Annotated in this window: 34 protein-coding genes and 1 tRNA gene; 20 read left to right on the top strand and 15 right to left on the bottom strand. The window is 60.7% G+C overall.

Annotation, left to right across the window (positions count from 1 at the left end):
• Positions 1-212: YicC/YloC family endoribonuclease (locus tag ACKVY0_RS01095; RefSeq protein WP_409212931.1), on the bottom strand; the 212-nt coding region annotated here is incomplete at its 3' end.
• Between the two features lie 111 nt (positions 213-323).
• On the opposite strand from ACKVY0_RS01095, the gene ACKVY0_RS01090 reads away from it, so the two are divergent.
• Genes ACKVY0_RS01090 through ACKVY0_RS01080 form a run of 3 tightly spaced genes read left to right on the top strand, consistent with a single transcriptional unit; the run spans position 324 to position 3,301 of the window.
• Entirely contained in the window at positions 324-1,235 is a 912-nt protein-coding gene (locus ACKVY0_RS01090; protein WP_409212930.1) for a ParB/RepB/Spo0J family partition protein, read from the top strand.
• An 18-nt stretch (positions 1,236-1,253) separates the two neighbouring features.
• Entirely contained in the window at positions 1,254-1,697 is a 444-nt protein-coding gene (locus tag ACKVY0_RS01085; RefSeq protein WP_409212929.1) for a nuclear transport factor 2 family protein, read from the top strand.
• A 29-nt stretch (positions 1,698-1,726) separates the two neighbouring features.
• A complete protein-coding gene (locus ACKVY0_RS01080) occupies positions 1,727-3,301 on the top strand; it encodes a fused MFS/spermidine synthase (protein ID WP_409212928.1) in 1,575 nt (524 codons plus the stop codon).
• Positions 3,302-3,483: 182 nt separating this feature from the next.
• Here the strand turns inward: ACKVY0_RS01080 and ACKVY0_RS01075 are convergent, their stop codons facing one another.
• Both ACKVY0_RS01075 and ACKVY0_RS01070 read right to left on the bottom strand, forming a co-directional pair.
• Entirely contained in the window at positions 3,484-4,887 is a 1,404-nt protein-coding gene (locus tag ACKVY0_RS01075) for a S41 family peptidase (RefSeq protein ID WP_409212927.1), read from the bottom strand.
• 170 nt (positions 4,888-5,057) lie between these two features.
• On the bottom strand, positions 5,058-8,915 hold the full coding sequence (locus ACKVY0_RS01070) for a PVC-type heme-binding CxxCH protein (RefSeq protein WP_409212926.1): 3,858 nt from the start codon (positions 8,913-8,915) through the stop codon (positions 5,058-5,060).
• A gap of 140 nt (positions 8,916-9,055) precedes the next feature.
• Between ACKVY0_RS01070 and ACKVY0_RS01065 the strand changes: the two genes are divergently transcribed.
• From ACKVY0_RS01065 to ACKVY0_RS01035, 7 genes are all read left to right on the top strand, one after another.
• A complete protein-coding gene (locus tag ACKVY0_RS01065) occupies positions 9,056-9,334 on the top strand; it encodes a type II toxin-antitoxin system HicB family antitoxin (RefSeq protein WP_409212925.1) in 279 nt (92 codons plus the stop codon).
• 93 nt (positions 9,335-9,427) lie between these two features.
• On the top strand, positions 9,428-11,161 hold the full coding sequence (gene araD, locus ACKVY0_RS01060) for an L-arabinonate dehydratase (protein WP_409212924.1): 1,734 nt from the start codon (positions 9,428-9,430) through the stop codon (positions 11,159-11,161).
• A 28-nt stretch (positions 11,162-11,189) separates the two neighbouring features.
• On the top strand, positions 11,190-14,354 hold the full coding sequence (locus tag ACKVY0_RS01055) for a UvrD-helicase domain-containing protein (protein WP_409212923.1): 3,165 nt from the start codon (positions 11,190-11,192) through the stop codon (positions 14,352-14,354).
• Between the two features lie 114 nt (positions 14,355-14,468).
• Complete coding sequence (locus ACKVY0_RS01050) at positions 14,469-15,035, top strand: RNA polymerase sigma factor (protein WP_409212922.1); 567 nt, start codon at positions 14,469-14,471, stop codon at positions 15,033-15,035.
• Positions 15,035-15,952 carry an anti-sigma factor domain-containing protein gene (locus tag ACKVY0_RS01045; RefSeq protein ID WP_409212921.1) on the top strand — a complete coding sequence of 306 codons (918 nt, stop codon included), beginning with the start codon at positions 15,035-15,037 and terminating at the stop codon, positions 15,950-15,952. Before ACKVY0_RS01050 ends, ACKVY0_RS01045 begins: the two co-directional genes overlap by 1 nt.
• A 109-nt stretch (positions 15,953-16,061) precedes the next feature.
• The gene (locus ACKVY0_RS01040; RefSeq protein WP_409212920.1) at positions 16,062-16,310 is read left to right on the top strand and encodes a hypothetical protein; all 249 of its coding nucleotides are present in this window, start codon (positions 16,062-16,064) and stop codon (positions 16,308-16,310) included.
• Position 16,311: 1 nt separating this feature from the next.
• Complete coding sequence (locus ACKVY0_RS01035; protein ID WP_409212919.1) at positions 16,312-16,722, top strand: type II toxin-antitoxin system VapC family toxin; 411 nt, start codon at positions 16,312-16,314, stop codon at positions 16,720-16,722.
• Positions 16,723-16,781: 59 nt separating this feature from the next.
• Here ACKVY0_RS01035 and ACKVY0_RS01030 read toward each other — a convergent pair whose 3' ends face one another.
• From ACKVY0_RS01030 to ACKVY0_RS01015, 4 genes are all read right to left on the bottom strand, one after another.
• Complete coding sequence (locus ACKVY0_RS01030; protein WP_409212918.1) at positions 16,782-18,389, bottom strand: right-handed parallel beta-helix repeat-containing protein; 1,608 nt, start codon at positions 18,387-18,389, stop codon at positions 16,782-16,784.
• A gap of 73 nt (positions 18,390-18,462) precedes the next feature.
• Positions 18,463-19,791 (bottom strand): DUF1501 domain-containing protein, encoded by a 1,329-nt coding sequence (locus tag ACKVY0_RS01025; protein WP_409212917.1) that lies wholly within the window; start codon positions 19,789-19,791, stop codon positions 18,463-18,465.
• 8 nt (positions 19,792-19,799) lie between these two features.
• Complete coding sequence (locus tag ACKVY0_RS01020; protein ID WP_409212916.1) at positions 19,800-20,954, bottom strand: YhcG family protein; 1,155 nt, start codon at positions 20,952-20,954, stop codon at positions 19,800-19,802.
• A 91-nt stretch (positions 20,955-21,045) separates the two neighbouring features.
• Positions 21,046-23,136: a DUF1549 and DUF1553 domain-containing protein gene (locus ACKVY0_RS01015; protein WP_409212915.1), complete on the bottom strand. Its 2,091-nt coding sequence runs from the start codon at positions 23,134-23,136 to the stop codon at positions 21,046-21,048.
• A 123-nt stretch (positions 23,137-23,259) separates the two neighbouring features.
• Here ACKVY0_RS01015 and ACKVY0_RS01010 point away from each other — a divergent pair, with 123 nt between their 5' ends.
• The gene (locus ACKVY0_RS01010; protein ID WP_409212914.1) at positions 23,260-23,808 is read left to right on the top strand and encodes a D-lyxose/D-mannose family sugar isomerase; all 549 of its coding nucleotides are present in this window, start codon (positions 23,260-23,262) and stop codon (positions 23,806-23,808) included.
• 37 nt (positions 23,809-23,845) lie between these two features.
• On the opposite strand, the gene ACKVY0_RS01005 is transcribed toward ACKVY0_RS01010, so the two are convergent.
• From ACKVY0_RS01005 to ACKVY0_RS00975, 7 genes are all read right to left on the bottom strand, one after another.
• Entirely contained in the window at positions 23,846-25,834 is a 1,989-nt protein-coding gene (locus tag ACKVY0_RS01005) for a hypothetical protein (RefSeq protein ID WP_409212913.1), read from the bottom strand.
• Positions 25,835-25,877: 43 nt separating this feature from the next.
• A complete protein-coding gene (locus ACKVY0_RS01000; RefSeq protein ID WP_409212912.1) occupies positions 25,878-26,795 on the bottom strand; it encodes a dihydrodipicolinate synthase family protein in 918 nt (305 codons plus the stop codon).
• 47 nt (positions 26,796-26,842) lie between these two features.
• Positions 26,843-27,940: a substrate-binding domain-containing protein gene (locus ACKVY0_RS00995; protein ID WP_409212911.1), complete on the bottom strand. Its 1,098-nt coding sequence runs from the start codon at positions 27,938-27,940 to the stop codon at positions 26,843-26,845.
• A gap of 50 nt (positions 27,941-27,990) precedes the next feature.
• Positions 27,991-30,606 (bottom strand): DUF4838 domain-containing protein, encoded by a 2,616-nt coding sequence (locus ACKVY0_RS00990; protein ID WP_409212910.1) that lies wholly within the window; start codon positions 30,604-30,606, stop codon positions 27,991-27,993.
• Between the two features lie 105 nt (positions 30,607-30,711).
• Positions 30,712-32,118: a hypothetical protein gene (locus ACKVY0_RS00985; protein WP_409212909.1), complete on the bottom strand. Its 1,407-nt coding sequence runs from the start codon at positions 32,116-32,118 to the stop codon at positions 30,712-30,714.
• A gap of 100 nt (positions 32,119-32,218) precedes the next feature.
• Positions 32,219-33,136 (bottom strand): prolyl oligopeptidase family serine peptidase, encoded by a 918-nt coding sequence (locus tag ACKVY0_RS00980; protein ID WP_409212908.1) that lies wholly within the window; start codon positions 33,134-33,136, stop codon positions 32,219-32,221.
• Between the two features lie 63 nt (positions 33,137-33,199).
• Positions 33,200-34,423: a serine hydrolase domain-containing protein gene (locus ACKVY0_RS00975; RefSeq protein WP_409212907.1), complete on the bottom strand. Its 1,224-nt coding sequence runs from the start codon at positions 34,421-34,423 to the stop codon at positions 33,200-33,202.
• 144 nt (positions 34,424-34,567) lie between these two features.
• Here ACKVY0_RS00975 and ACKVY0_RS00970 point away from each other — a divergent pair, with 144 nt between their 5' ends.
• The 5 genes from ACKVY0_RS00970 (at position 34,568) to ACKVY0_RS00950 (ending at position 38,803) form a co-directional block, all read left to right on the top strand.
• The gene (locus ACKVY0_RS00970; protein WP_409212906.1) at positions 34,568-35,512 is read left to right on the top strand and encodes a hypothetical protein; all 945 of its coding nucleotides are present in this window, start codon (positions 34,568-34,570) and stop codon (positions 35,510-35,512) included.
• A 140-nt stretch (positions 35,513-35,652) separates the two neighbouring features.
• Entirely contained in the window at positions 35,653-36,777 is a 1,125-nt protein-coding gene (locus tag ACKVY0_RS00965) for a serine hydrolase domain-containing protein (protein ID WP_409212905.1), read from the top strand.
• Positions 36,778-36,807: 30 nt separating this feature from the next.
• Complete coding sequence (locus ACKVY0_RS00960; RefSeq protein WP_409212932.1) at positions 36,808-37,044, top strand: SDR family NAD(P)-dependent oxidoreductase; 237 nt, start codon at positions 36,808-36,810, stop codon at positions 37,042-37,044.
• Between the two features lie 313 nt (positions 37,045-37,357).
• Positions 37,358-37,434: transfer RNA gene (locus ACKVY0_RS00955), tRNA-Pro, on the top strand.
• 34 nt (positions 37,435-37,468) lie between these two features.
• Positions 37,469-38,803, top strand: a complete 1,335-nt coding sequence (locus ACKVY0_RS00950; RefSeq protein WP_409212904.1) for a response regulator — start codon at positions 37,469-37,471, stop codon at positions 38,801-38,803.
• Between the two features lie 6 nt (positions 38,804-38,809).
• On the opposite strand, the gene ACKVY0_RS00945 is transcribed toward ACKVY0_RS00950, so the two are convergent.
• Positions 38,810-41,281, bottom strand: a complete 2,472-nt coding sequence (locus ACKVY0_RS00945; RefSeq protein WP_409212903.1) for a PAS domain-containing protein — start codon at positions 41,279-41,281, stop codon at positions 38,810-38,812.
• A gap of 189 nt (positions 41,282-41,470) precedes the next feature.
• Here ACKVY0_RS00945 and ACKVY0_RS00940 point away from each other — a divergent pair, with 189 nt between their 5' ends.
• The 4 genes from ACKVY0_RS00940 to ACKVY0_RS00925 all read left to right on the top strand — a co-directional run bounded on the left by ACKVY0_RS00940 (position 41,471) and on the right by ACKVY0_RS00925 (position 45,181).
• Positions 41,471-42,619 carry a Gfo/Idh/MocA family protein gene (locus tag ACKVY0_RS00940; RefSeq protein ID WP_409212902.1) on the top strand — a complete coding sequence of 383 codons (1,149 nt, stop codon included), beginning with the start codon at positions 41,471-41,473 and terminating at the stop codon, positions 42,617-42,619.
• On the top strand, positions 42,616-43,824 hold the full coding sequence (locus tag ACKVY0_RS00935) for an amidohydrolase family protein (RefSeq protein WP_409212901.1): 1,209 nt from the start codon (positions 42,616-42,618) through the stop codon (positions 43,822-43,824). The genes ACKVY0_RS00940 and ACKVY0_RS00935 overlap by 4 nt, the downstream gene beginning before the upstream one ends.
• A 1-nt stretch (position 43,825) precedes the next feature.
• Positions 43,826-44,410 carry a DUF1287 domain-containing protein gene (locus tag ACKVY0_RS00930; RefSeq protein ID WP_409212900.1) on the top strand — a complete coding sequence of 195 codons (585 nt, stop codon included), beginning with the start codon at positions 43,826-43,828 and terminating at the stop codon, positions 44,408-44,410.
• A gap of 249 nt (positions 44,411-44,659) precedes the next feature.
• Positions 44,660-45,181: a hypothetical protein gene (locus ACKVY0_RS00925; protein ID WP_409212899.1), complete on the top strand. Its 522-nt coding sequence runs from the start codon at positions 44,660-44,662 to the stop codon at positions 45,179-45,181.
• Positions 45,182-45,282: the final 101 nt, after the last annotated feature.

Raw genomic sequence — 45,282 nt, 5'->3', positions numbered from 1 at the left:
GCGGCAGCCTCCTTGCGCACCGCCACGTTTACGCGACCGCGTGAAACAGCCGCAGACACTTCCGTGCGCACGGCATTTTCCAGTTCCGCCAGCTCACGCGGCAGATTCACCGCCACTTCGAGCTGTTTGCGGTTCACCGCGCTGCATTCCACGCTCCACGTCACGCCAGCGCGCTGCGCTTCGCCTCTGCCAAATCCGGTCATGCTTTTCATACTCATCAGATGGAGCGAAATCGGCCTCGGGTAAAGCCTTGGATGCAACGGGCAGATTCACCGCGATTCCGGTTTGCAACGCCACGCCTGCTCCCTAGTCTCGCCCTCCCTATGGCAAAATCGGCTCTTGGAAAAGGACTCGGCGCACTCATTTCGTCACCCTCGGCGGTGTCGGGAGTGTCGCGCCTGCCAGCCCTGGCGCAGCCTGCTCCTGGAGATGTGGTTAATCGCGTCACGCTCGATCAAATCGTCCCCAGCCCGCTCCAACCGCGCAAAGAGTTCCCGACTGAGCAGCTCGCCGAACTCATGGAGTCCATCCGCGAGCACGGCATCATCCAGCCGCTGATCGTACGCCGGGTGAACGGCAAGCTGGAACTGATCGCTGGCGAGCGTCGTTTCCGCGCCTCGCGTGAGCTTGGGCTCAAGGAAGTCCCCGTCATCGTCCGCGAAGCCTCCGACAAGGACGTGCTGGAGATGGCACTCATCGAAAACCTCCAACGCGAGGATTTGAACGCCATCGAGGAGGCGCAGGCCTACTCGCGTCTCGCCAAGGACTTCCACATGCGGCAGGAGGACATCGCGCAGCGCGTCGGCAAGAACCGCGCCACCGTCGCGAACACCATGCGCCTGCTGGAGCTGCCCGTCAGCATTCGCGACATGCTCGCCACCAGCAAAATTTCCACCGGTCACGCCAAGGTGCTGCTCATGCTCAAAAAGCATGACGAACAGGAGCGCCTGGCTCAACAGATCGTTGACAAGGGTCTTACGGTTCGCGCCACCGAGAAGGCGATCGACGCCATTCTGCATCCGCCGCCACCGCCGAAACCCAAGCCGACGGCAACGGATTTTGCCCGTGCCATCGAAGCCGTGGAGCAGAAGCTCATCCAGCACCTGACCACCAACGTCAGCATCCATCACGCTGAGAAAAAAGGCCGCATCGAGATCGACTACTACGGCGTCGAAGACTTGAACCGCATTCTGGCCGTGCTCGGCGTCGAGGAAGAAGCCTTCGCTGAAGAGTAAACCGCTGCGATGACGATCATGAACAAGCTTCGTGATGTTTCCCTCGTCATTCTGTCCTGTTTCCTGGTCGCCTGCCAGCCCCCTGGACCGAAGTCGGACAACGCAGACGTTCGAGACTTCCTCACGCATTACTTCGCCACCTGGTCGGCGAAGGACATGGACGGCTACGGTGCCTGCTTCCATGAACAGGCCCGCATCACCTTCGTGCATCAAGGCCAGCCGCAAACCCAGGGCCTCACCGATTTCCTCCACGGCCAGAAACTCAGCCACGCCACCACATCCGTGCCGATGACCGAAGTGCCCACGGACATGAAAATCCTCCGCGACGACCGCACTGCCCAGGCCAGTGTGCGCTGGAAACTCACCAAAGGCACCGACATCACCCTCGGCACCGATTGCTTCACGCTCATCAAGACCCCCACCGGTTGGAAAATCATGAGCCTCGTCTTCTACAACGACTGACTGAGAACTGAGCACTGAGAACTATCCCCATGTCCCGCTCCCCATCCACCCCCCCCGCACCTTCACCGGACACCGCCGCCTCCACCCGCGGCACCCGCATCTTTCTTGGCATCTCCTGCTTCCTCGCCGGAGCGGCCATGATGGTCATCGAAATCTGCGCGTATCGCCTGCTGGCGCCCTTCTTCGGCAACAGCGTTTACACCTGGACCGCCTTGATCGGCGTCATCCTCATCGCCTTCAGCGCGGGTGGTTATCTCGGCGGCTATCTTTCGGATCGCAAAATGGCGCTCGACCTCCTCGGTTGGCTGCTCGCCGGCTCCGCCGTGCTCACGTTCTTCATTCCGGCCTTCCACACTGTCTTCGCGGCCAATTTAAGCGCCCACGGCCTCATCGCCGGGCCGGTGATGATCTCGCTGCTGCTCTTTGCCATTCCCGGCATCCTGTTGGGAGCCGTTTCACCAGCGGCGGTACGGTTTTACAGCCTCACGCTCAAGGATACACACGTCGGCGCCGCGGCGGGCACGATCAGCATGCTCGGCTCGCTCGGCAGCTTTGTTGGCACCTTTCTCTCCGGCTTCTTCCTGCTCTCCACCTTCGGCGTGCGCAGCATCTTCTTCGGCACCGCCACGATTTTGCTGCTGCTGGCCATTGCTGCGTTCCTCCTCGCCAAAAACTCGCTCAAGCAGCAGGCTCCCGTGATCCTGAGCGGCATCTTCGCCTTCTCGATGAGCTGGATGACCACGCCGAAGCCCAAACCCGGTGTCATCTTCGAGCACGAGTCGTTTTATCATCACATCGAGGTCAGCGAGCAAACGCAGGGCAAAGTCACGCGCCGCGTGCTTCAGCTCGACTCGACTGCGGAAGGTGGCATGGACGCGAACACGGGCGATCTCATCATGGCCTACCAGCATTACTGGAAGCTCGCCCTGCTGCGTGAACCTGCCAAAGTCAGCAGTGCGTTGTTTATCGGTGCCGGTGCCTTTGGCATGCCCGAGAACGTCTCGCGTGAATTTTCCGATGCTGTGGTCGATGTGGTCGAAATCGACCCCCAGGTCATCGAAGTGGGCCGCAAGTTCTTCAAGCTCGACGAGTTTCCTCGCGTCAATGCTCACGCTGGCGATGCGCGCCGCTTCCTGCTGCAACACGGCGGCAAGAAATGGGATCTCATTTTTGGCGACGCCTACAACGGCATCCGCCAGATCCCGCCACACCTTGCCACGCGTGAGTTTTATCAGCAGATCGCCGATCATCTCGAACCGCAGGGCGTTTTCATCATGAACCTGATCGCTGCCGTCACTGGACCGAAATCCGAGTTGACCTCTGGCATGCTCGCCACCCTGCGCAAAGTTTTTCCTTCCGTTGAAATTTTCGATGTGGAGGCACTCTCTCATTATCCCCGCGAACAGGCGCGCAACGTCATTCTCATGTGCTCACGCGAAAATTTGAAGCCGCTCATCGTGGATCGTTACGTCACACCCGGCTCCTGGCAGGAGCGCCTCATCCGCACCCATGTCCCCGCCGGAACCGTGCCGCGCTCTGAGTACGTCTTCACCGACGATCACAACCCCGTCGATGCCATCATCGCTCGCGGTTTGTTGGAATGAGGAGCATAGCAGGCCGGATGTGTTTGGCGGATGCGGCTCCGCCGCTTGCAGGTTTCCTTCGCCAAACTATCCGGCTCTGCGCGCGATTTCGTTCAAAAGCATGCTTTCCGTCCAGCAGCCGGATAGTTCGGCGAAGCAAGTCATGCTGTGAATGAGTGTCTCAAGCGCCGAACACATCCGCCCTACTTCTGCAACAACTTCGCCGCGGGGGCCAGTGCGGGTGCCACGAATGCATCGAACACCAGCACGCCCTTGAGCGAATCCACCGCACGCTCGAGCTGCTGATCACCCAGCCCCGCCAATTCAAGCGCCGCTGCTTCACCGGTGCCATGTGACGCACGCCACTTGGAGATGCGCAGTTCCTGCTCGGTCGTGAGTGCAGAGACGATGTTCGGCTCGACGCCGTTCTCGTGAATCGTGCGATGGCCTGGTGTGTAGTATTTGGCCGTCGTCAGCCGCAACGCCGCGCCGTTTTTCATCGGCAGGATCGTCTGCACCGATCCTTTGCCGAAACTCGTCGTGCCCACGACAATCGCTCGCTTCAAATCCTGCAATGCGCCCGCCGTGAGTTCGGACGCACTCGCACTGCCGTGATTGATCAGCACGGCGATGGGATACTTGCGCGGCTCCTTGCCGTTGCGTGATGGCGTTCGAAATGGCGGCGGATTCTGCGAGGCTACCCGGCCCTCGGTGGTCACCACCACCGTGCCTTCCGGCAAAAACTCGCCGCACACCGCCACCGAGCTGTCCACCAGGCCGCCGGGGTTGTTGCGCAGGTCGAGCACGAAGGCCTGCATGCCCTCTTTTTCCAGTTCATCCAGCGCCTTGCTCAGTTCGCGTGCCGTCGGCTGGTTGAACTGCGAAATGCGCGCGTAGCCGATCTTGAACTCGCCCGCCATCTTGTCAGCCAGCAGCATCGGATCATGCACGGAGGTCTCCGCCAGCGTCTCGTGCTTCACCTTGAACTCTAAAAACTGCTTCGTGCCCGGCCGGCGCACCGTGAGCCGCACTTCATCGCCCGCCTTGCCCTTGAGCAGTTGCATCGCCTCCGCCACGCCCACCGAATCCGTCAGCACGTCATTGATGCGCACGAGCTGGTCGCCTGACAGCACACCCGCCGCTGTCGCCGGGCCATCTTCGCGCACCGTGATGATCGTCAGCACGTTCTGCCGCAGCGCGATCGTAATTCCAATGCCCTCCGACGTGTCGCTCTGCTCACGCTGCATGTCTTCAAACAGCGATTTGCCCATGTACTCACAGTGCGGGTCCAGACGGTTCAGCATGCCCTCCAGGGCACCTTCCACCAGCTCCTCATACGTGATCTTTGACTCATCCACGTAATTCTGCCGCACCATCTCCATCGCCCGCGTCAGCATCTCCATCTGCACATAAGCATCCTCCGGCGGCGGCTTCACGGGTGGCGGTGCGGGCGCAGGCTTGGTTGTTGTCTTCGGCGCTTCAGCAGGCTTCGGCGCAGTCGCAGGTTTCGTCGCCGGAGCTGCGGGAGCCGGAGCAGGAGTCGTCGGTGCCGCGTGAAGGCTCGCGGCGGAGATCAAGGCAAGCAAAAGGACCAATGGACTGCGCATGGCCGCACAGTGCATGATTCAGCGCCTTGGAACAGGGAAAAGTCATATCGAGCGACTGCAACGCGCCGCCAGTTGGAGCGCGAGTGTGTCGCAGACCACTCGCCACTTTGCCCCAGAGCGGACGCGGCAGGAAAGAGTGGCGAGTAGGCTAAAGCCATACTCGCGCTCCATCACTCCAGCATGATCCCGTGCCAGTAGCCGAACTCCATGTTCCAGCCGCTCGCGTGGGCTTCGAGGCGCACGGTGATTTCCCGGCCTGCGAACTTCGAGAGATCTATCTCGATGTCTTTCCAGCGTGGCTTCTCGTGATCCACCGCCATCTCCTTGACGACTTGACCGTTGACCACCGCCTTGACGATCCAATCACCCCGATCATCCGCCGCGACGCTGAACTTCAATTTTGTCTTTTCGACCTTCAGCTTCCGCTCAAAGCTCGCCGGCGTCTTTTTGTCTGGGAACGGATGCATCAGCAGCACGTTCGTTTTGCTGTAGTACTCACCGAGTTTCACCGGCGAACGCTCAAAGTCGGGCCCGTTCACCTTCCACTCGGGATTCCACAGGCTGACGCTTTCCCAATCGATGGCGCGCGAGTTGTAGCCTTTGGGTTTGGCGGGCGCATCGGCGACTTCGACGCCTTTGATGAGCAGATCCTTCTTGGCAGGTGTCAGCGGGCCTTCTTCGGGCGGGGCGAGGATGTACCAGATGAGATCGCGGAACATGGCATCTGGCAAAGCGCCGAAGCCCATGGGCATGAGGCTTTGCTTGGAATTGGTGAGCGAGGCGATTTGATCGCGCGGCACGACCTGCGCCACGCCACCCGCGCCAAGCAGCTTCACATGGCCCGGCGTGTCCTCGACGACGCGTCCGGCGAGCGTGCGGCCATCCTTGGTGGCGACGGTGAAGTTCTCGTAGCCGTTGCCGATGATCTGATTCGGATCGATAACGTTGGCGAGGATCGCGTCGAGGTTGCTGCGTCCGCTGCCGATCAAATCCGGCCCCACCTTCTGCCCGCCACCGTGGAATTCGTGGCAGACCATGCAGGTGGAGGTGAAGATGAGCTTGCCGTTCGCCAGATCGGGATCGCCGGTCAAACAGGCCTGCTTCTTCGCGGCGATGAGCGCTTTCACGTCGTCCGACGAATCCTGCCACGCGCCGAGCACTTTGAAGGCGAGACCGCGGAGATCCTTATCCTTGTTCGTCGCCAGCGCCCGCCGCACAGGCGCAGGAAAGCCTGTGGAGGGAACGGACCCATCCGCGATGCCTTTGAGGAGGACTCTCGTCCAGTAAGGACGGCTCGAAAGCGCCTCCATAGCCGCGTTCCGCACATTAAAGTCTTTCGAGGCTGCCTGAGAGATCAAAGGCAGGACGAAATCATCGCCCCCGAGATCCGCCGCCGCACGAATCGCTGCCACACCGAGCGTGGTGGAGGTGCCCGGAGCCAGCAGCGGCTTCAGCCCTTCCTTCACGGCGTCCGTCTTCACCTTCCGCAGCGATTGCAGCACCGCGATGCGGTCCTTCTCAGGCTTCGAGGCATCGTGCAGCGCAACGATCATCTCCTTCACCGCCACTTCATCGCCCCACAGCACCGCGAGTGTCTGCGCATGGTTCCGCACGTCCGCATTCGCCGACGAACGCCACTTCGCGAGGCTGACCGAAACATCCTTCACCGGCTTGATCACACCGCCTTCCTGGCCTTTCACGAGTCCATCGAGCGCATGTGCGAGAAGGATGTCGTGCGCAGCGATCTTATCGCAAAACTCGACGGCGAGATCGAGGTTCTCCGCCTTCCGCGTGTCGCACAAGCGGCGCATGGCTTTATGGGAGAGGACGCGGGAGAGAGGCTGGGTGGTGGGCGCCGCAGAACCGAGGATCTCCAACGTTTCGGGTGCGTTGGCAAAATCGCTGATTCCGGGCTCGATGGCTCGCCAGATCATGTAGCTCAGCATGCCGTCAGCATCCTTTGCCGAGCTTTGGATAAGATCATTGAGTTGAATGTGGGTGCGGACTTTCGCGCGGAAGATTTTATCTTCGAGGTGCAGAGGACGAGTGAGCGTGAGGGCTGAGGAAGCGGTCATCTGTCTGCTGATCGCACATGCAAGACGGACCGTGATGTCAGGATCGCTGGAGAGCTTGTCGAGCCGTTCGGTGTGCTGCCATAACAAGGCTAAAGAGTCGTTTTCTTTGGCGGAATTGTCCTTGGTGTTCTCGTCCGCAATCGAAGCAATGTGGCGATCAGCCAAGCGAAACCGTTCGCCGCTGAGGCGGGCGGCCCAAACACGCATGGTTGGCTCACGATCACCCCCAACTTCACCCAGGATATTTGCATCCAATGGCTCGGGGCCGGATTCGACCTGATGCAGGCTCCAGAGTGCTTCCAGACGTGTTGAGAGACTCGTTGAGTTCAGGATCAGACTTTGGAGTTCGGTTTGAAGAGCCTCGGAGTGTTCCTTCTCCACCAGCATCCGCCTCGCCATCCGGCGCATCCAGTTGTTGGGATGCTCCAGGGTCTTCACGAGGTCGGCGGTTGAGAGTTTTTTGAGGTCGAGGTCCTTCGTGGGCCGTGAGGCATATTCTGTAGTTCCGCCTTTAGGCGGTGCTGTTTCTGAACCGGCTGAAGCCGGAACTACAGAACCGCTTTGGGTCGTGACGACGCGCCAGATTCGTCCGCGTTCGCGATCCACACCTTCGGGGTTGGCTTTGGCGTTTTGGTAGCAGGGGTATTTGTCGCACCAGTCCATGATCCAGAGGAAGCCGTCGGGGCCGGTCTGGGTGCTGACGGGGCGGAACCAACCGTCGTTGGCGCGGAGGAAGTCGCGACGCGGCTCGCATTTGAAGGTGGCGCCGACGGGCGTGAGCACTTCCTCGTGGATGGCGTTGTCGTGGATGTTGCCGATGAAGGCGTGGCCGTGCGTGTCGGCGGGATAGCGTCCGCCTTGATAAATCTGCACGCCGGCATACGCGGCGCGGAAGTGTTTATGTTTCACGATGCTGGGCAGCAGCTCGTAGGCATACGGATTCTCCGGCGCACCGCCCTGGCGCACGTAGATGCCACCGGGAGCCATGTGGAAGAAGTGGTCGATGACGCAAGCGCTGACGAAGAAGTTCCCCGCCGCGTCGTAGTCGCAGCCCCAGGGATTGCTGGTGCCGTCGGCGAAGACTTCGAATTCCCAGGGTAGGGCAGGCATTCTGCCTGCCTCGGGTGTGCCGGGCATTTTGCCCGGTTGAGCTGTCTCGGGCAGGATGCCCGAGGCACTCGATGACAGGCTGGAAGCCTGTCCTACCGGCCGTGCGCGCCCGATGCCCGCATCAAACTTAAAGCCCTCACTCTCCTTCTGTCCTGGACGCCGGACTTTGCTGTTCGTGAAAACACCGTGGGTCATGTACAGCCAGCCGTCGGGGCCCCAGCAGAAGGAATTGAGCAGCTCATGCGTGTCTTCACGGCCAAAGCCGGTGAGCACGACTCGCCACTCGTCCGCGTGATCGTCGCCATCGGTGTCTTTGAAGTGCAGCAGATGCGGCTGCTGGCCGACATAGATACCGCCGTCACCACAGAGGATGGCGCTGCCCATGTCGAGACCTTCGACGAAGACGGTGCGCTTGTCGGCCTCGCCATTGTTGTCGGTGTCTTCGAGGATGATGACGCGATCGCGTGGGATTTGCGATTTCAAATTTGAAATTTCAGATTGGCCGCGGCACTGCGGCGGCACGGTATGGTATTTGTCATCCTTCGCTTCGATGCCGAAGGCGTTGCCCTTGAACGCGGAGCCGTTCGGATATTCGTAGCCTTCCACGACCCACAAACGCCCGCGATGATCCCAGGTCATCGCGACCGGATTCACGATCATCGGCTCATGCGCGAAACAACGGACCTCGTAGCCGTCGGGCACGCTCATCTTGGCGCGGGCATCTTCAGGCGAAGGGCAGACGGTGGCTGCAGGGGCGCGTTCGCCTTCGATTTCTTTGCCGGCGGCAAAAGCCAGCGAGGAACAGCCGAGGAGGAACAGGGAGGAAAACAGGAGGGGCTTCATGCGTGGTTGGGTTCTACTCGGAACAATGGCACCACTGCAAGCTTGATGTCGGACAGCTTGATGTCGGACATGGTTTGGACGGAATCGGCCAGCCTCAGCGCGGGACTTGCGAGATGATGGCCGCGCCCTAGACTGTCCACATGAAAAAGAAGCCCCGCGATTTCCATGTGGTCATCGAACGTGACGAAGACGGTTGGCTGGTCGCCAGCGTGCCGCAGCTTCCTGGCTGCCACACGCAGGCCAAGACTTACGACACGCTCATGAAGCGTGTGCGAGAAGCGATTGAGGCGTGTTTGGGGGGTGCCGGTGCATGCTGGGGAAACGATCTGCCCAGGGTTGCTTCGGAAAATCTTGAATCAGACAGAGCTGGAGCCGGAAGATTTGGTGTGGGCCGGTTTGCGAGCTGCGGAGCGATTTGACCGAGGACGAGTTCGAGTAGGAGGACGAGGACGAAGTTTTTCCTGCACAGGGAATGATTTGGTTCATGGTGGCGGCTCACTCCGACCTTACTGATGAGCACCCCGACCCCCAAAACTCCCGAACAACTCCGATCCTGGCGCTGGTATGGCCGTGATGAACTGCGCTCGTTTGGCCATCGCTCTCGTGCCAAACAGAACGGCTGGGGCGCGGAGGACATCGTGGGCAAGCCGGTGATCGGCATCCTGAACACCTGGAGCGATCTGAACTCCTGCCACATGCATCTGCGCCTCACGGCGGATGCGGTGAAGCGCGGCATTTTACAAGCGGGCGGGCATCCGATGGAGATCCCGGTCATGTCGGCGGGCGAAATGCTGACGAAACCGACGGCGATGTTTCATCGCAATTTCCTCGCGATGGAGACCGAGGAAATGCTGCGCGCGAATCCCATCGACGGCGCGGTGTTGCTCGGTGGCTGCGACAAATCCACGCCGGGACTGCTCATGGGGGCCTTCAGCATGGACATCCCGGTCATCTACATGCCCTGCGGCCCGATGATGAAGGGCAACTGGCGCGGCGAGACACTCGGCAGCGGCAGCGATGTGTGGAAATACTGGGACGAAAAACGTGCGGGCAATCTGAGCTGGGAGCAATGGTGCGAGATCGAGGACGGCATCGCCCGCAGCCCCGGTCATTGCATGACGATGGGCACCGCGAGCACGCTCACCGCGCTGGCAGAGACGCTCGGCCTCTGCATGCCGGGAGCGTCGTCGATTCCGGCCGTGGACAGTGCGCACACACGCATCGCCGCCGCCGCTGGCCGTCAGATCATCGAGAACGTGTGGCTGGACCGCAAACCGTCCGGCATCGTCAGTGAGCGCTCATTTGAAAACGCCATCGCGGTCGATATGGCGCTCGGCGGCAGCACGAATGCCATCGTGCATCTCGTCGCCATGGCTGGCAGGCTCGGCATCAAGCTCCCGCTGGAAAAATTCGACGAGATCAGCCGCAAAGTGCCGCTGCTGGCGAACATGCGGCCTGCGGGCAAATATTTGATGGAGGAGTTTTATCTCGCTGGCGGCCTGCAAGCACTGCTGAACGGCATGCGTGAGCTGTTGCACACCGACGTGCCCACGATCACCGGAAAGACGCTCGGCGAAGACATCGCCGAAGCGATCATCCACAACGACGACGTCATCCGCACACCGGAAAACCCGCTCCAGCCCGACGGCGGCACCGCCATCCTGCGCGGCAACCTTTGCCCGAATGGTGCCGTCATCAAACACGCCGCCGCGACGAAGGAACTCTGCACGCACACCGGCCCCGCGCTCGTCTTTGACAGCTACGCCGAACTCAAAGCCAATATCGATCGCGATGACCTCGATGTGACGAAGGACAGCGTGCTCATCCTGCGCGGAGCGGGGCCTGTGGGTGCTCCAGGCATGCCAGAGTGGGGCCAATTGCCAATCCCGAAGAAACTCATCATGCAAGGCATCCGCGACATGGTGCGCCTGACCGACTGCCGCATGAGCGGCACCAGCTACGGTGCCTGCGTGCTGCACATCGCCCCCGAAAGCGCCGTCGGCGGCCCGCTGGCCCTCGTGAAAACCGGTGATCTCATCGAACTCGATGTGCCAAACCGCAAACTGCATCTGCATGTCAGCGATGAGGAACTGGCGAAGCGCCGTGCGGCCTGGAAGCCAGCGCCACCGCGCTACCACCGCGGCTACGCGAAGCTGTTCGTCGAACACGTCACGCAGGCCGATCAAGGAGCTGACTTCGACTTCCTCCAGCATGGCCCGGCGGTGCCGGAGCCGGACATCTTTTGAGCGGTTGAGTTTTTGCATCGCATCACGCGTGAACCGTCTCCGCCACATCCTCGTCTCCGCTTCTGCCGGTTCTGGCAAGACCTACCAGCTCGTGCGGCGGCATCTACATCTGCTCGCGCTCGGGCAGCCGCCGGAGGGCATTGCGGCGATGACCTTCACGCGCAAGGCCGCGGGGGAGTTCTTCCAGCGCATCCTGCAACGCCTCTCCGCACTTTCACAGCACGACGAGCAGCCGGAAAAGTACTTTGCGGACATGACCCCGCTGCCGGCGGCGTGGCCGGAGTTCGCCACGCTGCTGCGGCAGGTCACGCGGCGGCTGCACCGGCTGCGGCTGGGCACGATGGACAGCTTCTTTGCCAACATCGCCGCCTGCTTCCCGCTCGAACTCGGTCTGCCGCTCGGAGCGAAGGTCATGGCCGAGGACGAGGCCGCGCAGGCACGCAACGAGGCGCTCGATGCACTGCTGGAACGCATTCATTCGTCACGCGATGACAAGGCGGCCCGGGCGCTGCTTGAAGGCTTCAAGCAGGCGACTTTTGGCGTCGAAGAACGCAGCGCGGTGCAAAGCCTCGAAGGCTGGATCAAAGAACATCACACCACCTGGCTCGACAGCGGCGGTGTTTCGCGCTGGGGCAGCCTGCCGGGGCTGGATTTGGATGGCGATGACGATCTTGCCGTCGCGCTTGATGATTGGAACAACTATTTCGTTCCCGCCAATGACAAAGGCACGGAGTTCAGGGATCAATTGCTCGATCAAGCCGCTAAGCTGGAGCCTGGAACCACACCAAAGGATCGCATCAAGGATTTCCTGGAGAAGTCCGCCGCATCATGGAGCGATCTGCTTGCTGGCAACGCCAGCATCACCTGGGGCGGCAAAAAAACTCCCGTTTCAAGCAACGCCGCCCGTGCCTGGGTCCGCGTCGTCGAAACAATCCTGCGCCGCGAATTGAAATGCCGCGCGCAGCGCACGCGCGGCATGGCGGCGCTCATGGAGTTGTATGAAACCGAGTATGCGCGTCGCGTACGCTCGCGGGGCCGACTCTCCTTTGCCGATGTGCAGCGATTGTTGGCTGAAGCGACGACGGGCGGTGCGGAATGGATGGACCATGAACGCGGTGATCTGTGGTTCCGACTCGATGGGCGCTACGATCACTGGCTGTTCGACGAATTTCAGGACACCAGCCGCGTGCAGTGGAACGTGGTGCGTGGTCTGGTCGATGAAGTGATGCAGGATGACTCTGGCAGGCGCAGCTTCTTTGCCGTCGGCGATCCCAAGCAGTCGATTTATCTCTGGCGGCAGGCGGAGCCGGGTTTGTTCGACGACGTGCTGCACGAATGGCCGCATCATGGTGAAGACGGCTTGGAGCCGCAGACCTTGAGCCAGTCGTTCCGCAGCGCTCCGGCGGTGTTGGATGCAATCAATGCCGTGTTTGCAAATCACGACGGCATTGAAGCGCTGCTCACAGGCTGCACGCAAGGCTTCGAGTTCCAGCCGCACGCTGCGGCAGAAAAAAATCAACGCCTCGCCGGTTACGCGGCGCTACTCGGTGTGAAGCCCGACAGCGAGGAAAAATCGACCACGCCAGTCGTGGCGGCGCTGCTGAACGAAATTCGACCGCTGGAGCGCGGTTTGTCCTGCGCGGTGCTGGTGCGGGGTAACAAGGATGCGATTGAGATCACCGAGGAACTGCGTGCGGCCACGGGCATGGAAATCGTGTGCGAATCCCAGCAGCATCCGGCCACGGACAATGCGATGACACTGGCGCTGCTGGCGCTGCTGCAGCTCGCCGCCCATCCCGGCGACACGCTGGCGCTGGAACATCTGAAAATGACGCCGCTGTGGCCGCAGATTGAGTGCGGCGAACAAAAATGGCCGCTGACGTGCCATCAGGTGCGCAATGAGGTGTTTGAACGCGGCTTCATCGGCTTCACCGAGGTGTGGACGCGGCAGTTGCGCACGCTGCTGCCGGAGCTGGACGCGTTTCATGAGCTGCGGCTGCGCCAATTCGGTGAAATCGCCGCCGAGTTCGATACGCGTGGCTCACGCGACATCGACGCCTTCCTCCAACATGCACGCGACATGCCGATGAAGGTGCGTGGCGCTGCGAATGCAGTGCAGGTGATGACCGTTCACAAGGCGAAGGGCCTGGAGTTCGATGTCGTCATCCTGCCCGGCCTCAACGGTGATGCGATGGACAAGGTGCGTCCGCGCTCGCTGATCGTGAATCGTGATGACCAGGGCATCTCCTGGGTCTTGCAGGAGCCGCCACGCGTGTTTGCGCCGTTGCACGACGGTTTGAACCAGGAAATGGCAACGGCGAAGCAGCGGGCCGGATTTGAGTCGCTGTGCCGGCTGTATGTGGCGATGACGCGGGCGAAACGTGGGCTGTATCTGATCACAGAACGACCACCGAAGACGAAAGACGGGGCGATGACCGAAGCGCAGTTTTTGCGGCGAATGCTGGGTGTTGCGGACGACGGACAGGAGTGCCCGTCTTACTTAACGGAGTGGCAAACGGGCGCTGCGGCGTGGTTTGCGAGTTCAAATCGCGTAGAACCTAAGCAGCCGGGTATCGCAGTTGCGCCGCCGCCGCTGGGTGAACTGCTGCGCGAATTCCAACCGCTGGCGAAGCGGGTGACGCCTTCGGGCGAGGAGGATTTTCAGGTGAAGGGCAGCGTGCTGTTCAGCGAGGGCCGTGAGCCTGGCCGCAGGCTGGGCAGCCTCGTGCATGAGCTGCTGGCACTGGTGGAGTGGTGGGATGCGAAATCGAGCATGGCCGAACTCGAAGCGCGCTGGCAGACGGCAGGCCTGCTGCGTGGCGAAGCGATTGAAGCGACCGCCCTGTCGATGGTGCGGGGCGTTTTGACCTCGGCAGCCGCAGCGTATGCCTTTGCGAAGCCTGCGGCGGACGCCGAGGCGTGGCGGGAGCGGCCGTTCGACTTGATTCACGAAGGGAGCTGGATCAGCGGCATTTTTGACCGTGTGATAGTGCGGCGGGAGTCGGTGCGCCTGATTGATTTCAAGACGGACGACGTGGCGGATGAAGCGGCCCTGCAGGAGAAGGTGGCGGGTTATCGACCGCAGATCGTGCTCTATCGTCAGGCGCTGGCACGGCTGACCGGCCTGAAACCGGAGCAGATCGAGTGCGCGCTGCTGTTCACCCGGAGTGGCCGGGTGGAGCCGGTTTTGTAAAATTTTTGAATCCAGACGGCCTGCGGCAACGCAAAAACTTGTGTCACCGCAGAAGCTCTGGCATGGAATCCGTACCGCCCCGCCCGTATGGTGCGCTGCGCGCCGAAATACGTCATGCCCCAGCCCGAACTCAGCGATGAAGACCTGCTCCAGCGTACTGGACGCGGGGATGCGCGTGCGTTTGAGCAGCTCTATGACCGCATGGCTCCGCGCCTCTTTGGTCTGCTGCGGCAGATGCTGGCGGACGAACGCGAGGCGGAGGACATGCTGCAGGACGGTTTTGTGCAGCTTTGGTCTCGTGCGTCGGACTTTGATCCGGCGCGCAGCAAGGCCTTCACCTGGGCGGTGATGATTTTCCGGCACAAGGCCATCGACCGCATGCGCGCGCTGGGCCGCCGCAATCGCCTGGTGGAAAGTGCGGCGCTGGAGCAGGTGACGCTGGCCGCACACACGCCGGTGGGCGCGGATGACGAGGTTGGGGCGGGCGAGCGCGGCACGGTGGTGCGCGATGCGCTGAACGACCTGCCCAAGGAGCAGCGGCAGTTGATTGAGTATGCCTTTTTAAAAGGCCTCACGCATCACGTGCTCGCCGATTCACTGGGCATTCCGCTTGGCACGGTGAAGACGAACATCCACCGCGGACTGCTGCGCCTGCGCGATCTGCTGAAAGGAGGCATCTAATGGACGAGCGACACGAAGAACTGGCCGCCCTGAATGCCTTCGGCATGCTGGAGAGCGATGAGAAGCGCGTGCTGAACGGTGCTGGCGTCGCTGACAAGGAGCTGCGTGATTTTAGCGTGGAACTGGAGCAGACTGCGGCGGAGCTGGCACGCCTCATCACGCCGGTGGAGCCACCGGCGGACATGAAACGGCGCATTCGTGCGAAGCTGCGCTCCAGCGGAGCGAAAGGGGCCGGTTTCTCACGCGGCGTCGTGCTGGGCGGCACCGGCTGGGCTTTGGCGGCAGCGCTGGCCGTGGCCGCGGTGTGGCTGTGGCAGGATCGTGAGAAACTGGTGCAGCAGGTCGCCGCAGTGAGCCGGGCCATGGCACCTGCGGCTCCGTCAGTTCCTGTCGCTGAGACGGCGAAGAAAGAGACCCGCAACATTGAAGATGAGCTGAAGAGTCTGCGGAGTGATTTTGAAGCGAAGAAGGCAGCGTTGAGCACGGAGATCGCAGAGATCAGCAAGCGCGAGACCGAGGCCAATGCGCATATCGCAAAGCTCGTCGCCGACGCCGAGGCGCAGAAGCAGCAGGCAGCGCAGTCACAATTGCAGATCGCCACGCTGCAAAGCAAAATTTGGGAGTACCGCAACTGCAAGATGGTCGTCGTCTGGGACGGCGGCAAGCGCCAGGGCGTGCTGCTGCTCGACAAAATGCCGCGCGTGGAGTCTGGCCAGGATTACCAGCTCTGGGTCGTCGATCCAAACCAGCCCGACCTGGTGAGCGCCGGCGTGGTGACGGTGGATGCCAAAGGCGCGGCAAAGACCGCCTTCAAACCCGTCGCTGCCGTGGGCGAGACCGTGACGTTTGCCCTTAGCGTGGAGAAAACAGGCGGCGTGCCGAAGAACGAAGGCCCGATCGTGCTGACGGGGCCGTGACGTAAAACGAGTTTTCCAACTCGTTTGCCGAACGAGCTGATAACGCCAGACAATTCACTCCGTGATCGCCGTGGTTGACACGCCTTCTGTGGCTGAGGATAATGACCCCATGAGCACCCTCACGGCTACCATCGACATTCGAGATGACGCCCCCAGCGTGATCGCCGCCTTGCTCCGCCAGTTCCCCAAAGGTAGCCGGGTGAAGCTGGCGATGTCTCAGGATGATAGCGCCGCGCCTTTGCACGGGCTGGATGAGTATCGACTCAAGGTGCAAACCGCCCGCCAAGCTGCCCCCGCGTGCTCGTGGAAAACGACCGATGCGGCGATGAAGGCTCTGCGGGAGGGTGAAGAAGACTGAGATGGCCTGGGTCGTCGATACCTGCGTCGTGCTGGACCTTGTGACGGGCGATCCACAGTTCGAGGCTGCATCGACGAGTTGCCTCCATGCCCACCTGCCTGATGGCTTGGTTGTCAGTCCAGTGACGTTTATCGAGATCGGTCCCGCCTTCGAAGGGGATGCGACTGCCGCCGAGAGCTTCCTCAAACAGATCCATCTCAGCTCGACGGAATTTTGGTCGTCAGAAGACACCAAGCTAGCTCACCGCTACTGGCATGAGCATCAGCTCCGCCGCCGCCAGTCGAGTGTCGCCAAGCGTCCCGTGGCAGACGTGATGATCGCGGCTTTTGCAGATCGCTTTCAGGGCATCATCACCCGCAATGCGTCCGATTTTCGGAACATCGCGCCGTCGATAGTCGTGATTGTGCCGTGAGTGGCGAAGCAAAGCAGCCATCTCCGCTCCGCGAGATGATACTTTGCTGGCGCGACTGCTCAGCGTCGCCCGTGATTGAAATCGACCGGCTTTGAAATCGTGGTCGCACCTTGGTTGTCCTTGATCAGCGCATCCGTGCAACTTGGATCGACGACGATGATTGCGGGTTTGGTTGGGAAGGTGTTGCCGGTGAATTGCAGATCGTGGCCGTTCGGGGCGAAGGTCACGGCTTCATTCGGTGCGGCGTCGCCTAGGATGAAAATGTTGTCGCGGACAATGACGGGGCCGTAGGTAGCGCCGGGCTCGTAAATGGTGAAGTAGAGTTCGGGGAAGGTGCCGGACTTCGCGGTCTGGAAGGCGATGCGACCACGGCGCATGTCCGGCTCGTTTTTCGTGGTGTTGTTGACGAAAACGTTGCCGGTCATGATGAAATTGACCGGCTGGTTGATCCACGCACCGCGTCCGCCGTTGCGGAAGGTGTTGCCGGTCATGGTCACATCCGTGCAGCTCTTCTCCACGCTGATGACGCGGCTGCCATTCGTGCCATCAACGAGATTGCCGGTGATGGTGGCGTTTTGGCAGAACTCGGCCAAAAAGAACGCGCCCATGCGGCTGCCGAGGATGTGGTTGTTCGCGAAGACGATGTTCCGGCACTTCTGGATGTGCATCGTGTCGCCGATGGCGCTGAGCTGGCAGCCGGTGACGCGCACATCGCGTGCGCCGGTGATGTCGAAGGCTCCTTTGCCCGGTCCGCTGCCGGTGGGGGCATAGGCGGCGAGGTAGTTGTCTTGAATGTTGAAGGCTAAAAAGCCGCTGCCGTCGTTCTCGAAGCCAATCGGCGCTCCGCCGGACTTTTTGGCGAGTTTGATGAACTCGGGCGTGGACTCGACGACGAAGTATTGCAGGCCGCGTGTGATATTTTTCGGCAAAGCCGTGCCCATGAAGGTGAGAGCCTCTTTTGGCTCGTCGGTGAGGCTGACGGCGATGGGTTTGACCTTGTTGTCGAACTTCACGAGTTCGCCGCTGAACATCACCTCGCGCATCAGATCGGTGCGGAAGTATTTCTTTGCCCGCTCGACCACCCACGGCTCATACGCCTCCGGGAAAGTCATGATCTGCCACAGGTAGCCATAGTCCCACATGAACTTCCCGCTGCGCAGCAGCGTGCAGCTTTCCACTGCCACACGCTCGGCGTACGCGATGACTTCGCTCTCGCCTTTGGACAAACCATGCACGCCGATCACCGCTGCGGCCATGCCGTTGGACTTCACGTCGCGAAAAAGCAGGTCGTGAGTGCCTCCCGCCTTCGTCGTCGTGATCTCGATGCCTTTGGTGTTCGCGTTCGGCTCCCAGGTGTTTTCCTGCTGCGCAGGGTCAAAGACGTGGCCGATAAACTCCCCGCCATGCCAGGCGAATTGCGTGATGTTTTCACCGGCAAAAAGCACCACACGAGCCTGATCCGGCAGCATCTCCGGCAGGATGAAGCGCGCACCGTGGGCCATGACGGTCGTGTTGGAGACCAGCGGGATCGGCTTCGTGCCATCGAGGTGGTAATCTCCGGCTGGAATCGTCACGACGCCGCTTTTCGCGAGCAGGGCGGCGAGTTTGGCTGAGTCATCGGCTAAAGTGGCGGTGGCGAGAAGAAGGAGAACGAGCAGAGGCTTCATGCGAAGATCATAACGGCCCCCACCAGCCAAACTCCACGACAAAGAGTGTGAGGAATGCGTCAGGCGCGATTCGTCACGCGAGAATCTCCTTCACCACTTTCCCATGCACATCCGTGAGCCGGTAGTCGCGACCGCCATAGCGGAAGGTGAGTTGTTCGTGGTCGAGGCCGAGGAGGTGGAGCATGGTGGCGTGGAGGTCGTGGATGTGGACTTTGCCATCGACGGCGGCGACTCCGAGATCGTCCGTTGCGCCGTGGATGTGGCCGGGTTTCACGCCGCCACCGGCCATCCACATGCTGTAGCCTTTGTTGTTGTGCCCGCGGCCGTCCTGCGTGGGATCATCAGGCGTGCGGCCAAACTCGCCACCCCAGAGGACGAGCGTGTCTTCGAGCAGGCCGCGCTGATCGAGATCGTGGAGCAGGCCGGCGATGGGTTTGTCGATCTGGCCACAGTTGCGCGTCATGCCCCCTTGCAAGCCGCCGTGCAGATCCCACTCTTGATGGCTGATCTCGATGAAGCGCACGCCTGCTTCGGCGAAGCGCCGCGCCAGCAGGCACTGGCGGCCAAAGGTCTCCGTAGGGGCTTTGTCCGCGCCGTAGAGTTGAAGTGTTTCTTTGCTCTCGCCGCTGAGGTCCATCACGCGTGGCAGCTCGCCCTGCATGCGGAAGGCCAGCTCGTAGGATGAGATGATGCCTTCCACACGCGGATCACCGGTTTGGGCCAGCAGATCGCGATTCATCGCCTGCAAAAGATCGAGCTGCGCACGTTGCGCGGCATTGTCGAGACGTGGATTGGCGATGTTGCCGAGCTGGAGCTTGGCGCTGGGCTGGTTGGCGTTGCCGAGCAAGGTGGCGGAGTTTGATGCAGGCAAAAACGCGCTGGAGTAGTAGCGCAGGCCACCGAGCGCGGTGAGCGGATTGATGCTGATGAAGCCCGGTAAGTTCTCGTTTTCCGAGCCGAGGCCATACACGGTCCACGCACCCATGGAGGGCCGCACAAACTGAAAACTGCCCGTGTGCAGCTGCTCCAGCGCCTGCGGATGGTTTTCGTTGTCCGTGTGCATGCCACGCAGCACGCAGAGCTTGTCCGCATGCTTCGCCAGCTCGGGAAACAGCTCTACCATGTCGATGCCGCTCTGTCCGTGCTTCGCAAACTTCCACCGCGAGCCGAGCAGCTTTGTTCCCTTGTTGCGCCCCGCTTCGCCATGCCTGCGTGTCAGTTCCGGCTTCGGATCAAAGGTCTCCATGTGCGACGGACCACCGCGCATGCAGAGAAAAATGACGCGCTTGGCCTTGGCGGGGAAATGTGATGCGAGCTTGCTCTCAGCCGATGCCATGTCGGCAAAGGCGAGGTAACCAAAGCCTGCGGAGGCTTGCTGGAGGAGTTGGCGGCGGGTGGTCATGGGTGAGTTCATTTCTTGGAACGGGTCTTGGCAGTCGATTTGACGTGGCTGGCGAGTTCGGCTTCGATCTGCGCCACGGTGGGGAGGCTGGACTCAAACTCAGCGGGAAGGTTCTCGACGAGCTGTGTGGCCCATTGTGCCACGCCGATGGGCTTTTCGATGCCACGCAGCGCATACTCGACGACGAGCTTGTTACGGCCTTTGCACAATAGCAGGCCGATGGTGGGCTGGTCATCGGCATGACGGAGCAAGTCGTCCGCTGCGGAGAGGTAAAGATTCATCTGCCCGGCGTCGCCTGGCTGAAACTCGCGGTTCTTTAGCTCGACGACGACATAGCGCCTGAGCCGCAGATGATAGAACAACAGGTCGAGATAAAAATCCTGGCCGCCAACCTCCAAATGCACCTGCTTGCCAACGAAAGCGAACCCAGCACCGAGTTCGAGCAGGAAGCGCTGGATGTGATCGACGAGCGCCTGCTCGACCTCGCGCTCCCTTCGTGGATCACCCGTGCCGATGAAGTCGAAGAGATACGGGTCTTTGAAAATCTGCGCGGCGAGATCAGAGTCCGCAGGTGGCAGGGTGAGCGAAAAATTGTTCTGCGCCTTTCCGCTGCGTTGGTGCGCTTGGGACTCGATTTGCAGCGTCAGGATGGCGTGCGACCAGCCGTGTTGCGCTGCATTTTGCGCATACCAAAGCCGCTCCTGGGGCGTTTTGAGCTTGTCCAGCAGAGCGATGTTTTGATACCAGCCAATTTGTGCAAGGGCCTCTTGCACAATTGCTCCATCCGGCCACGCGGCGGCAAAGGCACGCATGTATTTGAGGTTACGCGGTGAGAGTCCGCTCATGTCAGGAAAGGCGCGGCGCAGGTCGGCGGACAAGCGGTCGATGACCTTTGCGCCCCAGCCCTCGGCCTGCTGGCGGGCCAGGATTGAACAGCCCACATCCCAATAGGCCACCACCATCGCTGCATTGGCCGCCAGCACGGTGCGCAGGCGTGCCTGGGTGAGGCGGCTCTTGATCTCGCTGAGAAGACTGCCGTAACCCTCCGGCATGTCACCCGCAGGAGCCACGGCAGTGAACTGCGCATCCTCGCGGGCACGACCACGAGTGAGACGCGCAGGAGGCGCGGTAATGGCTCGTGATTTGGGTTTGCGGGTGGGCATGGGGTGGAAATGAAGAGGCTTTGGCGGCAAAAAGATGGGCGGTAAAAGATGAAGAAGAGCCATTTTTTTACCGCACATCTTTTTGCCGGAATCATCTGACAACGCGGAACTCCGCGCTGGCGATCACGGTTTGGCAAAGGCTGGTCCATGCGGTCTCAGGGCCGCTCGTTTTCAGGTAGGCGAGAGCGCGGCTTTGCTCCGCAGGTGTCGGAGCGCGGAAGAAGGCGCGTTCGTAAAGGCGGTCGAGGCGCTTCGAGTCATCAGCGATTGTGGTGTCGCTGAGTAGTCGCGTGGCGGTGTGGCGGGCTTGTTCGAGCACCCAGGCATTGTTCATCAAAAAGAGCGATTGCGCGGGCACGATGCTCTCCTCACGCTGCGCCATGGGCCGCTCGGGCGGGGCAAAATTGAAGAGAGGGAACATCTCCGGCAGCGTGCCGCGCACGATGGGCAGATACACACTGCGGTGATGATCCACAATGGCATCGGCGGTGAGGAAGGGCGTGAAGGTGAAAAGCTCCGCATCCTTCTGCGGATGAAAGCGCTCCAGGAACTGCTTCTGCGGCGGATACGGATCAAGCTGGCCGCTGAGCGCGAGGATGGAGTCGCGCAGGACCTCGACCTCCACGGGTCGTGGCGACATGCGCCAGAGCCAGATGTTGTCAGGATCACTCTGCGTTGCCTTCACGGACTGATCCGTGCTGCGCTGATACGCCTTCGACAGCACGATCTCGCGGATGAGTTTCTTCACGCTCCAGCCCTGCTCCATGAAACGCACCGCGAGGTAATCGAGCAGCTCAGGATGGCTCGGCTTCGCACTATTCACACCGAAGTCATCCGGCGTGGTCACCAAAGCCCGACCAAAGAGCTTCTGCCACACGCGGTTCACCATCACACGAGCGGTAAGCGGGTTGCCACGATGCGTGAGCCACTGCGCCAGCTCCAGACGACCGCTTTGCGTTTTCGCGGGCGGCTTGACTCCAGGCAGAGAGATGACTTGTAAAAATCCACGCGGCACCGTGTCGCCGAGAGTCGTCGTCTCGCCACGAATGTGGATGCGGCAGTCCATGATCTCGCTGCGATCCCGCGCACCCATCGTCCAGGCTGGTTGCGGCGGTGGGGTGATCTTGAGCGCTTCGACATCGGCCTCGAGCTTTTTGATTTTCACGTCCCAATCCGCGATTTGAGCCTCGATCGCTTTCAAATCAGCCTCGGCCTTTGTCTTGGCCTCACCGCTGGAGCTTTCCACGAGGCGCTTCGCGTCATTCACTCGCCTCCAAACGCCATAGCGCGAGCTGCGGGCCGTTTGCATCGTGAGAATGTCGGCATCCAGCTTGGTGAAGTAAGCGAGAGCCGCAGGCGCGAGTTTTTGCGCCCCTTCATCGCCGAGCGGATGAAAGTCCGTGTGATGAAACATCGTCGCCTTGATGCCCCGCGGCCCATGTCCATAAAGTGGCTGCGTGCTGCGCAAAATGCCCGCGATGGCGTAGTAGTCCGCCGTCGGGATCGGATCAAACTTGTGGTCGTGACACCGCGCACAAGCCACCGAAAGTCCCAGCACGCCGCGCCCGATCATCTCGATCTGTTCATCCACCACATCCATGTGAAACAGATCCTGCTTGGATTCCTCAAAGGCCTTGGCCCCGAGCGCCAGGAACGCCGTGGCCGTCAGCCGCTCGTTCCGCTGCAATGTGTCCTGCGTCGGCATCAAATCTCCCGCGATCTGCTCCTGGATGAACACATCGTATGGCTTGTCCGCATTCAACGACGCGATCACATAGTCGCGATAGCGCCACGCATGATAGTTCATGACATTGCGGTCGCGCCCGTTGCTGTCCGCGTAACGCGCGATGTCCAGCCAGTGCCGCCCCCAGCGCTCGCCGAAGTGCGGACTCTTCAAAAGAGCATCCACCACATCAGCCAAGTCGGACTTATCGGCCATGTCCGTCGGCGGCAACCCCGTGAGATCCAGATACAGCCTCCGCACCAGCGCCGACCGGCTCGCCGCCGCATTCGGCACGAGCTTCTTCTCCGCAAGCTGCTTGTCGATCAAGCCGTCGATGCTCGCGCCAGGAACGATCTGCGGCGGGATCATCGCCCAAAGCTTCCTGCCCTCATCAAGGCTCAATCCTGCTCCAAAAACGGAGCTGCTCGCGAGAAGAAATAGTGTTAACCGGTGAAACATGAGTGGGAGATTACGCTCGGGGAACAAGCTGGCTTTCGACAAGGGTGAAGTGATGCGGACAATACAATGAAGCCGATTCCAGAGGCGAAAGGGTCTGGTGCCAGCCATCGTTTCGCATCAACCATGATCACCCGCACCGAACTCCGCCAGGCTCAGGCACGCTCTGCTGCAATGCTCGCCACGGCGGGCATTGTCATCACTCCGCAGGAACGCGAGAATATCGAGATAGCGGAAGTGGGGCTGGGGGAACTGGAGCGCACCGGCTTGCAACTCGTGGTGTATGAGAACAACCCGAGCTACTGCGCCAAGGAGCTGATTCTTTTCCCCCGGCAGTCCTTCCCTGAGCATCTGCATCCGCCGGTGGGTGACGAAGCGGGGAAGATGGAAACGTTCCGCTGCCGCTGGGGCAAGGTCTATCTCTATGTGGAAGGGCCGCCCACGCCGCAGCCACACTGCCAGCCACCTCCCGGCAGCGAGGCATTCTATCATGTGCGGCATGAGATCGAGCTTACTCCCGGCGAGCAACACACCATCCCGCCCAACACCTGGCATTGGTTCCAAGCAGGCGATGAAGGCTGTATCGTCTCCGAGTTCAGCAGCACCAGTCGCGATGAGTTGGATGTCTTCACCGATCCTCGAGTGAAGCGCCTGACCGAGGTCGTGGAGGATTGAGCGCAGCGATGGATGCAGCAGCAACGGACCCGTAGCTTCACTCATTCGAGCCCGTGACGGTGATTTCATCCAGATCAAAGCTCTCCTGAGCACCGCCTGCGGTGGCTATGACGAACTTGCCGACATTCTTCATCGTGTCTGACCACGAAAAGGCATGGCTGGGGCGCTTCCACCCGGCGGCTTTGGCTTCCTCATCACTCCAGTCGTAGCGCAGCGTGGCGAGGGCCTGCGTCCAGTTGTTGGTGAAGGGGGCTTTGGTCTCGATCGACCATTGCGCGATGTCCCGGGCAAAGATCTCGATCACGACACGCCCAGCCGCTCTGGCGGAACGCACCTGGCAGGTGATCTTCGCGCCTTTTCCACCCACGAGCGTCGTCCAATCGCCAGCGAGGGGAGACTCCTTTGCCGTGGCAGGTGAAAAGGCAAATGGCAGCGCCCCACCGCTGCGGGAGACGCGCACGAAACCACCCTTGGCTCCACCATCGCGATGATGCTCGATCTTATCCACGCCCTTCCATCCCTGCACGTCCTCATTGAATGAAAGGCTCTTGGTCTGGATCGGGTGCGGCGTGCGGCCCGGTGCATCCGATGACTTGGACGGCTTCTTCATCTCCGCATGGACTAACTCGACGCCACTGATCGCATAGAGCCGCGCATGATTGAGCCGCACTTCAAAGCGCACCGGCTTGCCCGCCACCGCGCCGCGCTTCCAGCGGAGTGGGGCATCCATCACCTCCGTGGTGATCGGTTCCGCTTCGTCCACGAGAGTATTTTGATCATCCAGAGCTTTGATGTGAATGCTGCCACCGGCCGATACATCGGCGCTGACACAAACTTTTTCGGCACGCAAAGAACTCGTGATCACCGTGGCTGTTTTGCCCGCATCCATCGCCTCGTAGCCCGCAAAGCCATCCACCCGCAGTGTGGCCAGGCACGGCAGGCAATGGCGCTTCCAGCCAGTGTGCGGAAAGTCATCGCCACCGTAGAAAATCATGAGCTTGTTGTCTCTGATGATCGGCTCTCCGGCCATGGCATAGATGCATTCGCTGTCATAGCTGCCCTTAGCGCCGCGTGGGATGAAGGGCGTGCCTGGGGCCACCCGCTGCCATTGCAGGCCATCATGGCTCCAACTCAACTCACAATCGACGCTGCGACCGCGCCCCACGTTATACATCATCACATAGCCCAGATAGATGCTGCCGTAGCGGAAGACCGGCATGCAGTAAGTCTGGCTGTCGCGGCCTTCCTCAATGTTGGAGCGCAACACGAGTCCGTTGTTCTTCCAGGACATGAAGTCATCACTCTCAAAGCGCGCCACCAGCCGCTCGCCGAGGTAGAGCTTGGTGAACCAGAGATACTTGCCGCTGTGCTCATCCCAAAAGGCGTTGTTGTGCGTATCGCCGTTCTGCGCGCTGAAGCCCTTCACATCCATCGCATCGCCCCAGTGAATGCCATCAGCCGAGAAACGCACCTGCGGCTTCCCGAGGCCCACATCGCTCACCATTTTGTAGCGGCGACTCGCATCCGCATCATGCAGGTCTTTGAAAACGCCCACGTTCGGGCAATCACGCGCCACGATGTTGTTCGCCGCACTGCCGGCGAACTTGTGAAGCCCAAGCTCGGGCTTGCTCCAGCGAATGCCATCCTTTGACGTGGCATAGAGCAGATACCAACCCACGTCATGCACTGTGCTGGGCCGATCCATCTGCGCGATCACTTCCTTGTCAGCCAACACGCACTTATACCAAAGCTTGAATATCTTCTCCTGTGCATCCCAGATCACATTGGGATAGAGATTGTTCATCGAGTTCTCCCAAGGCTTGTCAGCTTGGATCACAGGATTGCCCTCATGCTTCACCGGCGCGCCGAGCACGAGCTTCGCATTCTCCACCCGCTCAACAACGCGCGAGTCGAGCATCAGATACTTCTGCGGCTGTGCCTGGAGAGTCGAAACCAGAGCAAGCCCTGCGATCGCTTGGATGAGGACTATGAGCCGTGTTGAGCAAGGTGTAGGATGGGATTTCATAACGTGGAGAGATGTTGGGAGCGAGGCAGGATGATGTTAGAGGCTAGAGTTTGATCCATTCGAAGAAGCCCATTTGATCCAGCTCTGCCTGCAACGTCTTGGATTGTTCGGCATCAAGACTTCCACAAGGCAGACGCGCAGGGCCGACATCCACGCCGAGCATCTTCATCACCGCTTTTGCCGCGCCCATGTAACCTCGGGCGACGAGCTTTTGGATGGTGCGGACGGAGCGCATCTGCTCCTCGCGTGCAGCGATGAGGTCGCCGCGTTGGAAGGCGGCGATGAGGCGATTGTAGATCGGCGCGGCGAAGTTGAATGAGCTGCCAACTGCACCCGTGGCTCCGAGAGCTAGAGCCCCGAGCATCATTTCATCAAATCCAAACGGGATGTCGAAGGCTCCATCGTGCGAGGCGCGGCAGAGCTGATACTCCATGAGATTGCTGCTGGTGAACTTGATGCCGGCGAGATTCGGAATGCGATCCGCCGCTTGGCCAAGAAACTCGGATGGCGACAGCGTCAGGCCCGTCATCGTCGGAATCTCATAGTAATAGAACGGCAACTCCGGCGCGGCGGAAGCGATCTGCGCCATGCTATCGACCAGCGTGGCGACATTACCCGGCTTGAAATACGAAGGCGCCAGCGCACTCACCGCCACGGCACCGAGTTCCTGCGCCTGCGCAGCTAGGACGCGCGCATCAGCCAGGCAGTTCGATCCCACATGCACGATGACCGTCAGCGCCGAGCCGCGTGTGACTTCAAACCAGCGCACGGCCAATGCGCGACGCTCTTCCAGCGTCAGCGAGCTGCTCTCACCCGTGGTGCCACCGATGAAAGCGTGGCTCACACCGGTGGCTTGCAAATGCGCCGCCTGCTTTTCGACGACGGCGAGATTCAGTGATCCGTCTGCGTGAAACGGCGTGTGGGTGGCGGCGACGAGGCCGGTGATGCGTTGTGTGGTCATGCGGTGCACGACATTAACGCCGAACCTGACCAAACCATGCCAACGAACTACCTGTTCTTTGTGGGAACAGGTGCCCCTCCCAGCGTCTCGCCCCTCACAAAAGTCGGCATCAGCAAATGTTGCGCTTTCTTTGGCGGCACACCATCGCCAAGCGCGGTGACGAGATGCGCCAGCTTCTTGGCGAAGACTTCCGGTTGGCGCTCGTAGCGGGCGGGTTCGGGAACGAGGTGCGCGAGGAACGGCTCGTGGTCACGCGATAGCAGCGACATCTGCGCAGGCACCGACACGCCTTGCTGCGAGAGATACGTCAGCGCGGTGGCCGCATGAGCACCTTGGAAGGCAAAGATCGCCGTGGGGCTCTGGGCATCGGTCAGAATGACTCGCAGCGCCTTGATCACACTTGCCTTTGAATCATTGCACTGATGAACCTGCACGAAGGCATCACCCGCTCCTTCTCGAAAACCGGCGAGACTTTCGTCATCGCCCGCGAATGAAACTGCCGGAGCTAAAACGGCCAAGCGGCGATGACCCAGCCCTGCGAGCCGAGCAGCTGCATGACGTGAGGTCGCACGGAAATCCATGTCCACCTGGGGCAGACTCACCCCAGGGTGACACGAGCCCGCTACCACCGTGCAGACCTGCCGTTTTTCGAACCAATGCTGCATCGCTGCCGTCGAGCGAAACAAAATCCACACCGCCGATGGATGCCGCGACACCAGCGACTCCAGCGTTGCCGCCGGAGCCCGACGAAACGCTGCCGCATCGACCACCAACTGCAACTGCCAGCCAGCGCCCTGCAAACGCGCCCGCAGCGCATCCATCCAAAGCAGCGTGGACGGTGCCAGCGTGTGCCAGGGCACCGGCAGTAGCATCACCGCCACCTTCTCCATCGACCGCCGCAGTTTCTTCACCTTCCCCACCACCTCGCGCCGCTTGCCTGAGGCCGTGCGGATCAGCCCGTCCTTCTCCAACACCGCCAGTGCCGCGCGAATCGTATTCCGCCCGACCTGAAGTTCCCGGGCAAGCTCAGTCTCCCCCGGCAAGACCCGCGCCCAATCCCCACGCAACAAACGCTCCCGCAAAAACGCCGCCACATCGAGCGGCAATGATGCCCGGCGTGGAAGCTGGGGTTTGGGTGGGAACATGAGTGCGTCAGGATTTCCAGTTCGCTCGTCGCGGGCTGGAGGCGATCTGTTTATTCAAAAACGATGGTGCCGAGCGAGGTCGGGTGCCAGTTGAGCAATTCGTCGGCACCGTAGCTGTTGCGGGTGTAAATCATGCGAACGATGTTGAAATTGAGTTCCCGCAGGCCGGTGTAGTCGTAGCCGGGGGCCTTGAGGGGCAGCGAGGCTTCGATGACGAAACGGTGGGCGGCTTCGTCGAGCCTGACGGCGCACTGGACGCCCTCGCGGTTGTCCTTGGCGATGGCAAAGCCGCGGAATGCGCCGAGGGCATTGATGTCATACTGGCCGGTGCCGACGGGCGTAGCTTTCGGATCGAGGGAGCCGAACATGATTTCCACGCCGCTCTCGCGCCAGATGTGCGTGCCGGTGAGTGTGTCACGCGGCGTCTCCGCCCAGATGGGGCCGACTTGATCGCAGGTGATGCCGATGACGAGCTGGTCGCCCACGCGGAACAATCTCGCACGCGTGGCATGCTTCGAGGGCAGGATGGAGCTGCGGATGGTGAAGCCTTCGATGCGCGCGGCCTTTTCCCACTCGGCATCGTCGAGCACGCCGTCGAGTTTCGGCATGGTGGCGGTGCGCGGGACAGGAACCGCTTTGTCGAGCAGTTGCTCGAAGAACTGCACGCGGTCGGGGCGCGATTTCGCGGGGAGATTGGCACGCAGGATTTCGAGAGACTTGGTTCGCAACGCTGCGGCTCTCTCCGCTGCGGGCAAGGTGTCGCTCACGGCGGTGCGGGCTTGCTTACCCATCTCGGTGAGCAGCGAACCGATGCCTTTGCTGTAGTTCGCGATGACCGTCGGCAGGTAGCCGAGCCGCATCTCCACGTCGCCCGTGGCAGGCGGAATGTTGCGCTCCTTTTCGAAGTAGCGAACGGCTTCAGCCATGGCGCTGCCGTCGTCATTGAGATAATACGCGAGCAGCGGCGCATTGATGCCGGTGCCAGTCCCAGCGCGGTCGAGCTGATAGGCTTTATGCGTGGCGAGGGCGAACAGTTCGTGCGCGCGGAAGTGTCGCATCACCTGAGCGAGCCGCTCCTGCAGCTGAGCATCGTCTTTCGTCATGGCGATGGCTTGTTCGAGCGTCTTGCGTTCCCACGCGACATCCTCGGCGCTGTAGAGCGCGGGCTCCTGGCGCGGCATGTCGCCGAGGAGCGCGAGATGTTGCAGCGCCGTCGCGTGCTTGGTTTCGAAGTGCTGGTAGAAGGCGAGCATCTGCTCCGCTCCCGCACCGAACATGTCGTTGCAATATTGCGTCCAGAGCTTCTTCACGTCGAGGAATGGATCGGACATCAGCCGCATCAGTATCCAGTAATAGGCACCGTCGAGGTAGTAGTTCTGTTCCGGCGAGTATTCAATATACGCACCGAGGCAGCGGTGCTCGGCGGCCCACCGGAGAAAGTCCGCCACGACCGGCATGTCATTGCGCGGCGTGACACCGGCGAACCGCCAGTCGTGGAAGAACCAGCCAGCGCCCGCATTGGAAAACTCCATGATGGCCTCCCGCTGCGCCTTTGCCGCCTCGGGTTCTAGGAACGTGTAGCTCTTGGTGACGAGCTTCACGGCCACGTTGGGTTCGAACTTGATGCCCGTGGGCGGACGCCTGGCGTTCACATAGGAGAAGCAGGTGATGGCGAGATTGGGAAACTCCTTGCGGCTGCGGCGCGCCACTTCGTTCACAAAGTGGAAGTAGAGCTGGCTATACGAGCCGTGCTTTTTCACCGAGGCCTGACACGACTCGCACTGGCACTCGAAGGCGATGTCCATCATACCCATGCTCACGTAGGTCAGCGAAGGCCGTGCGCGCATCTGCTCGCGGATGTAATCCATCGCCAAATCGGGCAGCGCCGGGGCCGAGAGGCAGGGATTCCAAATCTTCGTCCCGATGCTCACCGGCACGCGCCGCTCACCGCCGCGCAGTTCGTAAATCTCGGGATGCGTGGCGCCATATTTCTCCGGCGGGAAGACGTTCGCGAGATTGTGAAAGCACTGCAAGGTCATGCGCGAGCCGTTCTGATTCATGCGCAGCCACTCGGCGTGGTCCTTCCAAAACGGCGCAAAGAAACTCGTCTTGAAATGTTCCTTCCGGAACAAATCGAGCGCACCGATTTCGATGACGCCGCCCTTGGGTCGGCTGTGCCAAAGCTCCGACGGCGCATAGAACCGAATCCCCGCCGCCACATCGAGGAACTCCGAAATTGCCGTCGTCGTGCCGTTCTGTCCGGTGAAAGGATTGCCCGCGATGACGACGACATTGCCGCGCCGGCTCAGCAAGATGGCACCAGGATTGGCCTCCAGTTTTGCCTTGTCTTCTGCGGTCAAAAAGCGGCTGTTGCCGACAGCGAGCACCAGCTTGCCCTCCGGGAGCACCAATCCTGCTTTGTCGGCAAGCACGGGAAAATGCGGTGCCACCGCGCGATCGATCTTCGCATCTGGCAAATAAGGACGCGCCGCCTCAGCCCCGACGCAGCCACGGATCAAATAGTATTGCAGCACCTGCCCTGGGTAGTAGCTGCCGTCGAGAATCACCGTGTTCTCAGGCGTGATGCGGAGCGGCGGTTCAGCAGCGACAAGTGGCTGGCAGACAAGCGCGAACAGGATGGCGAGGAGTGCGAGGGTGGTTTTCATGATTGGCTGGGTCATTTCGAAGGCGGCAGACGTTTCATTCACACGCGATGGGACGCTGCACCGCAAGAAATACGAGCGACGCGAGAGGAACTTTTGATGGCAGACTCACGGCTTGGAGTCAGATTGAAACCGCATCGAAAACAAATCTGCATCACTCATTTCAAAGCGCAGCCGCACGGGTTTGCCAGCATGGGCGCTCACTTCGTCACCGGTCTTCCATTTCACGATGCGTGAGACGTGATCGCCCCAGATTGGTTCGCAGTCTTCGAGCGTGAGGCCGGGGATCGGTTTGCCTGCGGCGTCTTGCAACTCGACGCGCACCTGACCGGCGGCGCTGGTGGCGTAGTTGATCTCCAGTTGTTTGCCGGTGAAAGTGAATGGCTTGGTGATGAACTCGCCGGCTGCGAGGGGTGCATTCACCGAGACAAACCCATCGAGCCGCAACGTGTAGCGCCGTCCGCCAGTGAGGAACATGGACAGCTCGGTGTCGCTGGTCTGATGGATGCCGATGGCGGCGTAGTTCGCGCGATTCAGCCAGCCGTCCTTGCTCAAGCCGGGGCGGATGAAGCTCTGCGTGAACTCGCGGTCATAATGGTCGCCGCCGCGCGTGCTCATGAAGAGAATGTCCGTGGCCGCGCCACGCTTGTCCATGAAGCGTGTGGGCATCGCGACGTAGATGTGCGGCGCGCGGAAGTAGGGCTGCGTGCAGGGCGTGTAGAGATGCTCATTCGGCAGATTCGCCCGCATCTCGACCAAGGGTGTCCAGTTGATGAAGTCGGTCGAGGTGGTGCGCGCGATGCCGCGGTAGCCTTTGATGAAACGGCGGAAGTAGCAGACGTAGCACTGCTCGCTCTCGCTCCAGAAGGCGTAGTTCTGGGAGTCGAAGTATTTGCCCCAGTCCTCGGGAATGACGGGTTCCTCACGCAGCTTTTTCCAATGAATGCCATCGGGCGAAACATACGCCTTCAGTCCGCCGACACCGCGCTTTTCACGCACCGCCGACTGATGCGGCTGAAACGCGATGCCTCCCAGCGCCTTGTATTTCTGCTCCACTGGCACGCCCGGCTTCGTGTCGATGAACGGCGTGAAGTTGTGATTCACCGTGAACTCATTCATCAAGACGATGTTGCCCTCCGGGAACGACGGATGCTCGAACAAGCCGAACTTCGGCCTCGTCCACGCGATGCCGTCCTTGCTCTCCGCATAGAGCGTCACCTCGCCATCATGATAGGCCTCGATGCCGTGCGTCTTCCACGTCACCTTCGGGTCCTTGTCGCCCCGGTAGTAAAACTGAAACTTGTCCGCCGCCTTCAAGACGGTCGCGTAATGGCCATTCGGGCGAGGTTCCCTCAGCGGCTCGGCGAGAATGGGTTCGTGCAGCTTCAGCGTGGTGTTCTTCATCTCGCCGACGAGCAGGCGATCCACAAACAGCTCACGGCGAGAACCGATGGCGATGGGTTCTTCGGCGCGCAGGCAGGTGACGAGCAACAGGGTGATGAGAATGGCTTTCATGAGCGTGAGATTGGAGGGATTGAGGCAGTGAATCGAGCACGGTCAGCAGAAGCCAAGAGCGGAGAAAAAACATCCGCAGACATACGCCGCTTACTCAGGCCTATTTCTTCTTCACCGGCGTGCTCGGCAGAGACGAAACATTCAGCGTGAAGGGCTTCGCGGGTTGTTTGCCGAGGAGTTGGAGATCGAACCACTCCACCATGCGCTCGGTGTCCTGCGGCATCTCCTGCCAGCCGCCGTGGCCGGCACCTTCACGGATGACCAGTTCGCACACTGTTCCGACTTCATGACAGCGTTTCAAAAAGCGCTGTGACTGCGTGAGCGACACCTGCGGGTCGGCATCGCCATGCACGATGAAAATCGGCGGCTGTTCCTTGTGAACCCAGTAGATCGACGACAGTTCGCGTCCGAGTGCCTCGCGGCCTTCTTCAGTCGCGGCTTTGGGGCCGAAGGCTCCGGCGTAGGCGGCGAGTTTGCCGATGCCGACGGCGTTGTCGCCGGGCTCGAACCAGTTCAGGTAATCGGTGGGCGGGTAGAAGCACGCGACCGCGTTCACCGCGCTACTTTCACGATCAATCGGGTCGGCTGCCTTCGCATCACCCGGTCCGCCACGTGTCGCGAGCATCAGGCTAAGGTGCCCGCCCGCACTGCTGCCGGTGACGCCGAGTTTCTGCGGGTCCACGCCATACTTGGCGGCGTTGGCGCGGACAAAACGTACCGCACGATTTAGATCGGCCACGATCTCCTCGACCTGAAACCTTGGCTGCGTGCCATGCACGACGACGAAGGTCGTGTAGCCCGCCTTCGGCCAGCCGCCGTCGCTGATGCCGTTGTGATTCGATTTCCACCCGCCGCTCACGATCTTGATGATGCCCGCGCCGTTTGCCTGCGCCGGTTTGAAGACATCCATCGTCAGCGCAACGCCATCATGCTTGGTGTAAATGATGTCGCGAATGCGCTCCGGCTCCTGGGCGAGCAGCGACGTGGTGATGAGAGCAAGGGAGAGAAGGTGTTTCATGGTTAGGGCATCGTTGCGACTTGGCGTCGAATGACGCTATCGTTATCAGCATCGCCGGTCTTGCTACTTCGTCTCCTTTGGTTTCAAGACGGATGCTGGGGCGCTGTTGATGCCGATGTTGAGCGTTGGGGCGCTTGCTTTGCCTTTGAGGCCAAAAGCAGCCGTCGCGGCTTTTTGGAAGGTGGGCAGGATGTTTTTGCCACCGCCGGACCAACCGGCGTGTTGCACGAGGAAGACGGTGACGAGCTTGTTCTCGCGGTCGTAGCGCGAGTTCGTGCCGTAAGCGCCGCCGTGCGTGAAGGATTTGCCGTCGGTGCCGAAGCCGAAGCCATAGTTTGATTTGGCTTCGCCGGATTGATCGCTGGTCGCAGTCTGCACGGCTTTTTCGGAGAGGATGCGCACGCCATTGAAGGTGCCGCCGTTCGCCATCATGCGATAGAAGAGCGACAGGTCATTCGCAGTCGAGAACAGGCCGCCTGCGGGCATCGGGAAGCGCTCGGTGCTGTCGAGAGGGTAGAGGAGCTGGCCGACAGTGACTTCTTCGAGGCCGTCCTTCGTCGCGTTGGGTTTGTAGGCTTTCGCAAGGCGGGCTTGCTGCTCTTGGTTCGGCCAAAAGGTGGTGTCCTTCATGCCGAGGGGCTTGAAGAGCCGCTCGGCGAGGAAGGTTTCATACTTCATCCCGCTGACCACTTCGATGATGCGGCCTGCGGTGTTGATGCCCGCGTTGGAGTATTTGGATTTACTGCCGGGCTGGAACAAAAGCGCCATCTTCGCGTAACTGCGCACACGCTCAGCTAGCGACTTCAAATCGAGCGTTGGCGTCTCCATGGGCGACTTGAAGTCCAGTCCACTCGTGTGACTGAGGACTTCACGCACCAGGATCGGATGCCGTGGTGCCTTGAGTTCGGGCTTGGCTGGATCGGCGCTGACATTCACCTGCTGGCCTTTGAATTCAGGCAAATACTTCTCCACCGGGTCATCGACGTTCACTTTGCCTTCATCGACGAGGATCATGAACGCGGCGCCTGTGATCGGCTTCGACTGCGAGGCGATCCAGAACATGGAATTCGTCTGCATCGGCTTCTTTGCCGCGATGTCTTCATAACCGACAGCTTCGACATCGAGCACCTTGTCAGGATCAGCCACGAGCACCACCGCGCCTGCCAGCGTGTGGCTCTCGACAAAAGGTTGCAGCGTTGGCGCGAGTTTGTTCGCTGGCGCTTCACCGAGCAAGGAGGCGGCGGACAACAGAAGGAGGGAAGCGAGGTGGCGGAGGTGGGTGTCCATGAGTTGGTTTTAATGCGGGCTGCAAGGGTGGGAAGCAACCCTATTCCGCCTTCAAGATCAGCAGAAAGTCGTGCGTCGGCGTGATCACATCCTATCCACGCACGACGCACTTGCGGGCAGCCATCTGCATGACTACTTCACGCCATGGGCAAGCATCGCAAGCAACACCGAGAACCACATCCTTCCTGGCCCTTGTTGAAAGACAAGGGCCTCCTCACCGAGCGCCATGTCCTCATGGCAACCGCGTTGGGGTTGAAAGCCGAGGACATTCAGTTTGTGCATCGCACTGATGAGGACGGTAAGGGTCTTCTACTGCTCGAGTGGGTGGAAGATCGCCATCTCGCAGCTTTTGGAACCGTCGTTCCCATCGACGACAAAGCTACGCCTGAGAGCCAGCAGGAGCATCCCGCCGAGTATTCTTTATTGCCCGACCCGAGCAAAATCATGAACGATTACATTTATGAAAACGCCATCATTCCCGGCAGCGATGACGAACCCGACTGGTACGAGGAGGTCGGGCAGCGCATCGAAGAGTCCGAGAAAAATACACCGGTCAGCTACGGCGAGATATACGACGAGGACCGCCGCATGTTGCGGCATCAGGAGGACTTCCGCCGCGCCGCTCGGCTCCTCAGTAAGAACCTCGAAGCAATGCCGGAGGTTACCAAGGTCGTGCTCTTCGGCTCCACCGCGCTACCCTTATGGAAGGAGGTGCCGCGCTTCAGTCGCCTCCGCAGCCGGCGCATCAAAATTTACCACGAGTGCAGCAACATCGACCTTGCTATTTGGGTCACCACCACCGCCCGCGCCAACGACATCCGCAAGCTCGCGCCAGCCGTGGTTAATGAGCAGGTGGACAATGATGATCACCTCTCCGTCGCGCACCATCATTACTCCATGCATCTGATTGACCATCGCAGCGCCAATTATCTCGGCATGGTCTGCCACTACAATCAGTGCCCTAAGCGGAAGGAACCCTGCCGGGTCCCTGGCTGCGGTGCGCAGAAGTTCGTGCGAATTCTGCCCGGGTTTAAACTCAAGCCCGAGCGCCTGCATTCGCACAACTCACAGACCCTGTTTGTGCGGTGACTGAGGATGAACGGCTCGACAAGCGGCGGCAAGCAGCCATGAAGGTGTTTTTCAAACGAAGGCACCGCTATCGAAAGAGGCTGAGCGCTCTCGGAGTTCACCAACAGCGCGACCCAACTCGACCACACACTCACCACGCCATGAAACGCACCGCTTCACTTTATCTCATTCTCTCCGCATCACTATTACTCGCTTCCGCAGGGACGGGAGCGGCGGCGGACAAGTCTTTGCCACGCAGCACTCCCGAATCCCAGGGCATCTCATCGTCGGCGGTTCGTGAGTACATCGAAGCAGCGGACAAGGAGATCAATACACTGCACAGCTTCATGCTCGTTCGTCACGGACAAGTGATCGCCGAGGCTTGGTGGACGCCGGAGGCGGCGGACAAAAAGCATGTCATGTGGTCGTTGAGCAAGAGCTTCACTTCGACCGCCGTCGGACTCGCGGTGGCGGAGGGGAAGCTGGGCTTGGATGATCCGGTGTTGAAGTTTTTCACGGCTGAAGCGCCTGCGAATGCCAGTGACAACCTCAAGGCCATGCGGGTGCGTGATTTGCTCTCCATGAGCGGCGGGCATGAGGTGGAGCCGAAGTTCCCGCTCGATCAGGGGCCATCCGTGAAGGCCTTCCTCGCACAGCCGGTGACGCACCAGCCCGGCACCTTCTTCCGCTACAACACGCCCGGCACTTATATGCTCTCGGCCATCGTGTCGAAAGCGACCGGCCAGACGGTGCTCGATTACCTCACGCCGCGCTTGTTTGAGCCACTCGGCATCGAGAACCCGGTGTGGGACGCGACCGCCGAAGGCTACAGCATCGGCGGCTACGGCCTCTTCATCCGCACCGAGGACATCGCCAAGTTCGGCCAGCTCTATTTGCAAAAAGGTGCCTGGAACGGCAAGCAGCTACTGACGCAGAAGTGGGTGGAAACGGCCACCGCCAAGCACGTCGATAACAGCAAAGCCCCCAGCGGCAGAACCTCCGACTGGCAGCAAGGCTACGGCTTCCAGTTCTGGCGCTGCCAAAACAACTGCTTCCGTGGCGATGGTCGTGATGGACAGATTTGTCTCGTCATGCCCGAACATGATGCCGTCATCGCCATCACCGCGCAGACCGGCCAAATGCAGACCGAACTCGATCTGGTGTGGAAGCATTTGTTGCCTGCCTTCACCGCGAGTGCGCTGCCTGCGAACGATGTCGAAATGGAAAAGTTGAAGCAGGCTGCGGCCAAGCTGACAGCGCATCCAGCGATCAAGAAGACAAAGTGATGCCCCCCCTACCCTGATCTTCGTGATGAAATCGTTCTCGTCACCGGCGGTGCCAATGGCATCGGCAGCACCATCGCGCGCAGCTTTCCTACCAAGCAAGCCCACGTCTGCTTTTGCGATACGGATGCGAGTGCTGGACAAGCGCTTGCCAAGGAACCGCGCCCGCTGGGACGTCGAGGTGTTGTTGCTTCGCACCGCCTCACGGCGCTCACCCCTTCGGGGCAGCCTGCGGCTGGCTGTCGCGCTCCGCTCGGCTCAAACAAGTGAAGCAGACGCTCAAGCTCAGTGAGTTCCTGGGCCACAGCGCCAACGCCATCCGCTGGCAGGTGTGGTCGGCGCTGTTGGTCTATGTGCTGCTGCGCTACACCGCGCACCTCGGCCAGTGGGGGCACAGCTTTACGCGCCGCTTTGCCGTGGTGCGTGGAGCAGGTCGAGCTCATGGGGTTGTAGCGAAGTTATGGGATGCCTGGTCTTTATCTTCTAACTTGCGTCGTTCGATGAAGAGGCTACCAATCCGTCTCGCCCGCCAGACAGCAGTGATGCCGAAAGCGGAATCCGCACGAGTCATTGATGACAACGGCGGGCTGTGGCTCAGCCTGGTAGAGCGCTTCGTTCGGGACGAAGAGGTCGTGGGTTCGAATCCCGCCAGCCCGACCATGCGTTTTGTGCGTATATTGTACCGAGGCAAGACATGGCGATACCAACCCAACCAAAAAGAATCCTCCTGGCCGAAGATGTTCGCGCGATCTCGCTGCGGATGTCCCATGCGCTGGAGCAGCACGGCTATGTGGTGCGGGTGGCGGAGGACGGAGAGGAGTGCCTGGAGCAGATCGAGGCATTCAGGCCGGACCTGCTGGTGCTGGACCTGATCATGCCAAAAATGAACGGCCTGGAGGTGCTGCGGCATCTGCGAGCGCAGCAGTTGACCCAAAACTTGCCGGTGATCGTCTGCACGGCGAAGGATTACTCCACGGAGCTGAAGCACATCCAGCAGACCGGACCGGTGGACGTGCTGATCAAGCCATTCGATCCTGAACTGCTGCTGGAAAAGCTGCGGCAGCATTTCCATGAAGCACCTTCCGCGAAAGGGGTGACGCATCGTGACCACATCCCGGCTGCTACTGAGCAGTATGCGCCGGTGTTAGACACGAAACGATCACATGTGAGGCTGTGGGGCACGCGCGGCTCGATTCCGGTCTGCGGGGCACGCTATGCGCAGCATGGCGGCAACACGACGTGCTTTGAGTACAACACCGGTAAGGAGCGCATCCTGTTTGATGCAGGTTCCGGCCTGCGGGATGCGGGACAGTCGTTTCTAGCCGGCAGTCCATGCCACATTCATCTGTTCATCACACACACGCACTGGGATCACATTCAGGGTTTTCCGTTTTTCACGCCGATCTATGTGCCTGGCTTTGAGATCACGGTTTATGGTGAGCGTGGCTTCGGCAAAAATATCGAATCCCTGCTCTGTGGTCAGATGGACCGCGATTACTTCCCGATTCAGCGCGAAGACCTGCGCGCAAAGATCAATTTCGTGTTTCTGGACGATGCACCCGTGAAGATCGGCGATGTGACGGTGACGCGCGAGTTCACGCAGCATCCAGGTGCGACGGTAGGCTTCAAGGTGACGCATGACGGCTGGAGCGTGGCGCTCATTCCCGACAACGAGTTTCTGCAGGGTTACACCGGCTCGCCAGCATTGCTGACGCGTGATTCGAACTCGGTGGTGCCCTATGAGCCGATGGTGAGATTCCTCGATGGTGTGGATCTGTTGATCCACGAAGCACAGTATTTGCCCGCAGATTATCCCAAGCGCATTGGCTGGGGCCATTCGAACCTTGCCACGGCCTGTGCATTGACGAAGCTGGTGAACGCCAAGAAATGGATCGTGGTGCATCATGATCCTGATCACGATGACTCGGCGCTGCATGCGAAGCTGAACCTGACGCGGCAGATTTTGCGTGAGATCGGCCACCCGATCCAGGTGGTGCATGCCTATGATGGCATGGCGGAGTATCACTGACTCAACTCAGATGCCGGGGTCGTCGGCCCCCGTCAGAGCGTCGCCAAGCAGGGCGCACTCTTTGTTCAATTGGTCGTACATGAGCTGCGCGCCCTTCAAATCGTCGGCGTGTGCGTATTCACAGAGTTCGGCGGACAGGCGGAGCGCTTTGTGGGCGGCATAAACGCCGAGCATGCCTTTGAGCGAGTGCGCGGCTTCATAGAGTGGCTTGGCTTTGCCTGCGGCGAGGGCTTTCTCGGCCTTCTTCAGGTATTTCTGCGAGTCCTCGGAGAAGATGGCGATGAGCTTGCGCATGAGCTTCGCATCGCCCACGGAGTCACGGAATTCGGCGAGATCATACGCAGCAGATTCGACCGGAGACCGGGATGCCGCAGGTTCAGCCCGGGTGAAAGGTTGATCAGGCTCTGGAGCTGATGGCCGACGTGAGATTTTCTCCACGATCTGAAACAGCTCCGCTGAGCGCAGCGGTTTGGCAATGTAGTCGTCCATGCCCGCGGCCAGGCACTCATCGCGATCACCTTTCATAGCATTGGCCGTCATGGCGATGATGCGGACATGTTCGCCGCTGTGATGTTCGATGGCGCGGATGGCGGCGGTGGCCTCGAAGCCGTTCATGCCCGGCATCTGCACGTCCATGAGGATGATGTCAAATGGCTCGCTGTTGAAGAAGTCGATGGCCTCCTGGCCGTTGGAAGCCAGCGTGACAAGATGGCCGCGCTTCTCCAGCATGCGGGCGCTGACGAGCTGGTTGACGTGGCCGTCCTCGACGACCAGCACCTTCAGGGAGGCAGGTGCGGTGACGACGGGTTCGGACCGTGGTGAGAGCGGTTTGATCGAAATGCCGCTGGTGCGGCCGAAGGCGGCGGTGAAGTGGAACGTGCTGCCGACACCGAGCTGGCTCTCGACCCAGAGACGGCCCTGCATGAGCGTGACAAGGTCGCGGCAGATGGCGAGACCGAGGCCGGTGCCGCCATAGCGCCGCGTGGTGGATGCTTCCGCCTGGGTGAAGGCCTCGAAGATGCTCTCATGCATGTCGGCCGCGATGCCGATGCCGGTGTCGTTAATCTTGAAGTGCAGCATGAGGGAGTCGGCGGTGCCGGACTCCACATTGGCCTCGACGGTGACGCCGCCTTTGTGGGTGAACTTGATCGCGTTGCCGATGAGGTTGATGAGAATCTGCCGCAACCTGCCATCATCTCCAAGCAGACGGGCGGGAATTTCAGGGCTGATGTGGTGGAGCAGGACGAGCCGCTTTTGAAACGCACGGATGCCCATGGCCTGAACCGTTTCGGTAACGATCTCGTTGAGGTCGAACTCGTGGCAGTCCAGCTCCATTTTGCCGGCTTCAATCTTGGAGAAGTCGAGGATGTCGTTGAGCAGTTCGAGCAGCGAGTCGGCGGAATGCTTGAGCATTTCCAGGTATTCATGCTGCGTGGAGTTCAGTTTCGTGTCGAGCAGCAGCTCGCTCATGCCGATGATGCCGTTCATCGGCGTGCGGATTTCGTGGCTCATGTTCGCCAGGAAGACGCTCTTGGCGCTGTTAGCGGCCTCGGCGGCCTGCCGGGCCTTGTGCAGTTCCTCCTCGTCATGCTTGCGCTCGGTCACGTCCGTGTGCGAGCCGGCCATGCGGTAGGGTTTGCCATCTTCATCACGCAAGGAGCGGCCACGGGCGAGTATCCACCGCCAGGAGCCGTCCTTATGCCGAAAGCGGAATTCGACGGCATAGCGCTGCGTGCGGCTTTCCAGATAGTCATTCAGCGTCGCCATCACGCGGTCGTGATCTTCGGGATGCAGCAGCTTTTCAAAGGTGGCGAAGACATTGTCGAGTTCGTCGTCCTCGTAGCCGATCATGTTTTTCCACGGCGGAGAAAAAAAGACTTCACCGGTGCGGACGTCCCAGTCCCAAATGCCGTCATTCGTGCCACGCACCGCCAGGGCGAACCGCTCCTCGCTTTGCGCCAGGGCCTGGATGGACTCCTTCTGCTCCGTGATGTCCGTGATCGACCCGGCCATGCGATATGAGTGGCCGGAGGCATCGCGCATGGCGCTGCCGCGTGCGCGGAACCAGCGGTAAACGCCGTCTTTGTGGCGCAGACGGTATTCCACATCATACGGCACCTGCCGCTCCAGATGCGCTTTGAGGGCTGCCAGAATGCGTTCACGATCCTCCTCATGTAGTCGCGTCTCGAACTCTGAGAACAGATTCTTCATCTCGTCGTCGGTGTAACCGAGGAGCTGTTTGAAACGCGGCGCGTAGTACACCACATCGGTGCGGATGTCCCAGTCCCAGATGCCGTCATTGGTGCCGCGCACCGCTAGGGCGAACCGTTCCTCGCTCTCTGCCAGTTCTCGCACCGCCGCCGTCGGGGCGTTCGGCAGGCGTAGGCGGCAGGCATGCAGCATGCCCTCCAGTTCCTGAATGCGCTGCTTTAACTCCGGCACGGAGTCGCCTGCGGCATGCTCGTGAGTGGCTGACATGGATGAGTGTGCTTCGTCCTGGTGGTGGCTGGGTGCGGACGGCGGGAGGATGAATAGACACAATTTGGCGTAAACAAACTCAAAAGGTTGAGCCAGAGCGCCAAACTGCGGAGTTCTTCGGACCGGTGAAATGCTCCAAACACGATCTGACTGCTTGTTTGGGGGTGGTGGCAGCGTTCTTGTCTGTGCATGAACCGCCGACGCATCCTCGCCTCACTGCCTGCCGCCCTTGCCGCCTCCAGTTTCGCTGCCGCAGCGGATCAAAAACTCCGCGTCGCCGTCATCGGCCACACCGGGCGTGGGAACTACGGCCATGGCCTCGACACGATGTGGAAGCTCATCCCGACCACCGAAATCGTCGCTGTGGCCGATGCGGATGCCAAAGGTCTCGCCGACGAGCTTAAAAAGCTCGGCACCGGCAAAGGCTTCGCCGATTACCAGGCCATGCTTGCTGAGGTGAAGCCCGACATCGTCGCCATCGGTCCGCGTCATGTGGATCAGCATCGCGACATGCTCCAGGCCGCGATCAAAGCCGGCGCCAAGGGCATCTACATCGAAAAACCCTTCGTCCGCAGCCTTGCCGAGGCCGATGAAGTCATCGCCGCCGCCGAAAAGACCGGCACTAAGATCGCCATTGCCCATCGCAATCGCTTCCATCCCGTCCTGCCCATGGTCGCGAAGCTCATCGCCGATGGTGCCATCGGTCGCGTCTTGGAAATGCGTGGCCGTGGCAAAGAAGACCCGCGTGGCGGCAGCCTCGACATGTGGGTGCTCGGCTCACACGTCATGGGCACCGCCATGGCGCTTGCGGGAGCGCCACAGGCTTGCACGGCCGGCGTTTACCAAGGCGGAAAGCCCGTCACCAAGGCCGATGTCAAAGAGGGGGATGAGGGCATCGGTCCGCTCGCGGGCGATGAAATTCATGCCCGCTTCGAGATGGCAAACGGTGTGCCGTTCTTCTTCGACAGCATCAAGGATGGTCGCCTGAAAAAGCCTGCTTATGACGATCCTGCCTCCTTCGGCCTGCAAATCTTCGGCAACGCCGGCGTGATCGACCTACGCATGGATCAGGAGCCATTTGCGTGGATTCAAACCGGCACGGAGCCGCGTAAACCCGTGCTGGCGGACAAAGACCTCGCCAAAAAAGTCTCCAGCCACGAAATCTCCGGCCTCGACCTCATCGCCGCCATTCGCGACAACCGCGCGCCGCTGTGCGATGCTGCCCAAGGTCGCCAGATCATCGAAATGATCAGCGCTGTCTTCGAATCGCACCGCCTCGGCGGCCAGCGTGTCACGTTTCCGCTCCAGACCCGCGTCAATCCGCTCACGCTCTTATGAAACCGACCGCCGCACCGCCACTCCTCATTCAAAACGGCACGCTCATCCTGCCGGACCAACTGATTGAGGCAGGCGCGGTGCTGTGTGAGCGCGGAAAAATCACCGCCATCGGCACACAGGTCGCCGCACCGAAGAACGCGGTCATTATCGATGCCAAAGGCGGTTACATCAGCCCCGGCTTCATCGACATCCACGTCCACGGCGGTGCCGGAGCCGATTTCATGGACGCCACGGTTCCTGCGGTGCGTACCGCCATCAAAGCGCACGCTCTCCACGGCACGACCACGATTTTCCCCACGACCACGACTGGCGCACCCGTGCAGATCATGGCGATGCTCAGTGCCTGCCGTGAAGCCAAACGCACCTGGGAGGCTGCGCATGGTTCTCGCATCGCCGGTGTGCATCTCTACGGCCCTTACTTCGCCGCTGACAAAGTCGGTTGTCATTCACGCACGGGGCGTCGCGCACCGAATGCCGTCGAGTACGAGAGGTGGTTTCGTGATGATCTCGTTCGCATCGCCACCTGCGCCGCCGAACTGCCAGGGGCCGAGGAATTTTATCAACTCGCCCGCAAACACCGCTGCCTCATCACCTGCGGCCACTCAAACGCGAACTGGGCGGAGATGGAGCGCGCCTTCAAAGCCGGCATGCGCCACGTCGATCACTTCTGGTGTGCCATGAGTTCCGTCGCTTCGCTGCGCACCCGCTTCGGCACGCCCATGCAGGCCAGCATGGAGCAGTTCGTGCTCGCCACCGCTGAAATGAGCACCGAAGTCATCGCCGACGGCATGCATCTCTCACCCGAGCTGCTCGACTTCGCCTTCCGCATGAAAGGCGTGGAGCGTCTGTGCCTCGTCACCGACTGCAATCGCGCCCTCGACATGCCGCCCGGCCGCTACCGCTTCGGTTCCGACGACGACGGCCCCTTTTTCGAGAGCGATGGCAACGTCGGCTTCGTTCCCGGCCAGGGTCTGGCCAGTGCCGTCGTCGGTCTCGATCACATGGTGCATCACATGAAAAAAAGCACCTCTGCCACTCTTCCCGATGCCGTGCGCATGGCCAGCCTCACCCCAGCCGAGCGCACCGGCATCGCCAAAACCTGCGGCAGCCTCGACAAAGGCAAGCAGGCCGATGTTCTCATCCTCAATCGCCGCCTCGACGTTCAACACACCTTCATCGGCGGTGTCGAAGTGCCGCGTGACTGACATGCTCCGCTTTTTCTGCCTTTGTCTCCTCGCCAGCATGGCACTGGCGGACACGCAGCCGTTTGCCGAACGCCTCGTGCAGGCCGCGATCGAGCGCACCCGCCACACCGTGCGCTATGAGCCTGCGTATGTGAAGATCGACTACCCCAACGGCGATGTTCCCGCCGACACCGGCGTCTGCACCGATGAAGTCATCCGCGCCTACCGAGCGCTCTGCTTCGATCTGCAAAAACTCGTCCACGAGGACATGCAGCGTGCGTTCGCCGCCTACCCGAAGCACTGGGGTCTCACTTCCACCGACAAAAACATCGACCACCGCCGCGCGCCGAATTTGCAGACCTTCTTCAAGCGCTGCGGCACCTCACTGCCCGTCACGCCAAACGCCGCCGACTACCAGCCCGGCGATCTCATCACCTGCACCGTCGCCGGCAAACTCCCGCACATCGCCATCGTCGTCCCTGCTCCTGATGGCGGCATCACGCCCTGGATCGTCCACAACATCGGCCAAGGACCGAAATGCGAAAATCGCCTCTTTGAATTCCCGCTCACCGGTCATTACCGGTTTCATCCCGGTGCCGCCAAGTAATGCGGTGGCTGGAGCGCTTCCAAGAGGATTGGGACTATGCACCTGGAGGTCTGTCGCTGAAGATCAGCGTCGAGTTTGGCTGGATGAGCGTGACGACGATATACTCACACCAGCTTGGCTCCCAGCGATTGATCATCAGCCCGGCGGTGAACTATGCCAGCCGGATCGGTCAGGCGGGCGTAGGCAACCGCTGCCTCCTGGGTCCGCCTACAGTCCGAATCTCAACCTGATCGAACCGAGGAGGAGCGGATGTTTGCGAAGTTCGTGGCGAAGGGCACAAAGCCGAACCAGCTCTTTCTGCACGAGGCGATGGACCGCAATGTAACGGTGCTGGCTCCGGTGTTCCGCTGGTTCCGCGACCAACTGGTGTTGCTGGGGCCGAATGATGATTACCTCTCTCTGCGGGTGCAGGAAGCGGAGCGGCAGGACTTGCGGGATTTCACCGTGAACATCCTGAACCACGCGGACACGGGCATCGTGATCATCGAGGCCGTGGATGTGCCGGTGGCCGGGATCGGCATGCCAAAGCAGGTGCAGGACGAGCTGCGCGCGACGCTGAAGGAGGACGACGCGGGGATCATCCTGCGCTCGGACGGCGGGGCGCGGTTCCGCGTGTTTCCGAAGGATGGCGAGCTGATGGCGCGGCGCATCGTAACCTATCGCGACTCGAAGGAGGGCAAAAAAATACCCTTTGAGACGAGTGACGAGAGCGATGGAACGCTGCGGCTCTTTGACCTGTCGCCAGGGGTGCATCGCCGGAATGATGTATAGGCCTGATTAAAAACAGTGAAAAATACCGCTGTACTCCATAGTGGTTATATGCCTTATAGTGAGGATGGAGTTAAACATCAAGCCTCTCAGCGACACGGACG

The organism is Prosthecobacter sp., assembly GCF_046154365.1.
Taxonomy (GTDB): Bacteria; Verrucomicrobiota; Verrucomicrobiia; order Verrucomicrobiales; family Verrucomicrobiaceae; genus Prosthecobacter.
This window is presented reverse-complemented; position numbering and strand designations above follow the sequence as displayed.

What these genes read in the sequence shown, in the direction of transcription:
- ACKVY0_RS01090 (WP_409212930.1), top strand. Translation starts at nt 324, where the DNA reads ATGGCAAAATCGGCTCTTGGAAAAGGACTCGGCGCACTCATTTCGTCA.
- ACKVY0_RS01085 (WP_409212929.1), top strand. Translation starts at nt 1,254, where the DNA reads ATGAACAAGCTTCGTGATGTTTCCCTCGTCATTCTGTCCTGTTTCCTG.
- ACKVY0_RS01080 (WP_409212928.1), top strand. Translation starts at nt 1,727, where the DNA reads ATGTCCCGCTCCCCATCCACCCCCCCCGCACCTTCACCGGACACCGCC.
- ACKVY0_RS01075 (WP_409212927.1), bottom strand. Translation starts at nt 4,887, where the DNA reads ATGCGCAGTCCATTGGTCCTTTTGCTTGCCTTGATCTCCGCCGCGAGC.
- ACKVY0_RS01070 (WP_409212926.1), bottom strand. Translation starts at nt 8,915, where the DNA reads ATGAAGCCCCTCCTGTTTTCCTCCCTGTTCCTCCTCGGCTGTTCCTCG.
- ACKVY0_RS01065 (WP_409212925.1), top strand. Translation starts at nt 9,056, where the DNA reads ATGAAAAAGAAGCCCCGCGATTTCCATGTGGTCATCGAACGTGACGAA.
- araD (WP_409212924.1), top strand. Translation starts at nt 9,428, where the DNA reads ATGAGCACCCCGACCCCCAAAACTCCCGAACAACTCCGATCCTGGCGC.
- ACKVY0_RS01050 (WP_409212922.1), top strand. Translation starts at nt 14,469, where the DNA reads ATGCCCCAGCCCGAACTCAGCGATGAAGACCTGCTCCAGCGTACTGGA.
- ACKVY0_RS01045 (WP_409212921.1), top strand. Translation starts at nt 15,035, where the DNA reads ATGGACGAGCGACACGAAGAACTGGCCGCCCTGAATGCCTTCGGCATG.
- ACKVY0_RS01040 (WP_409212920.1), top strand. Translation starts at nt 16,062, where the DNA reads ATGAGCACCCTCACGGCTACCATCGACATTCGAGATGACGCCCCCAGC.
- ACKVY0_RS01035 (WP_409212919.1), top strand. Translation starts at nt 16,312, where the DNA reads ATGGCCTGGGTCGTCGATACCTGCGTCGTGCTGGACCTTGTGACGGGC.
- ACKVY0_RS01030 (WP_409212918.1), bottom strand. Translation starts at nt 18,389, where the DNA reads ATGAAGCCTCTGCTCGTTCTCCTTCTTCTCGCCACCGCCACTTTAGCC.
- ACKVY0_RS01025 (WP_409212917.1), bottom strand. Translation starts at nt 19,791, where the DNA reads ATGACCACCCGCCGCCAACTCCTCCAGCAAGCCTCCGCAGGCTTTGGT.
- ACKVY0_RS01020 (WP_409212916.1), bottom strand. Translation starts at nt 20,954, where the DNA reads ATGCCCACCCGCAAACCCAAATCACGAGCCATTACCGCGCCTCCTGCG.
- ACKVY0_RS01015 (WP_409212915.1), bottom strand. Translation starts at nt 23,136, where the DNA reads ATGTTTCACCGGTTAACACTATTTCTTCTCGCGAGCAGCTCCGTTTTT.
- ACKVY0_RS01010 (WP_409212914.1), top strand. Translation starts at nt 23,260, where the DNA reads ATGATCACCCGCACCGAACTCCGCCAGGCTCAGGCACGCTCTGCTGCA.
- ACKVY0_RS01005 (WP_409212913.1), bottom strand. Translation starts at nt 25,834, where the DNA reads ATGAAATCCCATCCTACACCTTGCTCAACACGGCTCATAGTCCTCATC.
- ACKVY0_RS01000 (WP_409212912.1), bottom strand. Translation starts at nt 26,795, where the DNA reads ATGACCACACAACGCATCACCGGCCTCGTCGCCGCCACCCACACGCCG.
- ACKVY0_RS00995 (WP_409212911.1), bottom strand. Translation starts at nt 27,940, where the DNA reads ATGTTCCCACCCAAACCCCAGCTTCCACGCCGGGCATCATTGCCGCTC.
- ACKVY0_RS00990 (WP_409212910.1), bottom strand. Translation starts at nt 30,606, where the DNA reads ATGAAAACCACCCTCGCACTCCTCGCCATCCTGTTCGCGCTTGTCTGC.
- ACKVY0_RS00985 (WP_409212909.1), bottom strand. Translation starts at nt 32,118, where the DNA reads ATGAAAGCCATTCTCATCACCCTGTTGCTCGTCACCTGCCTGCGCGCC.
- ACKVY0_RS00980 (WP_409212908.1), bottom strand. Translation starts at nt 33,136, where the DNA reads ATGAAACACCTTCTCTCCCTTGCTCTCATCACCACGTCGCTGCTCGCC.
- ACKVY0_RS00975 (WP_409212907.1), bottom strand. Translation starts at nt 34,423, where the DNA reads ATGGACACCCACCTCCGCCACCTCGCTTCCCTCCTTCTGTTGTCCGCC.
- ACKVY0_RS00970 (WP_409212906.1), top strand. Translation starts at nt 34,568, where the DNA reads ATGGGCAAGCATCGCAAGCAACACCGAGAACCACATCCTTCCTGGCCC.
- ACKVY0_RS00965 (WP_409212905.1), top strand. Translation starts at nt 35,653, where the DNA reads ATGAAACGCACCGCTTCACTTTATCTCATTCTCTCCGCATCACTATTA.
- ACKVY0_RS00950 (WP_409212904.1), top strand. Translation starts at nt 37,469, where the DNA reads ATGGCGATACCAACCCAACCAAAAAGAATCCTCCTGGCCGAAGATGTT.
- ACKVY0_RS00945 (WP_409212903.1), bottom strand. Translation starts at nt 41,281, where the DNA reads ATGTCAGCCACTCACGAGCATGCCGCAGGCGACTCCGTGCCGGAGTTA.
- ACKVY0_RS00940 (WP_409212902.1), top strand. Translation starts at nt 41,471, where the DNA reads ATGAACCGCCGACGCATCCTCGCCTCACTGCCTGCCGCCCTTGCCGCC.
- ACKVY0_RS00935 (WP_409212901.1), top strand. Translation starts at nt 42,616, where the DNA reads ATGAAACCGACCGCCGCACCGCCACTCCTCATTCAAAACGGCACGCTC.
- ACKVY0_RS00930 (WP_409212900.1), top strand. Translation starts at nt 43,826, where the DNA reads ATGCTCCGCTTTTTCTGCCTTTGTCTCCTCGCCAGCATGGCACTGGCG.
- ACKVY0_RS00925 (WP_409212899.1), top strand. Translation starts at nt 44,660, where the DNA reads ATGTTTGCGAAGTTCGTGGCGAAGGGCACAAAGCCGAACCAGCTCTTT.